This is a genomic window from Kribbella sp. NPDC048928 (assembly GCF_043197975.1).
Lineage (GTDB): Bacteria > Actinomycetota > Actinomycetes > Propionibacteriales > Kribbellaceae > Kribbella.
The window spans coordinates 284,868-342,538 of the sequence record NZ_JBICUC010000008.1; the positions used below are offsets into that span (position 1 = coordinate 284,868).

General features: G+C 68.4%; 47 protein-coding genes. 30 read left to right on the plus strand and 17 right to left on the minus strand.

Going from position 1 to position 57,671, the window contains the following annotated elements:
* Nucleotides 1-25 precede the first annotated feature (25 nt).
* From ACGFI6_RS32085 to ACGFI6_RS32095, 3 genes are all read right to left on the minus strand, one after another.
* A complete protein-coding gene (locus ACGFI6_RS32085; protein WP_393125219.1) occupies nucleotides 26-262 on the minus strand; it encodes an antitoxin in 237 nt (78 codons plus the stop codon).
* A gap of 15 nt (nucleotides 263-277) precedes the next feature.
* Nucleotides 278-607 (minus strand): hypothetical protein, encoded by a 330-nt coding sequence (locus tag ACGFI6_RS32090; RefSeq protein WP_393125221.1) that lies wholly within the window; start codon nucleotides 605-607, stop codon nucleotides 278-280.
* 147 nt (nucleotides 608-754) lie between these two features.
* Nucleotides 755-1,324, minus strand: coding sequence for a sigma-70 family RNA polymerase sigma factor (locus tag ACGFI6_RS32095; protein WP_393125223.1), 570 nt, complete (start codon nucleotides 1,322-1,324; stop codon nucleotides 755-757).
* Nucleotides 1,325-1,558: 234 nt separating this feature from the next.
* Here ACGFI6_RS32095 and ACGFI6_RS32100 point away from each other — a divergent pair, with 234 nt between their 5' ends.
* From ACGFI6_RS32100 to ACGFI6_RS32110, 3 genes are all read left to right on the plus strand, one after another.
* Nucleotides 1,559-2,515: an ArsR/SmtB family transcription factor gene (locus tag ACGFI6_RS32100; RefSeq protein WP_393125225.1), complete on the plus strand. Its 957-nt coding sequence runs from the start codon at nucleotides 1,559-1,561 to the stop codon at nucleotides 2,513-2,515.
* An 8-nt stretch (nucleotides 2,516-2,523) separates the two neighbouring features.
* Nucleotides 2,524-2,973, plus strand: a complete 450-nt coding sequence (locus ACGFI6_RS32105; protein ID WP_393125227.1) for a GNAT family N-acetyltransferase — start codon at nucleotides 2,524-2,526, stop codon at nucleotides 2,971-2,973.
* 63 nt (nucleotides 2,974-3,036) lie between these two features.
* A complete protein-coding gene (locus tag ACGFI6_RS32110) occupies nucleotides 3,037-3,546 on the plus strand; it encodes a DUF2505 domain-containing protein (RefSeq protein WP_393125229.1) in 510 nt (169 codons plus the stop codon).
* Here the strand turns inward: ACGFI6_RS32110 and ACGFI6_RS32115 are convergent.
* Nucleotides 3,538-4,425, minus strand: coding sequence for a LysR family transcriptional regulator (locus ACGFI6_RS32115; protein WP_393125231.1), 888 nt, complete (start codon nucleotides 4,423-4,425; stop codon nucleotides 3,538-3,540). The two genes, ACGFI6_RS32110 and ACGFI6_RS32115, sit on opposite strands and share 9 nt — an antisense overlap.
* A 72-nt stretch (nucleotides 4,426-4,497) precedes the next feature.
* Between ACGFI6_RS32115 and ACGFI6_RS32120 the strand changes: the two genes are divergently transcribed.
* A complete protein-coding gene (locus tag ACGFI6_RS32120; protein WP_393125233.1) occupies nucleotides 4,498-4,878 on the plus strand; it encodes a hypothetical protein in 381 nt (126 codons plus the stop codon).
* On the plus strand, nucleotides 4,871-6,418 hold the full coding sequence (locus tag ACGFI6_RS32125) for a multicopper oxidase family protein (protein WP_393125235.1): 1,548 nt from the start codon (nucleotides 4,871-4,873) through the stop codon (nucleotides 6,416-6,418). The genes ACGFI6_RS32120 and ACGFI6_RS32125 overlap by 8 nt, the downstream gene beginning before the upstream one ends.
* 3 nt (nucleotides 6,419-6,421) lie before the next feature.
* On the opposite strand, the gene ACGFI6_RS32130 is transcribed toward ACGFI6_RS32125, so the two are convergent.
* The 3 genes from ACGFI6_RS32130 to ACGFI6_RS32140 all read right to left on the minus strand — a co-directional run bounded on the left by ACGFI6_RS32130 (nucleotide 6,422) and on the right by ACGFI6_RS32140 (nucleotide 11,514).
* Complete coding sequence (locus ACGFI6_RS32130; RefSeq protein ID WP_393125237.1) at nucleotides 6,422-7,978, minus strand: DUF4139 domain-containing protein; 1,557 nt, start codon at nucleotides 7,976-7,978, stop codon at nucleotides 6,422-6,424.
* 10 nt (nucleotides 7,979-7,988) lie between these two features.
* Nucleotides 7,989-10,253, minus strand: coding sequence for a N,N-dimethylformamidase beta subunit family domain-containing protein (locus tag ACGFI6_RS32135; RefSeq protein ID WP_393125239.1), 2,265 nt, complete (start codon nucleotides 10,251-10,253; stop codon nucleotides 7,989-7,991).
* 343 nt (nucleotides 10,254-10,596) lie between these two features.
* Nucleotides 10,597-11,514, minus strand: coding sequence for an LLM class flavin-dependent oxidoreductase (locus ACGFI6_RS32140; protein ID WP_393125241.1), 918 nt, complete (start codon nucleotides 11,512-11,514; stop codon nucleotides 10,597-10,599).
* A gap of 122 nt (nucleotides 11,515-11,636) precedes the next feature.
* Here ACGFI6_RS32140 and ACGFI6_RS32145 point away from each other — a divergent pair, with 122 nt between their 5' ends.
* Nucleotides 11,637-13,994, plus strand: coding sequence for a hypothetical protein (locus ACGFI6_RS32145; protein WP_393125243.1), 2,358 nt, complete (start codon nucleotides 11,637-11,639; stop codon nucleotides 13,992-13,994).
* Between the two features lie 2,235 nt (nucleotides 13,995-16,229).
* Here ACGFI6_RS32145 and ACGFI6_RS32150 read toward each other — a convergent pair.
* Nucleotides 16,230-17,135, minus strand: a complete 906-nt coding sequence (locus ACGFI6_RS32150; RefSeq protein WP_393125245.1) for a hypothetical protein — start codon at nucleotides 17,133-17,135, stop codon at nucleotides 16,230-16,232.
* 201 nt (nucleotides 17,136-17,336) lie between these two features.
* Between ACGFI6_RS32150 and ACGFI6_RS32155 the strand changes: the two genes are divergently transcribed.
* Together ACGFI6_RS32155 and ACGFI6_RS32160 are read left to right on the plus strand one after the other, a co-directional pair.
* Nucleotides 17,337-18,410, plus strand: a complete 1,074-nt coding sequence (locus ACGFI6_RS32155) for a LacI family DNA-binding transcriptional regulator (RefSeq protein WP_393125247.1) — start codon at nucleotides 17,337-17,339, stop codon at nucleotides 18,408-18,410.
* On the plus strand, nucleotides 18,407-21,823 hold the full coding sequence (locus ACGFI6_RS32160) for a sugar-binding protein (protein WP_393125249.1): 3,417 nt from the start codon (nucleotides 18,407-18,409) through the stop codon (nucleotides 21,821-21,823). Before ACGFI6_RS32155 ends, ACGFI6_RS32160 begins: the two co-directional genes overlap by 4 nt.
* On the opposite strand, the gene ACGFI6_RS32165 is transcribed toward ACGFI6_RS32160, so the two are convergent.
* From ACGFI6_RS32165 to ACGFI6_RS32175, 3 genes are read right to left on the minus strand one after another with little or no spacing between them, the layout of a single operon-like run.
* Complete coding sequence (locus ACGFI6_RS32165) at nucleotides 21,817-22,284, minus strand: hypothetical protein (RefSeq protein ID WP_393125252.1); 468 nt, start codon at nucleotides 22,282-22,284, stop codon at nucleotides 21,817-21,819. The genes ACGFI6_RS32160 and ACGFI6_RS32165 overlap by 7 nt on opposite strands.
* On the minus strand, nucleotides 22,274-23,443 hold the full coding sequence (locus ACGFI6_RS32170; protein WP_393125254.1) for an MFS transporter: 1,170 nt from the start codon (nucleotides 23,441-23,443) through the stop codon (nucleotides 22,274-22,276). The genes ACGFI6_RS32165 and ACGFI6_RS32170 overlap by 11 nt, the downstream gene beginning before the upstream one ends.
* A gap of 26 nt (nucleotides 23,444-23,469) precedes the next feature.
* On the minus strand, nucleotides 23,470-24,114 hold the full coding sequence (locus ACGFI6_RS32175; protein ID WP_393125256.1) for a GntR family transcriptional regulator: 645 nt from the start codon (nucleotides 24,112-24,114) through the stop codon (nucleotides 23,470-23,472).
* 81 nt (nucleotides 24,115-24,195) lie between these two features.
* Between ACGFI6_RS32175 and ACGFI6_RS32180 the strand changes: the two genes are divergently transcribed.
* On the plus strand, nucleotides 24,196-24,762 hold the full coding sequence (locus ACGFI6_RS32180; protein ID WP_393125258.1) for a GNAT family N-acetyltransferase: 567 nt from the start codon (nucleotides 24,196-24,198) through the stop codon (nucleotides 24,760-24,762).
* Here the strand turns inward: ACGFI6_RS32180 and ACGFI6_RS32185 are convergent.
* The 3 genes from ACGFI6_RS32185 to ACGFI6_RS32195 all read right to left on the minus strand — a co-directional run bounded on the left by ACGFI6_RS32185 (nucleotide 24,759) and on the right by ACGFI6_RS32195 (nucleotide 29,993).
* Entirely contained in the window at nucleotides 24,759-26,357 is a 1,599-nt protein-coding gene (locus tag ACGFI6_RS32185) for a DHA2 family efflux MFS transporter permease subunit (RefSeq protein WP_393125260.1), read from the minus strand. The genes ACGFI6_RS32180 and ACGFI6_RS32185 overlap by 4 nt on opposite strands.
* A gap of 60 nt (nucleotides 26,358-26,417) precedes the next feature.
* Entirely contained in the window at nucleotides 26,418-28,412 is a 1,995-nt protein-coding gene (gene ligA, locus ACGFI6_RS32190) for an NAD-dependent DNA ligase LigA (RefSeq protein ID WP_393125262.1), read from the minus strand.
* Nucleotides 28,413-28,967: 555 nt separating this feature from the next.
* The gene (locus ACGFI6_RS32195; RefSeq protein ID WP_393125264.1) at nucleotides 28,968-29,993 is read right to left on the minus strand and encodes a hypothetical protein; all 1,026 of its coding nucleotides are present in this window, start codon (nucleotides 29,991-29,993) and stop codon (nucleotides 28,968-28,970) included.
* Nucleotides 29,994-30,164: 171 nt separating this feature from the next.
* Here ACGFI6_RS32195 and ACGFI6_RS32200 point away from each other — a divergent pair, with 171 nt between their 5' ends.
* The 16 genes from ACGFI6_RS32200 (at nucleotide 30,165) to ACGFI6_RS32275 (ending at nucleotide 46,472) form a co-directional block, all read left to right on the plus strand.
* A complete protein-coding gene (locus tag ACGFI6_RS32200; RefSeq protein WP_393125266.1) occupies nucleotides 30,165-31,256 on the plus strand; it encodes a CaiB/BaiF CoA transferase family protein in 1,092 nt (363 codons plus the stop codon).
* A gap of 14 nt (nucleotides 31,257-31,270) precedes the next feature.
* On the plus strand, nucleotides 31,271-32,284 hold the full coding sequence (locus ACGFI6_RS32205; protein WP_393125268.1) for a LacI family DNA-binding transcriptional regulator: 1,014 nt from the start codon (nucleotides 31,271-31,273) through the stop codon (nucleotides 32,282-32,284).
* Nucleotides 32,285-32,439: 155 nt separating this feature from the next.
* Nucleotides 32,440-33,780: an ABC transporter substrate-binding protein gene (locus ACGFI6_RS32210; RefSeq protein ID WP_393125270.1), complete on the plus strand. Its 1,341-nt coding sequence runs from the start codon at nucleotides 32,440-32,442 to the stop codon at nucleotides 33,778-33,780.
* A gap of 12 nt (nucleotides 33,781-33,792) precedes the next feature.
* Complete coding sequence (locus ACGFI6_RS32215) at nucleotides 33,793-34,686, plus strand: carbohydrate ABC transporter permease (RefSeq protein ID WP_393125272.1); 894 nt, start codon at nucleotides 33,793-33,795, stop codon at nucleotides 34,684-34,686.
* Nucleotides 34,686-35,591, plus strand: coding sequence for a carbohydrate ABC transporter permease (locus tag ACGFI6_RS32220; protein WP_393125274.1), 906 nt, complete (start codon nucleotides 34,686-34,688; stop codon nucleotides 35,589-35,591). The genes ACGFI6_RS32215 and ACGFI6_RS32220 overlap by 1 nt, the downstream gene beginning before the upstream one ends.
* A complete protein-coding gene (locus ACGFI6_RS32225) occupies nucleotides 35,591-36,679 on the plus strand; it encodes a Gfo/Idh/MocA family protein (RefSeq protein ID WP_393125276.1) in 1,089 nt (362 codons plus the stop codon). The genes ACGFI6_RS32220 and ACGFI6_RS32225 overlap by 1 nt, the downstream gene beginning before the upstream one ends.
* Before the next feature lie 66 nt (nucleotides 36,680-36,745).
* The gene (locus ACGFI6_RS32230; protein ID WP_393125278.1) at nucleotides 36,746-37,873 is read left to right on the plus strand and encodes a CaiB/BaiF CoA transferase family protein; all 1,128 of its coding nucleotides are present in this window, start codon (nucleotides 36,746-36,748) and stop codon (nucleotides 37,871-37,873) included.
* Entirely contained in the window at nucleotides 37,870-38,991 is a 1,122-nt protein-coding gene (locus tag ACGFI6_RS32235) for a sugar ABC transporter substrate-binding protein (protein ID WP_393125280.1), read from the plus strand. The genes ACGFI6_RS32230 and ACGFI6_RS32235 overlap by 4 nt, the downstream gene beginning before the upstream one ends.
* Nucleotides 38,988-39,443 (plus strand): MaoC family dehydratase, encoded by a 456-nt coding sequence (locus tag ACGFI6_RS32240; protein WP_393125282.1) that lies wholly within the window; start codon nucleotides 38,988-38,990, stop codon nucleotides 39,441-39,443. The genes ACGFI6_RS32235 and ACGFI6_RS32240 overlap by 4 nt, the downstream gene beginning before the upstream one ends.
* Nucleotides 39,440-40,258, plus strand: a complete 819-nt coding sequence (locus ACGFI6_RS32245) for an amidohydrolase family protein (RefSeq protein WP_393125284.1) — start codon at nucleotides 39,440-39,442, stop codon at nucleotides 40,256-40,258. The genes ACGFI6_RS32240 and ACGFI6_RS32245 overlap by 4 nt, the downstream gene beginning before the upstream one ends.
* A gap of 71 nt (nucleotides 40,259-40,329) precedes the next feature.
* Nucleotides 40,330-40,929 (plus strand): sulfite oxidase-like oxidoreductase, encoded by a 600-nt coding sequence (locus ACGFI6_RS32250; RefSeq protein ID WP_393125286.1) that lies wholly within the window; start codon nucleotides 40,330-40,332, stop codon nucleotides 40,927-40,929.
* Nucleotides 40,899-41,648, plus strand: a complete 750-nt coding sequence (locus tag ACGFI6_RS32255; protein ID WP_393125288.1) for a ferredoxin reductase — start codon at nucleotides 40,899-40,901, stop codon at nucleotides 41,646-41,648. The genes ACGFI6_RS32250 and ACGFI6_RS32255 overlap by 31 nt, the downstream gene beginning before the upstream one ends.
* Nucleotides 41,645-41,881, plus strand: a complete 237-nt coding sequence (locus ACGFI6_RS32260; RefSeq protein WP_393125290.1) for a DUF6510 family protein — start codon at nucleotides 41,645-41,647, stop codon at nucleotides 41,879-41,881. Before ACGFI6_RS32255 ends, ACGFI6_RS32260 begins: the two co-directional genes overlap by 4 nt.
* 41 nt (nucleotides 41,882-41,922) lie before the next feature.
* A complete protein-coding gene (locus ACGFI6_RS32265; RefSeq protein WP_393125292.1) occupies nucleotides 41,923-44,670 on the plus strand; it encodes an ATP-binding protein in 2,748 nt (915 codons plus the stop codon).
* A 63-nt stretch (nucleotides 44,671-44,733) separates the two neighbouring features.
* Nucleotides 44,734-46,182, plus strand: a complete 1,449-nt coding sequence (locus tag ACGFI6_RS32270) for a dihydrolipoyl dehydrogenase family protein (RefSeq protein ID WP_393125295.1) — start codon at nucleotides 44,734-44,736, stop codon at nucleotides 46,180-46,182.
* Between the two features lie 5 nt (nucleotides 46,183-46,187).
* Complete coding sequence (locus ACGFI6_RS32275) at nucleotides 46,188-46,472, plus strand: hypothetical protein (protein WP_393125297.1); 285 nt, start codon at nucleotides 46,188-46,190, stop codon at nucleotides 46,470-46,472.
* On the opposite strand, the gene ACGFI6_RS32280 is transcribed toward ACGFI6_RS32275, so the two are convergent.
* Both ACGFI6_RS32280 and ACGFI6_RS32285 read right to left on the minus strand, forming a co-directional pair.
* A complete protein-coding gene (locus ACGFI6_RS32280; protein ID WP_393125299.1) occupies nucleotides 46,450-49,116 on the minus strand; it encodes an AAA family ATPase in 2,667 nt (888 codons plus the stop codon). The genes ACGFI6_RS32275 and ACGFI6_RS32280 overlap by 23 nt on opposite strands.
* A gap of 129 nt (nucleotides 49,117-49,245) precedes the next feature.
* Nucleotides 49,246-49,725 carry a redoxin domain-containing protein gene (locus tag ACGFI6_RS32285; protein WP_393125301.1) on the minus strand — a complete coding sequence of 160 codons (480 nt, stop codon included), beginning with the start codon at nucleotides 49,723-49,725 and terminating at the stop codon, nucleotides 49,246-49,248.
* Nucleotides 49,726-49,957: 232 nt separating this feature from the next.
* Between ACGFI6_RS32285 and ACGFI6_RS32290 the strand changes: the two genes are divergently transcribed.
* From ACGFI6_RS32290 to ACGFI6_RS32310, 5 genes are all read left to right on the plus strand, one after another.
* Nucleotides 49,958-52,255 (plus strand): CehA/McbA family metallohydrolase, encoded by a 2,298-nt coding sequence (locus tag ACGFI6_RS32290; RefSeq protein ID WP_393125303.1) that lies wholly within the window; start codon nucleotides 49,958-49,960, stop codon nucleotides 52,253-52,255.
* Nucleotides 52,255-52,656 (plus strand): hypothetical protein, encoded by a 402-nt coding sequence (locus ACGFI6_RS32295; RefSeq protein ID WP_393125305.1) that lies wholly within the window; start codon nucleotides 52,255-52,257, stop codon nucleotides 52,654-52,656. The genes ACGFI6_RS32290 and ACGFI6_RS32295 overlap by 1 nt, the downstream gene beginning before the upstream one ends.
* Nucleotides 52,657-52,722: 66 nt before the next feature.
* Nucleotides 52,723-53,271 (plus strand): dienelactone hydrolase family protein, encoded by a 549-nt coding sequence (locus ACGFI6_RS32300; protein WP_393125307.1) that lies wholly within the window; start codon nucleotides 52,723-52,725, stop codon nucleotides 53,269-53,271.
* On the plus strand, nucleotides 53,271-53,837 hold the full coding sequence (locus tag ACGFI6_RS32305; protein ID WP_393125309.1) for a DUF5134 domain-containing protein: 567 nt from the start codon (nucleotides 53,271-53,273) through the stop codon (nucleotides 53,835-53,837). The genes ACGFI6_RS32300 and ACGFI6_RS32305 overlap by 1 nt, the downstream gene beginning before the upstream one ends.
* A gap of 905 nt (nucleotides 53,838-54,742) precedes the next feature.
* The gene (locus tag ACGFI6_RS32310) at nucleotides 54,743-56,722 is read left to right on the plus strand and encodes a DUF222 domain-containing protein (protein WP_393125311.1); all 1,980 of its coding nucleotides are present in this window, start codon (nucleotides 54,743-54,745) and stop codon (nucleotides 56,720-56,722) included.
* A gap of 91 nt (nucleotides 56,723-56,813) precedes the next feature.
* Here the strand turns inward: ACGFI6_RS32310 and ACGFI6_RS32315 are convergent, their stop codons facing one another.
* Nucleotides 56,814-57,623, minus strand: a complete 810-nt coding sequence (locus tag ACGFI6_RS32315; protein ID WP_393125313.1) for an aminoglycoside 6-adenylyltransferase — start codon at nucleotides 57,621-57,623, stop codon at nucleotides 56,814-56,816.
* Nucleotides 57,624-57,671 lie beyond the last annotated feature (48 nt).

The window sequence follows — 57,671 nt, forward strand, 5'->3', positions numbered from 1 at the left end:
ACCGCCTCGGTGTTACGGCTTCGGATCAGCCCTGGTTGTCAGGGATGTCGTCGTTCTGACCGTCGAGGTTGTCGAGGCCTTCCTTGGCCTTGTCCACACCGCCGTCGATCTTGTCGCCGTACTTGCCGCCGGTCTTCTCGTCGACGAAGTCGCCGGCCTTGTCCAGGCCCTCGCCGACCTTGTCGCCGTGACCGTCGACCAGGTCGGCCGCCTTGTCCTTCAGGTTCTCGGCGGCATCCTTGATGTTGTCGAATACACCCATGTTCGCGATCCCCGATCAGTTTCCGTAGTTGCTGTTGCTGTCGCCCGAATCGTCCGAGCTGTCCGACCCGTAGTTGCTGCCACCACGCGAGTCGTCCCCGGAGTCCCCGGAATCCCCTGACCCGTAGCTGTTTCCGGACTCCTCGCGCTGCCCGTAGTCGCTGCCACCGGACTGGTTGCCCGAGTCTTCGCGCTGGCCGTAGTCGCCACCGGACTCGTTGCCCGAGCGCTCTGACTCGCTGCCCTGGTTGAAGTTGTCGCGACCGGATTCCCCTCCGCCGGAATCCCGCCCGAAGTCGTTGCCTTGACCGTCGTTGCGCTGCTCTTCGTCGTACGGATTGCTCATGCGATATCTCCCCGTGAGATATGAGTTGCCGGCCGTGAGCCGGATGGCACTCGCCTTTCCTACCGGAAGGTAAGGGGTGGCGCAAGCACTCGCGTCCCGTGTTTCGCTCGCCTTCACGAACCGGCAACGCCGTTGCTCAGCGGGCTCTCAGCGAAGGTCCTTGAGGATCCGGCGCAACCGGTTGGTGGCGCGGAACTGAAGTTGCTTGATCGCGCCATCGGTACGTTCCATCGCGGCGGCGGTCTCGCTGATCGACAGGCCCGCGAAGAACCGCAGCAGCAGGCACTCGCGCTGATCGTCCGGCAGGTGGGTGAGGGCACCGCGCAACGATGCCTCGCTCACCGACGCGAGCGCCGCCTGCTCCGGTCCGACGGACTCGTCGACCTGTGGATCGACCTCGTCGGTGACGATCGCCAGCCGGCTCCAGCCGGAGCGGTGGTGATCGATCACGACGTTCCTCGCGATCGTGACCAGCCAGGCCGCGAAGTTGAGGTGGGCCCGCGGTCGGCGGGCAATCGCGCGGAACGCCCGAAGGAACGTTTCGCTGGTCAGGTCCTCGGCCGCACTACGCGACGAGGTCTTGCTGTAGGTGTACCGGTAGATCGACGGCAGGTAGCGGTCGTAGAGCTGCCCGAAGGCCGCTCCGTCACCCGCCTGGGCGAGCCTGATCAGCTCGTCCTCGTCGTGATCGCCGGCATGGACGGTCGCGATGTGCATGCGCTTCCCAAGCCCCGTTCTCAGTCAGCTACGCGGTGAACATCACGAAAAGGTTACCGAAAGTCGCCCACCGTGTCACCACCCTTCCGCTGCGTATCCGGATTCGGCGCAGAATTTGTGGTCCGGACCGCTCTCGGGCGACGCTTCGAGCGGGTTCGAAGTGTTGGTGATGACCCCTGGTGCGCCGGACCATCAGAGCGGAGGATCGGTTTCGGTATGCCCGGGGAGAAGAGGATGGTCGTCGAACTGCGGTCCGCGTTGGTGCCCGACCTGTCGGTGCTGTCGATGACCCTGCAGACACTGCTGGGTGACGGGAAGGGGATCCCGCAGCACCTGCGGCTGCGGTTGCTCTCGGTGATGCACACCCCGGCCGGCCGTGCGGCGCTCCGCCCGATGGTCAGCCAGCCCGGCCGCCGGCGGCAGATTCCGTCCGCGGTCGCGCCCCTGACCCCGGTCGCGAACCTCTCGATGGAGACCCAGATCGACGCCCTCCGGTCGAACCACAACGACATGCTGCGCCGGGACCTCGTGGACATCTACGGCGACCGCCTCCCGCCGGTGTGGCGAGCTGCCGCGGAGCAGCCGGCCCGCTGGTCCCGCGCTCTCGGAGACGTGCTCTCCGATGTCTGGGAGGGCCCGGGCCGGGATGCCTGGTCCAGGTCGCGTACGGCCCTGGACCGCGAGCTGCAGCGCCACGAGACCATGGCCGAACGCGGCGCTGCACACACCTTGCTGAACACCCTCTCGCCGCGGATCGGGTTCGAGCGTGGCGCGTTCGTCCTCGACCGCCGGGTCCGGATCCCGATCGGGAACCGCAAGATCGTGCTGGCGCCGATGATCTCCGCGCCGGACTCGATGGTCGTCGAGAACAGTGACCCGGTCGCCGTCGTCGTCGGCTACCCGCTGTCCGGCGCGCTCGCGTACTGGTCACCGGCGGGTCTGCCGCTTCGCGAGTCACAGGATGCGCTGGCCACGGTGATCGGGCAGGTGCGTGCCGACGTACTGCGGTTGCTGATCATGCCGATGACGATGAGTACGCTCGCCGCCGAGCTGAACTGCGCCCCGAGTACCGCGACGCACCACTGCAACACGCTGGAATCGGCCGGTCTCGTCGAGCGCCTCCGCCAGGGCAAGAGCATCCTGGTCCGCCGCACCCCGCGCGGCGCGGGACTGGTGGAGCTCTTCAGCTGAGGACGCACGTGGACGAGATCAGGCTGCGCCCGGCGACGCCGGCCGACGACGAGTTCCTGTACGCCCTGCACCGGCGCACGCTCGGCGATGTCATCGAGGCGACCTGGGGCCCTTGGAACGACACGGTGCAACGCGATTTCCATCGCAAGTGGTTCGTGCCCGAGACCGTCGAGATCGTGCTGGTGCACGGACAACCGGCCGGCATGCTGCAGGCGGCGATGGCCGATGCGGCAACGTTCTACGTCTCCCGGATCGAGATCGCGCCCGAGGCGCAGGGGCTCGGCGTCGGCACGACCCTGCTCCGGCGGCTCGTCGAACGCGCTCGTACGTCGGAAGCGTCCGCTGTCGAATTGCACGTCCTGCAAGGCAATCGCGCCCGTGACCTGTACGAACGGCTGGGCTTCGTCGTGGTCGAAGTACAACCGCCCAAGGTACGGATGCGGCTCGCACTGAGCTGAGTGCGCGGCCGGAACCTGCAGCACCCGTGACCGCGTGGTGCCGAGCGGTGCAAGATGGGGCGCATGGATCTGTCTCTCGCCACTTCGTACGACGCCTCTCCGGAGGAAGTCTTCGCGATGATCACCGACGTCACGTTCCAGGAGCAGGTGTTCGAGCAGCTGCGGGTGCAGTCGTACGAAGTGATGGTGGGCGACGAGGGTGAGGACGTCGCGGTGCAGGTCCACTGGCAGGTCCTCGACGTACCGGTCGTCGCGCGCCGGTTCGTCGGTCACAAGCTGGAGCTGGCGCAGTCGAAGCGCTGGCATCGCGCCGACCTCGACGGGGCGCGTGAGGCCGACGTCGACGGCGGTGTCACCGGAGGACCTGGGGTCACGGGCGCCTCGGTGAAGGTGTCCGGCACGACGCGCATCCTGCCGGTCGGCCGGGGCACCACACAGGCCTTCGACCTGAGCATCACGGCCTCGGTCCCGGTCGTTCGCGGCACCCTCGAGCAACTCGTCGCCGATGCAGTCCGCGCCCGCCTCGAGAACAAGTTCAAGGTCGCCTCACGCTGGCTGTCCGGCTCACTCTGAAGCGGCGGCCCACGGCCAGGCGGTGATTGCCGTGCGCATCAACCTGGCGGCTGTCGAGGGTTCGGCGTCGGCACTCCAGTGCAGGGTCAGCGTACGGCGGCAGTCGGGATGGTCGACGGGGATCATCGCGACGGGATAGTCGGGGACTGTGCGACGCGCGAAGTCCGGGTTGAAGCCGATGCCGAGGCCGGCGCGGATCAGCTCCTGGATGGCGGCCGCCTCATCGCTCTCGCAGACGATCCGCGGCGTCAGACCGGTGCCCGCGAACAGGCGGTCGAGCAGCCAACGTTGCCATTGGCCCTTGCGGGCAATCACGAACGGCTGGTCGGCCAGGTCCTCGACCTCGAGCGACTTGCGTGCGGCGAACGGGTGGTCGAGTGGGGTCGCGACCAGAACCGGTTCGTCGAGCAGGACAGCCGACTCGAGCCCGGCGGCCGGTATCGGCTGGGACGCGACGCAGAAGTCGACGTCCTGCGCGCGGAGGCGGCGCGGCATGTCGAGGGCGGACAGCTGCCGCAGCTCGATCTCGATGGCCGGGTGGTCGCGTTTGAACGCCGCGATCGGCTCGGTGAGCGCGAGGAACGTCTCGGCCGCCAGCCGTACGTTGCCCGCTCCCTGCTCGGTCGCCTCCGCGACGGCGCGCCGTCCGGCGTCGAGCTCACCGAGCGCGCGCTCGGCGTAGCCGCGGAACAGCAGGCCGGCCGGGTTCAGCCGGAGGCGGTTGGCGCGATCGAACAAGGGCGTACCCAGCTCGCTCTCGAGACGGGCGATCGTGCGGCTCAACGAGGGCTGTGCGACGTGCAGTTCGTCGGCCGCACGACTGAGGTGTTCGAGGCGGGCGACGACGACGAACTGGCGGAGCATCGTCAGGTCCATCATGATCCCTTGGTTATAGCGAGATAGCGATATTGGTCTTGGACGATCATAACAACTGGATCATAGCCTCGAGCCATGGTCAGTGGGTGGTTCTTGAGAGGGCTCGTCAGCGCGCATCTGGTCGCGGTGTTCGGTCAGCCGGTGTTCGCCGGCGTCTATCTGAGTGGTGACTTCGACGGGTTGCGGATGCACGCGGTCGGTGCGGACATCGTCACGGCGATCGGGTATCTGCAGGTGATCGCCGCGGTGGTCGTTTGGGTGCGGTTGCGGCAGGTGTGGCCGTTCGTCGCGTCGCTGGGGGTGGTCGCCGCCGAGACGGTGCAGTACTTCGCCGGGCAGGACGGAGCGCTGTGGCTGCATCTTCCCCTCGGAGTGGTGACGGTGGCGGCCGTGGTGATGCTGTTCGTCGCGATCTGGCGGCAGCCCCTCGTACGGCGGGAGGTCCAGCATGCGTGAGCGGATGAGCCGGCGGCAGTTGCTCGGGATCGGGGGCGCGCTCGGCGTTGTGGCGGCCGGTGGACTGTCCAGTGCGGCCGCGTTGTCGCGACGTCCCGCGATTACGGGTGCGGCGTTGCACAGCGACGTGCCGCTGCCGCCGGCGTACCAGGTCCCGCTGCCTGTCCCGCCGGTGCTGTCCGGTGCCGGTCGGTACGAAATCGTGCAGCGGGAGGTGACGGCGGAGATCCTGCCTGGTGTGCAGACGCGGGTGTGGACGTACGGCGGGACGTTCCCGGGACCGACCTTCGAATCGCGGCGGGGTCACGCGATCACAGTTGCCCACCGCAACGAATTGCCGGTGCCGTCCGTTGTGCATCTGCACGGCGGACGGACGCCGGCGTCGTCGGACGGGTACCCGACGGATCTGGTGACGCCTGCCGGGTGGGAGGACATGGGGCACGGGATGCACGATCCGCGCGCTGTGACGAGCGCGATCACGCGGTCGTACACGTATCCGCTGGATCAGCGGCCCACGCTTCTCTGGTACCACGATCACCGGATGGACTTCACCGGGCCGGCGGTCTGGCGCGGGCTGGCCGGGATGCACGTCGTACGCGACGACGCCGAGGACTCACTCGGCCTGCCGGGTGGGTCGCGGGAGCTGCCGCTGATGATCGCGGACCGCGCGTTCGCGGCGGACGGATCGTTGGCCTATCCCTCGATCGATCCGATGTTGATGATGCAGCCCGGGGTCCAGGAGCCTTATATTGCTGGTGTTCTCGGCGATGTGGTGCTGGTGAACGGCGCACCCTGGCCGGTGCGTGAGGTCGATGCGGTGCGGTACCGGCTGCGGATTCTCAATGCGTCGAACGCACGGCACTACGATCTCGAGGCGGTGCTCGACGACGGCCGCCGCCTCGACTTCGTGCAGATCGGCGCCGATCAGGGACTGCTCCGTGCTCCGGTCACGCACCGGAACCTGCCCATCGCGCCTGCCGAGCGGTACGACGTGGTTCTCGACTTCGGGCAGGTACCGGTCGGCAGCAGGGTCCGGATCCGGAACCGGCTGGGCTCCGGGCGGACGCGGGACGTGATGGCCTTTCACGTCGTACGGAAGGCTGCGGACCCCAGCCGGATCCCTGACGTGCTGTGCGACGACCTGCCGGACTGGCAGCGGTCAGAGGCGGTGCGGGTGCGCGACTTCTCGTTCCGTGCCGGGCAGATGGGGGACGGGCACGGGTGGTTGATCGGCGGGCAGCCGTTCGCGCCGGACCGGACCGACGTCACCACGAGGCTCGGTGACGTGGAGATCTGGCGGTTGGTTGCCGACGTCCACCATCCCGTCCATCTGCATCTGGTCGGGTTCCGGGTGCTGTCGCGTGGAGGTGGGAAGCCGCTGCCGCACGACGCCGGCCTGAAGGACACCGTGTCGTTGCGTCCGGGGGAGTCCGCGGAGATCATCACCCGCTTCGACGGCTACCGCGGAAGGTACCTGTTCCACTGCCACAACTCCGAGCACGAGGACATGGGGATGATGGCGAACCTCGAGGTCACCTGACCGCTACTCGCGCCAACCGGTGAGGTCGACGGCCTTGGCGGTGTCCACGCGGAACCCGAGCCTGACAACGGATTCGGCGCCGGGCTCGAGGTCGAGCTTCCAGGTGATGACGCCGAGGTCGGTGGTCTCGAACGGCTCAGGATCGGCGGACAGCGGCTTGACGGTGATCTCGTGGTCGCGGGCGACCGGCAGCTGGTCGAGGACCGTGATGCGGGCCCGGCGGGGCGTGTGGTTCTCGATACGCGTCTCGTACTCGACCTGCCGTCGCCGCGTCGAGCCGAGCGTCGCCTTCGAAGCCTCCCGGCGCACCAACTTGCGCTCCACGCGGACGCGGTCGTCGAGGCCGAGTGCGAGCTCGACGTCCTCTCCTGGCGCCCACAGCGGCAGAAAGGCCGAGCCGACGAAGTCCGCGTCATGGAAGACCGCGGCCTTCCCGACGGGCAGCGTGTGGGCCGACGTGTTCACGACGGTCGCTCGGAGGTGTACGTCGGTGGAGGTGACAGGCGCGGTGATGTAGTCGAGCTCGGCCTCGAGTTCGATCGCGGCGATCGTTGCCCTGTGGGTCGCGCCGTCCGCGGGTACTGCGACCGGACGCGGCGGGATGTAGTTCGCTGCGGTCACGCCCTGCTCGACGGTCGCCTGTTGCTCGGCGAACGCGGCTGACTCGCGGCGATCAGCCTGCATGCCGGCACCACCTCGTGCGCCGGCGGCAAGCGGCACGGCGCCGGGTGCGCGCGGCATGGGTGGCTGCAGGCGACCTAGGTACCACGGGTCGAGCTCCGGCACCTTCGCCGTCACGGTGGGTCGGGCTGTGGAGAGCGTGAGCTGGCACTCCGGCCAGTCCTCGCCGGTGTGCTGCGTGATCAGGCCGTACCAGTTCAGCGTCAACCTGTCGCCCTCGAGCCGTACGTCGTACGAGCTCGCCCAGCCGGCCATGGGAACGACGTACGACAGCTCGATCTCCACCTCCGCCTCGGCTTCGAGTGTCAGCCCGATCGCGGCGGACAGCCGGTCCGGCGTGCGCTGTTCACGGAGCGCGGCGAGACGACGCTCGACGGCTGCGAGCTGACGGTCCGCCTCGCGTCGCTGAGCGGCCAGGTCGCGGCGGGTCGCCCGTACGGTGGACAACCGAGTGGTGAGGGTGTCGGTGAATCCACCGAGCTCCCCGAAAGAGTCACCTGACGCGAGCGTTCGCGCGAAGCTTCCACCGGCCCGCTTCGCCAGCTGCCCGAGGAACTTGTCCAGCTGCTCCTGTACGTCGTCCGCGTCGGCCAGTGCGGCGATCGCATCCTGTGCTTCGTACCGCTGCCGCTCGAGTGCAGCGACCGACTCGTCCGGCGCCTGCGGGTGGTGACGCGTGAGTACGTCCACGCCGAGCACGGTCGCCGGACCACGCCCGGACACCCGCACGCTGTCGCTCTCCAGCAACAGCGGCAGCGGCTCGACGTACACGACCTGCTCCCCGGCCGGGACGGTCACCGGACCGCGGCGCGTGATCCGCGCGCGGTCCGGATACACCGTGACAGCAACGATCGGTGCGTCCACCACGAGTTCACTCATGGTGCCGAGATTAGCCTTGCTGCGAGGTCGCCAGCTTGTACTTCGGAACGGCGACCCGGACCTTCGCGGCCGTCGTATCCGCCGGTACGTCGATCGCGCCGCGCGACACCCACTCGGTGATGTTGCCGACGATCGTCGCAGCGGCCTGCTGGGATGCGGCGTCTGGCTCTGGGACTGTCCAGTTCGACGGGCAGCGCCGTACCAGGAAGCAGCTGTACGCGAACGTCGAGCCGTTCATCACCCGAGCACCGGACGGGGCCGTGTAGGCGGTTGCCTGCATCGGTGCGGGTCGGCCGTTCGTGTGGCAGACAGCCGAACCGCTGGCCAGGGTGGTGAGTCCCGGCTGTTTGTAGAGCCCCGGCCAGACGTAGTCGAGCTCACCGGCGAGGAACCCGGGCAGTTGGGTGCCGACGGGTATGCCGTTGAACATCCAGCCGCTCGACGTGGTGAGCGTACTGGCGTTGACCGCGCAGATGTAGTCGGCACCGAGCAGGGGCTGGGATGCGTAGGCGTCGCCTTGATACCGCCAGGTGGTGGAGTTGTACCCGTCGGTGTACCGGTCGATGTCCCACGAGCGGCGTGTGTCGTCGGTGAACTTGATCAGACGGTACGCCGTGTTCGCCCCCAGGTTGGCGACGTTCACACCGGCCTTGATCCCCTGGCTGATGGCGGCGCGCATGCGGAGCGAGTAGTACTCGTCGTGTCCGGGCAGGAACAGGGTCCCGGCGCGGTCCTTGAGGTTGCCGCCGTACTGGTCGAGGTCGTTGTCGGTCCAGTACGTGACGTCCAGGCCCTTGGACTCGGCCCAGAACACCAGTCCCTGCTCGAGCGTGAGGTACTGCCCGGAGCCCTGGCCCTCGTTGTAGGGGCGCTCGAAGGTGAGGCGGCCGGAGCCGGCGGAGAGGCTGGTGTAGAAGCTCACACCGCCATAGCTGTTGTACGCCTGCCACGTGGCGGTGGCTTGCTGGATGAGCAGGGCGTGCTTCGTGCCAGTGTCGTCGCGGACGGTCAGTGGCGCGTACGTCGCCAGGGTGCCGTCGCTGATCTTGACCAGGTACGTGCCGGGCACCCAGTCGCTGCTGATCGGGATGCTCAGTGTTTTGGTCCACTGCGCAGCAGACGTCATGTTGAGCGGCTTGCCGTCGGCCGTCGTACCGCCAGTGGTCGGCTTGTCCTGGAGAACCGTCGCTACGTCGTCCTGCCGCCAGACCTCACGCGCTCCGAGACCGGCGTAGTACCCCATCCGGTAGGCGACGACGCTGACCGGCTTGCCGTCGCTGACCTTGAGGTCGACAGTGTCGCCGCAGCTCGCTGAGACCTCGGTCAGGTATGCAGCCAGGGCGCCGTTCTGGGCTGGCGGGATGACCCAGTCACCGGTGCCAGGCTTGGCGTTCTCGACGGTTGTGGTCGGCCAGGTCTTGGGGCAGTCGGCTGGGGCGGCGGCGAGGGTCTCGGCTGCGAGGACGGGCATCTCGGCCGGCGGTGCGATGAAGTTGACGGAGGCGGAGCCGGACGTCAGGACCGTACCGGTCGAGGTCGTCGCGGAGACGCTCAGGCTCATCGTTCCGCCGTACCTGGACAGCTTGACGCCGTTGACCGGGATCCCGAGGCGAGCGCCGGCGGCGACGTTGATCGCGGCCTTCGGCTTCCACGTCGCGTAGCCTCCACTGACGGCGAGCGTGCCGTTGATAGTGGTGTACGTGCCGGTCGCGCCGGTCGGGAGCTGCATGCGTACGGCCGCGAGTGCTCCGGCGCGCGTCACGGTCGCCTGGTAGACGAGGTTGGTGGTCTGTGCGGGGATCGGGTTGGACGCGACGACCCGGACCTGCGCGGTGTAGGTCTTGAGCGGCTGCAGGACGCCGGCGCCTGTTGTGATCACCTGCCCGGCCGTTCCGATCGACTTGAAGCCCAGCGTCCATGGACCGCCGGCCGGGAGCCGCAGGCCGTACAGCGGGATCGCGAGGTGGGCGCCGACCGCAACGTTGACCGTTCGGCTCGGGCGCCAGCGCAGGACCGTGCGGGTCACCGAGCTCACCGTCCCGTTCACCGACGTGACCCGGCCGGTGGTTCCGGACGGGATCGCCATGGTGATCTCGCGGATCGTGCCTGCCTTGAGGACGGTCGCGCGGTACGTGAGCGTCGTCGTCCCGTTCGTTGCCTGCGTCGCGGTGATCGTGATGTTCGCCGCGGCCGCGTCGGCGGCACGGTCGATGAACACGACCGCGACACCTGCGACAACCAGGGCGAGGGCTGCAACGAGCAGCTTCCGGAACATAGGTATCCCCAATGAAATACGGCCAGTGAATTTCCCCCGCGGGAAGGCTAAAGAACGAACTGCCGATTCGGCCGTTTCGTTGCCAATCGGAGACCAAAATGGACCAGTCCAGAACGCTGTGTATCGGCCCGACTCCGGACCGTTCGGAATCACGGCTTCGACGTATCTCGAAGTGTTCGCGACACCACCGCCTGCGACGGACTGTTGGCGTCATGAGCAACAGGGAGTGGTGAAGCCCGACATGCTGCTTCTGACCTGTGAGGAGGTGCTGGATGAGCGCCCGTGACAACTGAGCCCCCTGCCCGCGCGACTGTCAGGAGGTCCGCATGAGCAACCGCGACAACTAGGCCGCCAGGAGTTTCAACTGGTGGCGATACTCGTCGAGGCCGGTGACCGCGAGCCTGCAGATCAGGTGCCGGGCGCCGGCTTCGACGTACGTCTGGAGATACCGCGCGACGTGCTCAGGTGGTCCCGCGACGACCGCCTGGATCTGCCGGAGCTCCTCGAGGTCCATGCCGTAGTTCGTACGCGCGTACGAACGGAGCCGTTCCTCGCCCTCCTCGACTGTGCTGGTGATGGCGACCGACACGAACAGTGCCGGGGTGATGGTGCGTCCCGCTTCCCGTACGACCTCGAGGCCGGCCGCGTAGTCGTCCGCCCGCGGGGGATAAGGTAGCCAGCCGTCGTACATCCGCCCCGTCCGCTTGAGCGCCGCCGGCGTCGACCCACCGAGCCAGATCGGCGGCCCACCTGGCGTGTGCGGCCGGATCGTCGGCGGTACGTCATTGAGCCGCAGCACCTTGCCGTCCACCGTGACCGGTGCGTCGGCGGTCCAGAGTTGCCGCCAGAGCGCGACCGTCTCGTCGAGCCTGGTGAAGCGACGTTCCCAGGGCACCTCGGAGAGTTCATGCAGCGGTACTCCGAAGCGGCCGGGGAATCCGGCGCCGACACCAACCACCAGCCGCCCGCCGGACAACCTGTCGAGTGACGCGAGACTGTGCGCCGCGTTCACCGGTCGCCGTGTGACCGGGATCAGGGTCGCGGTGCCGATGGTGACCCGCTCGGTTACCGCGGCCGCCGCTGTCAGTGCCGTCAGCGCCTCGAGTCTCGGCGTCAGTATCGAGTCGTTGGCCCACACCGAGTCGTACCCGAGCCCCTCCGCCTCGACCGCCAGCCGCACCACCTCCCGCGGATCATCGCTCGCGGTCAACTGCGCTTGCACGGTCGGCAGCAACACTCCGACCCTCGCCTTCAAATCCATGCGTCAATCGTCCCGACGCGATCCGGTGTCCACAATTCCCGCCAGGGAATGCCCTTGTGGACAAGGCCTTCCGGGGATCCTTGGATTTGGCGTGATGTCTTTGATGATATAGAATCGAACGCATGTTCGAGATCGATCTGGGTGTGTTGGCGACGCGTGACCTGCTGGAGCAGGCCGCGGAGTGCCGCGCGATCGCGAACCGTTCCGACGCGCGGCTGCTGGAGTGCGCCCAGGTCTACGCCGACCGCTACCATCCCTCGACGGTGGAGCCGCGTCCTGCTCGTCGTTCGTATGACGGTCGTGAGCGTGCTGTTGTGTTGGGTGGTGACGGTTGCCCTGAGATTGCGGAGTTCGCGATCGCGGAGTTCGCGATGGTGGTGGGTGTCTCTCCTGGTGTGGGTCGTGACCTGCTCGCGGACGCTCTCGCTCTGCGGCATCGTTTCCCGCGCATCTGGGCCCGCATCCGGTCCGGTGAAGCGACGCCGTGGAAGGCCCGTCAGATCGTCCGTACCTGCATCCGTCTGCATCACGAGGCTGCCGCCTACGTTGATGCCCGGGTCGCGGACGTGGTTGACACGATCTCTCCGTACCGGCTGACCGAGATCGTGGCCGCGGCGAAACGGGCCGCGGATCCTGGTCTGGCTGCGAAGGATGCCGCGGAGGCGGCCGACAAGCGGGGCGTGTTTATCAGCCGCGACGACGGCCATGGCAACAAGACCCTGTGCATCGTGGCCCCGTCGGCTTCGGTTGACCGTCTGAATGCGAAGTTCCGCGATATCGCCGAAGCCCTCAAGTCCCTCGGCGATCTCCGTCTGCTGCAGCACCGCCGAGCCGCCGCGGCCGAGATCTTGTCCGACCCCCGCTTCACCCTCGAACTGCTGGCCCAGGCCCACCACCACACCAGCCCCCTCACCACCCCCGAACCAGCCCCAGAACCCGCCACCGCCCCAAGTACCGCTCCAAGCACTGCTCCGCAGCCAACCACCGCGCCCAACCCGAGCACCGCACCCGCCGCGAACACACCGCCCACGCCCAACCCGAGCACAAGCCCCGAGACAAGCGCAGGCTTCCACGCAAGCGCAGGCTCCGAGGCGGGTACAGGTTCCGAGGCGAGCACCAAGGCGACCACGGCAGCAGACTCGGCCCCGACGCATGCGCCAACCACGGGGACTGAACCGAGCCTCAACGCCACATCCGGCCCGCAGCCCGACCCGGCAATCGCCTCCACGCCAGAAGCCGACCCCGAGCCGACCGCCAGCCTCGAGCCGACAACCGAGTCCAGGACGGCCACCGACCTCGGGTCGACCACCGACCATGAGTCGAGCACGGATCTCGACCCGGCCAACGGGCCCGGAACGGGCACCGAACCCGACGATCTGGTCGAACCGGCCAACCGCTCGGAGGCGTTCGGGTCGCTGGAGCCGATCGGCCCGCCAGAAGACCCGTGGCTGGAAGCAGCCGGCCCATACGATCCCGACCCGCCCACCGACCCCTTCAACCAGCACCGACCCGCCAACCCACGCCCAGGCCCAGACCTGGCCCACGGTGCGGACCCAGACATGTACCCGGACCCGGACATGAACCCGGGCGTGGACCCGGAGGACGAACCTGCGGAGGGTGCGGCGATGGATCCTGCCGCCTTGCGCGCATTAGCTGCCCGGCTCGCCCAGATCAAGAACGACGCCTACACCAACCCCACCCACACCAACGACAACCCCGCCTGCAATCGCGAGCACGTCCACGACGGCAACGCAGTTGTTCTCGACACCGGTATCCGCGACAGTGACGCAAACGCGACGCGCACAGCTCCGGCGCGCACGGGTGCACTGTCCACCAGCGTGGCATCAGACACGACTCAAACCCGCGCTGCCCGAGAGCGCCCGAGCCGACCACGGCCGGGACAAACCGAGGTCGTCGTTCACCTCACCGATCGGACTCTCGCGACCGGCGTTGGTGTGGTGCGGGTTGAAGCTCTCGGGCCGCTCCTCGCCTCACAACTGGGCGAACTGATCGGTTATGGCCCGTACACAGTGAAGCCGGTCATCGATCTCAACGACGCCGTCAGCGTGAACGCCTACGAGATCCCGAAACGGATCCGCGAACGAGTCAAGTACATGCACCCAGTGGAACTGTTCCCCTACGGAACCCGAGAAACGAGCGACAGCATCGACCTCGACCACATCAAGCCCTACGACCCGCACGGCCCCGCCGGTCAAACCAGCACGGACAACCTGGCACCGCTCGGACGATTCGGGCATCGGGTGAAGACCCACGCCCGTGGATGGAGCGTGCGCCGTATCGACGACAAGACACTGGAATGGACCACGCCTCACGGCTTCACCTTCCGCGTCGACCCCAACGGCACCCACCGCATCCTCCGCGCCGACGACCCCGCCGCACAACGTCGCATCGACCAGCCGCCCCGTGCCGACGACCCGACAACCAGCGAACCAGACACCAACCCAGGCCTAGCCAGCTGAGCCAAAGCCATCCCCGCCCCCAGTGGGTCGTCGCGGCGCCCGTCTGTGCCTCCAGCGGCTCCAGTCGGCCATCTGACTGCGTGCCGTGGTGATGCCGACGGTGTGGACTCCGGCGCGCTTGCCGTTACGCGCCGAGTAGTTCGAAGTCGGCCAACCGAGCGCGCCGCCTCGCTGCACCACGACCAACACGGGTCGACCGCCCGAGCACAAACCATCCGCTTGTGCCTTTAGCAGATCGGGTCGGCCGACTGAGCGCAAAGCGTCTTGCTGCACCCATAGCAGTTCAGGTCAGCCGGCTGATCGGAAACCATCTTGCAGCACCCACAGCAGTTCAAGGTCGGCCAGTTAAGCGGAACCGTCTTGCTGTGCCTCTAGCAGCGCGGGGTGGTCAGTTGAGCGGAACCGTCTTGCTGTGCCTCTAGCAGCTCGGGTCGGTCAGCTGAGTGTTGCCGTATCGCTGCAGCGGGACCAGCTCGGAGTTGGCCAGATAAGTGCGGCCGTTTCGCTGTGAAGGGATCAACTCGGGTGCGTCGGCCGACTGCGGGCAGCCTAGGTGTGAAGGGACCAGCTCACGCCTGGTCGGCTGTGTGCGGGCCATGTTGCTGAGCTGGGAGCACTGCGAGGGTGGCCCTGAGTGTGGCCGTGTCGGCCGGCCATCAGCAGCTGGGGCTGATCGACCGAGTGCGAGCCGTCTGGGACTGCTAGCGGCGGCCTGAGGTGGGCTCGACGCGTGTGAGCCTTCCAGAGTGCGGGCCGCGAGGGGTTGGCCGGCTGAGGGCCAGTGTGAGCCGCCCTCGGTGCAGCGGGATCGGCTGAGTGTCGGCCAGCTGGGAGAGAGCCGAATCGTCGCGCTGGAACCGGCGCAGGCTGACCCGCCGAGCGTGAGCCATCCTCAGTGTGCCGGGACCGGAGCGGCTGCTGCCAGGACGCTCGCGCTGCCGCCTCACGCGGTCCAGCAGATTTGCTGGCACCCCAACCGGTGGCAGCCGACGCCCTCGCAGTCCAGCCGACGGCAGTCGATGCACTAGTAGCCCACGCAATGGCACACGCCACGGTGGCTCACCACGCGGTGGCTCACCATGTGCTGGCTCACGCCGCGCTGGCGCACCCTGTGCCGGCTCACGCCGCGCTGGCGCACCATGTGCTGGCTCAGGCGCGCTAGCACGTGCCGCGCGGGCAGCCGATTCGCTGAGCCGATGGTCGTCTTGGTCGCCTGGTCCGGTACTGGCGAGGCGCACGGAGGCGATCGGAACGGGTCGGGGAAGGCGTCAGGTGTGGGGCGTGCCTCGAGGGGCCGGGCGTCGTCGGCGGGGCCCGCGGGGGTGAGGGCTAGAGAGGGTATGGCGGCCTGGGGGTAGCTGCTCTGTCCGCGCGAGGCGTCGGCCGGTTGGGGTGCTCTGACGGTGCGACGTGCGGTCGGCCTGTGGGCGCGGGGCTTCGTTTGATGCCCGAACAGTCCGGGTGGTGGCGCGAGGGGTCGGCAGGCTGGGGTGTTTTGTTGGGGCGGCCGCGTGGGGTAGCGCTTGTTGGTGGGCGGCGTTGGATGGGTGGGGGACTTGGTTGGGAGGCCTTGTTCTGTGGGGGAAAGTGTCGGTGGGGGTCGCCATACTTGGGGTATGGACGATCCGCTCCGTCGGTTCATCGTGTGGTCGCTGGCGATCTTTGCGTTGCTGGCGACGGGTGCTGCTGCGTTGGGGACTTCGCGGGCCTGGGCGCTGCGGCATCGGGCGCCTGGTTCTTCGTCGGTGTCGAGGGCTGAGGTTGTCAGCATGCAGCCGCATGTGAGTGCTGCGCCGGTGATCTTGGTGATGGGACCAAGCGGCTCCGAGGTAAAGGTTCGCGGTACGCAGGACCTTCGACCTCCGTATCCGTTGGAAGGCGACTACATGGAGGTCGTCTTCCTGCGCTCCGGTGGAGCGGTCGTTCCGGCGTCGGCACAAGCTGACCGGGCGGCGTCAGAGACGGTTCTGATGGTTGGGGTTTGGCTGGTTTGGGGTGCTGCGATCGCGGGCGGTCTGCTCGGCGCGCGGTACCTGCTCAACACGGGCAGACCTTGGTGGCCACGGGTGCCCCGACGCGGGACGATCGGGAGGCCGGGCGTCGCGGTGAGGCACCCGGTCGCCAGGAGTAGGAGCCGCTTGCAAGACGTCGTTCGCGAGCGACCTCGTTCGCAGGATGTTCGTGGACGGCAGTCCGACGCAGAGGATGGTGGCCCCTAGCAGCGGGCGGAGTTGGCTAGGGGGTTGATCGGATCGATGGGCCGGGTGTGGGGACGTACGCGGGAAGTTGTGGGGTGACTTGGCGCCAGGTGTTGTTGAGGACGTGGTAGACGTGGGGGCTGACGGCGCCGGGGCTGGTCTTGAAGAGGTCGGCGGCGCAGGTGGCCAGCAGTTTGAGGGCGTCAGGGGCGGTCTCGTCCTGCAATACGTGGACTATGAGTTTGTCCCGTGAGGGAAGGGCGACGAGGCAGCCGAACGTCGGGTCCTCGACGTGGAGGGACTCGCGGAGGACGGTGTCGAAGACGAGTGCTCGGGATGCTGTGAACATGCCTCCGGTCAGGACGGTCAGGTCGACGCCGAACAGGCGCATGGTCTCGACCTCGTCGTCGAGGCGGCGCAGGTTGGCGAGGCCGATGCGGGTCGCTTCCTCCAGGGTGATGCCGAGTCGGTTGACGTCGAAGTACATGGCTACGGCGCGACCCGCGTAGAGGGCCGGCGCGGTGACGAGGCCGGGGAGGAACTCGGGTGCGTCGCGGACCGTGGCGGGATCCTGGGCAGCTGCGCAGACGAGCCTGAGGTAGAGCTTGTTCTCGAGGTCTTCCGGCGGGGTCAGTAGCTCGCTGAGCATGGGCATCTGGCCGAAATGGTCGTTGACGACTGCTCTCCATTGCTGCCGTGGCAAGCCTGCGACTTTGAGCGCGAGGTTCCCCAGACCGGCGATGGGCTGGTCGGGTTGGTCGTCGATCGGTGTGAGGGCGCCGGCGCCGTCGTACCGCAGCGCGAAGCCGCGCTTTGCGGCGGCAGCCTCGGCCAGGCGCACCAATCGGGCCGCCTGCCCGAACGTCAGTGGTGTGAGGACGGGGTGCGGTCGGCCGTCCTGATCTGCTGGATGTCGGCCGGGTCGGCCGTGGGTGGTTGTCATCGAGCACCTCCTTGCCCAAGAACGTACGGCGATCGGGCATCGCCGGAACGACCAACTTTCGCGCTGTGGATAACTCGGCCACGGCGATGGTTAGCGTTAAAAGTCTTGAAGGACGACGACGTCTTGACTTGCGGATTGCGGCTCAGTAGCTTGCTCACACGGCTTTTAACGTTAATATCTGCCGCCGAGAGGAGATGGGTCGTGGAGCGGGAGTCACAGGCGGTCGGGCGCGGCCCGGTGCCGCACGGGCACGTCACGTTGGCTCAGGTGGCACGGCGTGCGGGGGTTTCGGCGCAGTCGGTGTCGAATGCTCTGAACAACCCGGACCGGCTCGCTGCGGAGACCCGGAAGCGGATCCTGGCGGCCGTCGAGGAGCTCGGGTACGAGCCGAACCTCTCCGCGCGGGCCCTCCGGATCCGCAGCTCGTCGCTGATCGCATTCAAGATGCGGCCGGCCCGGCCCGACAAGGCGTCCATGCTGATGGACGACTTCCTCTACGTACTGAACGCGTCCGCGGTGGAGGCCGGCTACCACCTGATCCTCTGTCACGCCGAGGACGGCCCTGCCGGCGAGATCAAGGCATACCGGGATCTGCTGAAGAAGACGTCCATCGACGCGTTCGTACTGGCCGAGACGCACCGCAACGACGATCGGGTCGCCGCGCTGCGCTCGTGGGGCGTGCCGTTCGCGTCGTTCGGGCGTTCGTGGGACGGCGATGCGGACGTGGCGTGGGTCGACGTCGACGGACGGGCCGGGCTGCGTGCCGCAACCGCGCACGTCGCAGCCCAGGGGCATACCCGGATCGGCCACATCGGCTGGCCCAAGGACTCCGAGCTCGGCCAGGACCGCCGCGAGGGCTGGCTCGACGCCTGCCGCGAGCGTGGTCTCGACACGGACCTCGAGGCAGCCGTCGCCGACTCGCTCGAGAACGGTCGCCAGGCCGCACACCGCATGCTCGACGCGCCACGCCCCGCCACCGCTCTCGTCTGTACGTCCGACACGCTCGCACTCGGTGTCATGCGCGCGCTTCACGAGCGCGGGATGCGACCAGGCGTCGACGTCGCGATCACGGGGTACGACGACTCGCCGACGGCCGCCCTGGTGAGTCCGGGACTGACCACCTTGCGGCAGCCGATCGACGAGGTCGGACGGCAACTGGTCGCGGCCGTCGACAACCTGATGGCCGGCGACCCCCGCAACCCGCAGCACGTACTGCTCGAACCAGAACTGATCGTCCGCGACTCCAGCCTTCCAGGCCGAAGGGACACAAGATGAGGCACGGAACCGGATTGCTCGCGGCGGTCGCCGCCGGAGCTCTCGTGGTGACCGCAGTGATCTCCACCGCAGCAGCGCCGGCCGCCGCCCCGCCGGCCGACCCGTTCGTGGTCAACGTCGAGAACCTCCCGGGTGGCCGCGGAACAGCCGGCGCCATGGACCTCTCGGCGTACGGCGACCTGGACTGGGTGCACGTGACCGGTACGGGGATCGACCGGAAGGCCGGCGTGCCGCAGGCGCTGGCTGTCGACGACCTGAATCCTGACGGTGGGCGTACGACGCTTGACGACAGCCCTGTTGCGTTCTCGTGGGACGGCGGAGCGGGCGGTGTGACCACGGGAGGTGTCTACAACTACGACACCACGACCGTAGGGGACACGACCGCGCACGACGCCGGATACCGGATCACAGTGCCGGCAGCGGACTCACCGCGACGCCTGGTGTTCGTGGGTGGGATCTGGCAGGCGACCGGCGCGGTGACCGTCAGCGGGAGCGACGGGCGCGGCGTCTACACGACACAGATCAATGCCAGCGGCACGGCGGCCGTGAAGCGCTACACCGTGACCATCCGGCCGGGGGAGGGCGTCGTCGTCACGGGAAGGTTCGCGAGCAAGCTCCAAGCCGCCGGTAACCTGTCTTTGATGGCTGCTGCACTCTCGACGACCGGGGCCGACTCGGGCTTCTCAGCGACCGCTGCGCCGGTCTCGATGAGCCTGACGGCCGACGGCACGACGGACTGGATGCACCTCGACGGATCGACGATCAACCGTCGCGCCGGCGTACCCGACTCGACTCCGCGGCTCGCGGTCACGAACCGGCAGGCCGGTGGCACGATCGGCGCGCAGAACGACAACGCGGTCAGCTATTCCTGGACGAACGGCACGCCGACCGCGTCCGAGGCGGGAACCCGGCACGGCGGGATCTTCTTCGCCAACGGTGCGAACACCGGCGTCGACCTCACCGATCCGTACGGGTACGACCTGACGGTCCCGGCGGCAGCTGAGCGCCGTACGCTGCGCTTCACGTCCGGCGTGTGGCGGTCCGCGGCCACGATCTCCGTCTACCTGAACGGCTCCGCGACTCCGGCGTACGTCAACACCGACTTGGTCAGCAGCGATCCGTCGGTGACGAAGCTCTTCGAACTGAATCTCGCGGCCGGCGACGAGGCCCGGGTCAGCGCGCAACTGACTCGCAAGACGGATGCCTCAGGCAACGTTACGCTCGCGGGCGTGGCGCTGGCCGGAACCGAGTCCGACGGGTACCGGCAGCTGACGCAGAACGTCATCGATCAGGCCGCGGCCGCCGATGTGTACGCGGCGAGCGAGTCGGCGCAACGTCAGCTGGACAACGAGATCGCGTCGGCGAAGGCGATCCTCGCGGACGCGAGTGTTCAGCGCGACGACCTGCGGCTCGCGTACACGTTCACCAGGGCGGCTCTCGACGAGGCGGTGTCGTCGGCGGCGAATGCGCAGTACAGCTACGTGACCAATCCCGGGCTGACGTCATCGTTCGGCTGGGAGGGCGACCTGAACGCGCCGATCGCGTTCATCGACGGCAGTTACCGGCTGCGCAGCCGGGGTGACGCGATGGTGACGTTCGGCGTGCCGAACATCCCGGGCAAGATCAAGTGGTCGAACGCGGAGGGGTACCTCCCGGCCTTCATCAGTGAGTACGCGAAGGACGGCCTGCAGATCAAGGTGGAGAACTTCTCCGACCTGGCCGTTGTCAACGGCAACCGTTTCGAGGTTGCGTATTCGCGGATGACGGTCAAGAACACGACGGCATCGGAGGCCCGGTTGCCGCGGGTCTCCGGCCTGCTGACGCCGCTCAACGACGCCGGTACGACGATCGGCGCCGGCAAGACGGTCGTCCGTGACTACGCCGTCGCCGCGGACCGCTTCGACGGTACGTACGACTGGCCGATCGTCGACCAGTTGAAGCAGCTCGGTGGGTTCGACGAGCACTACGGTCACATGCGCCAGTACTGGAACAACCGGCTGGCGGCGATCGCGAACATCACCGAACTGCCCGACAAACGATTGATCAACGCGTACAAGGCGGGCTACATCTACACGCTGATCATCCGTGACGACATCAACGGTACGAAGGAACTGCACGTCGGTGAGAACGGGTACGACGAGATGTTCGACCACGACACGATCGGTATCGTGTCGACGCTGCTCACCATCGGCGACTTCACCTACGCCAAGGACTACCTGACGTCGCTGCCGGCCCAACTGCAGTACGACGACGCGAAGTGGAAGTACTCGTGGCCGTACGCGCTCTATCTGCAGCGCACCGGCGACAAGGACTTCATCCGCAGCCGGTTCGAGACGATCAAGAAGAACACGCACACGGTCGAGACCGATCGCATCGACGGTGGCAAGGGCATCATCAAGGCGACCGACGCGATCGACTCGCACGGGTACTGGACGATCGACAACTGGGCGGCGCTGACCGGCCTCACGACGTACCGCTATCTGGCGACGGCGCTCGGCGAGACCGGTGAGGCGGCGTGGGCGAAGGCGCAGTACGACGACCTGCTCAAGGTGGCGACCGATCGGATCAACCAGACGATGCGGGAGTTCAACCTGGACTACATCCCGATCTCGATGGTCGAGCCGAACGAGACCGGTCCGCGGAAGGATCCGCGGGACGCGAACTGGGCGTCGATGTTCCTGTTCGGGCGGTGGGCGTGGGACGGGTACCTGTTCGGCGCGGAGCAGACCGGGACGATGTTCGACAAGATCGACGCGACCTACACGCACGGGTTCGATCGGCGTAAGGACGTCTCGGACACGATCTACAACTTCGGCGGGTACCCGCACGGGTACTTCTCGAGTGCGTACAACGCCGGCTACGGGAGCGCAGCGCTGCGTGGTGAGCAGTACCGCGACCTTGGCATCAAGGCGTACCAGTTCATGATCGACCAGAGCATGAGCGGGCCATACGGCTGGTGGGAGGGCGTCGACTACCCGAGCGCGACGTCGCCGTGGGACATCGATCATGCGCGCGGTGGTGGCGGTTCGAACCAGCACATGTGGGGCCAGTCGACGGCGACCAAGGTGCTGTTCGACTCGCTGATCGCGGAGAAGGCCGACGGTACGGTCATCATCGGGCGCGGCGTGCCGGACGAGTGGCTGCGCGGGAACGGGAAGAAGATCGGGTTGGACAGCTACCCGACCACGAACGGCGGGCGGCTCGGCTACCAGCTGACCACCGCGGGCAAGACCGTGACGATCCAGTTCAGCGGCGACACGAGACGGCCGACCGGCTACAGCATCGAGCTGCCTGCGTTGCGCAACAACATCGCGAACGTCTCGGTGCACTCGGCAACCATCAACCAGGCCGCCGGCACCATCCACCTACCGCAGGGCACGAGCCGCGTGACGATCGTCCTCAAACATCAGTGAGGCCAGAGGAGCTCGATGAGATGGTCGTTCGGCTCGAGGTCCCAGTCTGGGCTGGTGTAGTAGGTCCACCGGGGCTCACCGTCGAGCACGAGTCCCTCCTGCTGAGCGTACTGCCGCAGGTGCTGCTTCACCGCAGCACCTGCGGTGAGGTGGATGTCGTCGCGATAGACGACCGAGAGCGCCTCCGTGGCAGGAAGGGTCAGCGCCTCGATCGCCTCCGTTGACTCGCCGAGACGGTCCACCGGAACCACTGCCTCACCAGGCACGAGACCGTCGGCGGTGAGTTCGCCGAGACAGACGTAGACCGCGCCCGCTCTCGTGAGTCCTTGACGATCGACCTCCGCGTTGACGTCCCGGAAGGCCGCCCCGGCGCCGGATTCCGGGTCTGTGGGGTTCCACAGCCCTCGGCTTCGGAGGACGGGTTGCTCGTGCAGGCTGCGATGTACTACTTCAGGTGTCATGTTGACTGAACTTACTCACCAGGAGAGTGCAGGTGAGGGCTGTTAGGGCGACTGTGGTGAGCATTGTGGGGAGGGGGAACCAGTGGGCCAGGAACGCCAGTAGGGCTGGGAGTAGGAAGCCTATGTACGCGAGGGCGTAGTAGATGCCGGTGAGGGCGCTGAGGTGCTCTGGCGGTGTCATGCGTTGTACTTCGAGGAGGCCGGACACTACTGCGATGCCGTAGGCCGCTCCCAGTACCAGGGCGACCGGTACGGCGAGCCATGGGCGGCGTACGACGGCGGTGAGGGCTGCGAGTGCCATGCCGATTGTCATGAGGCCCATCGAGACCACGACGGCGCGTGCACTGGAGTGGTGGTCGAGGCAGCGCGCCAGGGGTTGGACGAGTACGCCGGTGACGAGGGTGGCGACTGTGAGGGCGGACGTGAACAGCAACGCCCAGCGCCCCAGTGCACCGTCGACGACCTGCGGGACGATCGCATACGCGACACCGGCGGACCCGAAGACCCACGGCGCCATCGGCAGTACGACCCTGAAGAAGCGGCGCGGTACACGCAGGCGGACGCGACCGTCGTACCGGCTTGACTCGGCCGGCGTGGTGAGGACAAGCCGGATCGCGGGGGCGCAGAGCGCGAGGTGGACGACGTACGGCCAGACCAGAGCGGGCGTGGTCCATTCGGCGAGGATGCCCGCAGACGCGGGTCCTGCGGCGAATCCGATGGTGAGCAGGACAGCCGAACGCCTGGCGCCCGTGCCGGACGGGGACAGTTCGGTGACCCACGCCGTACCGACCGCCATCGCAATGCCGACCGCGACACCTGACAGCGCGCGTCCGGCGAACAGGGCGGGATAGCCGACGACATCGCCCAGTCCGAGGAGCGCGCTGCCCAGGAACGACGAGCCGAGTCCGATCAGCATCAACGGCCGGCGTCCGAAGCGGTCCGAGAGCACTGAGGCGATCAGCAGCCCTGGTACGAGACCGACGACGTATGCGCCGAGAAAGACGTCGACGTCGAGCTGGGAGAATCCACCGTGGTCGCGGTACACGCTCAGCAGCGGCGTGAACTGGTTGCCACCCCACCCGATCACCAGCATCGCGAGCCCCGCCGGCCACCACGCACGAGTCGACGCCCGATCCAGCGTCGCAGTCGTCGCACCCATCGCGCCCGTCCCAGATGGCGCAGCGGTCACCGGGCGCCGCCGAGCAATGCCGCGTGCGTCGCGCTCAGGTGTGCAGTCAGCGACTTGTCGAAGCCGTCCGCGTCGCCGCTGTCCACAAGCTCGGCAAGTCGGCGATGCTCGGCGACCAACGTACCGAGGTGCTCCGTCCGCGTACCGATCGAGCTGAGCGCCATCCGCCGCTGCCGATCCGCGAGCGTCTCGTAGAACCGGATCGACAGCGCGTTCCCGCTCGCCGCCACGATCGCGCTGTGGAACTGCTCGTCCGCCACGACGAACCCAGGTACGTCGCCGGCCGCGGCAAGTGTCTGTTGTGTCTCGAGGAGCCCGGCGAGCGTCGTGCGTAGAGCAGGCCGGTCGGCTCCGGACGCAAGCCGACGCACGGCCGCACTCTCCAGCGCCCGCCGTACCTCGAGAACGTCGGTCGCCTCACCCGGCTCGACCGGTACGACGACCGCTCCGCGCCGCGGCACCATCCTCAGCAGGCCCTCCGCCTGGAGGCGCAGGAACGCCTCGTGCACCGGCGTACGGCTGATGCCGAGCGGCGTCCCGACCTCGACCTCGCTCAACAGGTCCCCGCCGCGTACGTCGCCGGTGAGGATGCCTTCCTTGAGCACCAGATACGCCCGCTCCGCCGCCGCAATCTCGGTCACGAGCATCAAGCATACAAGCTTGCATGCAAGCGAATTGTCCGGACCCACCGCTACGGTCGGCGGTAGACGACGGGAGGACCGATGAGCGACGGCTACGCGGTGCGGATGCTGACGGAGGAGACCTGGCCTGCCTTCGCCGAGTTGGCGGAGGCGAACAACGGGGTCTGGGGCGGCTGCTGGTGCATGGGGTTTCACGTCAAGCTCGGCAAGGACCGTACCGCTGAGCAGAACCGGGCAGACAAGGAAGAGCGGGTGCGCGCCGGGAGTACGCACAACGCACTGGTGTTCGACGGCGACCGCTGCCTGGGCTGGTGTCAGTTCGGCTCGCCCGAGGAGGTGCCGTTGATCAAGAGCCGTCGGTTGTACGACAAGGAGCTGGTCGCGCTGCCGGACTGGCGGATCACCTGCTTCTTCACCGGCAAGGGGCTGCGCGGGCGCGGTGTCGCGGATGCCGCGCTCGGCGGGGCGCTCGCCGAGATCGCCAAGCTTGGTGGGGGAGTCGTCGAGGGGTATCCCGAGGAGACCGACGACCGCAAGGTGTCGGGCTCGTTCCTGCACACCGGTCCGATGGCCGCGTTCGAGCGCTACGGGTTCACTCGTACGCGACCGATCTCACCGCACCGCTGGGTGGTGACGCTGACGGTCTAGTCGACAGCGGCTTGTTGTTCGGCGATCTGTTCCTGCTCGCGTTTGCGGGGCAGCATCACGGCCGGTACGAGCGTGAGCAACACCAGCGCCCACGCGACCCAGTAGGTGTGCGCGAACGACGAGGCAGCATCCACGAGGCCGCGTCCGACCGCGGCGGGGTCGAGGTGCAGCTGGGTGATGTTCTCCGGGCGGGTGTTGGACAGGATGGCGGCCTGCGTCTCGCGCAGACCACCGCCGAGGCCCGGCACGTTCTGGGTGCCGGGGATGATCGGCGAGTCGTTGAGGTGGTTGGTGAGGATCACCGACATGGTCGCGACACCACACGACGAAGCGATCTGCTGGGTGATGTTCAGCAGGGTCGACCCGCGGGCCACCTGCGGTCCGGACAACGTCCGCAGCGCCGACGTGAACAGGGGCATCATCGTGCCGCCCATCCCGAGCCCCATCACCACGAGCATCGCGATGATCACTCCGTACGACGTGGTCGCGGAGATCTGCGTCAGCCCGAACATGCCGATCACGATCAGCGCGATCCCGAACGGCACGATCCGCCCGATCGGGACCTTGTCGACCAGGCGTCCGGCGATCGGCATCGTCAGCATCGCGCCGAGGCCCTGCGGCGCGACCAGGAGGCCGGCGTGCAGTGTGGACTCGCCACGGATCTGCTGGAAGTACGTCGGCACGAGCAGCAGCCCGCCGAAGAACGCCGCGCCGAACAGGAACATCGTGATGATCGAGATCGTCAGGTTGCGGTTCCGGAACAGCCGCAGGTCGAGCAGCGGATGCTCGGGCCGGAACGAGTGCCAGACGAACGCCAGCATCAGCAGGACCCCGAGCAGGACCGAGACCCAGACCCGAGGGGCGCCGAAGTCACCGTTCTTGGCGGGCAGCGACGAGACGCCGAACAGGAACAGCGCGAGCCCGGGGGACATCAGCGCCACGCCGAGCAGGTCGAGGGACTCCGAGCGGTGCGCGGTGTCCTTGGCGAGCGCGAACCGGGCGTAGACCAGCGCGATCACGCCGAGCGGCACGTTGATCAGGAAGATCCAGTGCCAGCTCGCGACCTGGATCAGCCAGCCGCCGAGGATCGGGCCCAGGATCGGCCCGAGCAGCATCGGTACGCCGAGGATCGCCATCAGCCGGCCCATCCGGTGCGGCCCGGCGGCGCGGGTCATGATCGTCATGCCGAGCGGCATCAGCATGCCGCCGCCGAGGCCCTGCAGGACGCGGAACACGATCAGCATGTCGATGCTGGTCGCGGTCGCGCAGAGCGCGGAGCCGGCCGTGAACAGGAAGATCGCGGTCATGTAGAGCCGCTTGGTCCCGAACCGGTCCGCAGCCCAGCCGGTCAGCGGGATCACGGTCGCGAGCGCCAGCGTGTACGCCGTGACGGTCCAGGCGACCGTGGAGTACGCGATCGGGCTCTGCGGCGTACCGAACTCGTCCTGGAACGTCGGCAGTGCGACGTTGACGACCGTGATGTCGAGGATCGACATGATCGCCCCCAGCACCACGACGCCGGCGATCTTCAGTACGGCCGCGTCGATGTTGTCGGGATACTCCGGACTGTCCGGCTGGGTCGCGGACTGGCTCACGATGGTCCCCCCTCGGGCACGCTGCTCGTCTCAACCCAGAGCGTACGCCGCCGATCTCGATCAGCGGAGCAGATCCGCGGACTGCAGTTGCTGCCAGATCTCGGACTGGTCGACGACGGTGACGCCGAGCTTGTCCGCCTTGGTGAGCTTGGACGCGCCGACGTCCGCGCCGGTGATCAGCAGGTCGGTGCTCGCCGAGACCGACGAGGCGATCGTTGCCCCGGCCTTCTCACACAGTCGCTGGAAGGCGGGCCGGGCAACCTTCTCCCCGGACCGTGGGTCGCTGATCGCGCCGGTGACCACCACCGTCTTGCCGGCCAGCGGGGCGCCGGCGGCAACGACCGGTGGCAGGTCTTCCTCGCGTACGTCGAGTGACACTCCGGCTGCACGGAGTCGTTCCAGCTCGGGCTGCAGACGGGTCAGGTGCTCGATCAGCGAGGCGGCGACCTTCGGGCCGATGTCCTCGACTGCGACCAGGCCGTCCACACCCGCGTCGGCGACCGCCTCGAGCGACTCGAAACCGGCCCGGCACAGGCGCGCCGCCGTGCCTTCGGACGCCATCGGGATCGCGAGGCCGATCAGCGCGCGGCGCAGGCCGACCTGCCGGCTGGTGTCGATCGACTCGATCATCCGGGCGGCCGACACCTCGCCGATCCGATCGAACTCGAGCAGCCGCTCGGCCGTCAGGTGGTAGAAGTCCGACGGGCTCTCCAGGATGCCGGCCTCGGCGAGGCGTTCGATCCAGACGCCACCGATCGCGTCGATGTCCGCTGCCGCGCGGGACGCCCAGTGGATGAGGCGCCGTACGGTCTGGGCCGGGCAGGACACGTTCGTGCAGAAGAGTTCACGGCTGTTGCCCTGCTCGATCAGCGGCTGCTCGCACGACGGGCAGACGGTCGGCGGCACGATGTCCCGCTCGGCGCCGGTGCGCTTCGACGCGTCGAGGACGCCGGCCACGAACGGGATCACGTCACCGGCGCGGCGAACCAGCACCGTGTCGCCGATCTTGATGTCGCGGGCGCGGATGACCTCCTGGTTCGCGAGCGTGGCGCGGGTGACCGTCGTACCGCCGACGAACACCGGCTCGAGCCACGCGACCGGGGCGACCTTACCGATCTTGCCGACGTCCCACACGACGTCCGCGAGCAGGGTCGTCTTCTCCTCGGCGGCGAACTTGTACGCCAGGGCACCGCGGGGCGAACTGGATCGCGTCCCCGCGGCGGCGAACGCGTCCCGATCGGCGAGCCGCAGTACGGCACCGTCCAGGTCGTAGTCGAGCTCGTTGCGCTGCTGCTCGATCGCGGAGATCGCCGTCTGCGCCGCGGCCGCGTCGGCGCAGTGCCGCATGTCCGCGACCGTGAAGCCCATCGTCTGCAGGGCGCGCTCGAGGTCGGCGTCGGTGCTCTCGCGGTCGGTCAGCAGGTCGAACGCGAGGAACTGGAGCCGTCGCTCGGCGACGGTGGCCGCGTCCTTCGCCCGGAGCGTGCCGGCGGCCGCGTTCCGCGGGTTGATCAGCGGCTTGTCGGGGTGCGCGGAGTTGTACGCCGTGAAGGTCGAGCGCAGCATCACGGCCTCACCACGTACCTCGATCCGGTCCGGTACGTCGAGGCGGGCGGGGACGCCGTCCGCGAGCGCACGTACCAGGGGAGTGACGTCGTCGCCGGTCGTACCGTCACCACGGGTGACCGCGCGGGCGAGCTGCCCGTTCTCGTAGACGAGCGCGAGCGAGAGGCCGTCCAGCTTCGGCATCACGACCACCGACTGCCCCGGGAAGCGCGCGAAGAACGCCTCGACCTGCTCGGGGCGGGTCGCCTTCTCCAGCGAGAGCATCGGGCGCGAGTGCCGCACCGGGGCATGCAGGACCGTCGGCGCGCCGACCTGGTCCAGCGGGTTCGGATCCGGAGCCAGCTCCGGATTGCTCTCGATCAGCCCCCGCAGCTCGTCCTCGACCGCGTCGTACTCCGCATCGGCCACCACCGGAGACCCCCGGTAGTAGGCGTCCCGCAGTACGACGATCCGATCAGCAAGCTCCTGAATACGCTCCCCAACATCCACCCCGAGACCTTATCGGTCGCCGCCGACAGATCAGCGCACTCCGCTGCCCGATGTGAGAGAGCGGACGATCGTCCCGTCCCGTCCCGTCCCGTCCCGTCCCGTCCCGTCCCGGGCCCGCCCACCCCAGCCCCGCGCCCGCACCCGCCCCATCTGCTGGGCAGGCCAGTCAATTTGATGGGTCTGCCAGTCAAATGGGGGGTTCCGCACCGGTATCCACGGTGGACAACCCCGCCTTTGGCTGGCAGACCCATCAAATTGTGTCGCACTCGGGTAGGTACGCGATCGACGGAATGGCGGCTACATCGAGACCGAGGACGTGACCTTCGGGAGCCAGAGGGCGTCGCTGACGAACATCTCTGGTGACCCGGAGAGAAATGAGCTCGGGGCGCATTCGCCTGATGCAGGCACGCGCTATGCCCCTCCGCGGTTCTCCGTGGGGGCGATCACGGCGGGCGGGATCGTGTTGAGTGGGTTGTGGTTGATCGGCAGGAGACGTGCGCGACCTGTCCGGCACCCGCGCGGTGGCTGAGGTGCCGGACAGGTTGCTGGTGGCAACTAGCGGCAGCGGTAGAGGGTTGGCTCGAGGGTGCCGGTGCTGACGTCGTAGCCGCCGGCGGTCCAGCGGGTGTTGCGTTCGAAGATGTGCTGCAGCTGGGTGCCGCCGGGGAACGTGATCTTGGTGCCGTCGCTCCTGATGATCATCGACGGGTAGTCGCCGATCGGCCCCCAGAGACCCTCGGTTGCGGCGTCACGGTCGGAGTTCAGGTCGATGACGCCCCGGGCGACCTCCTTCACGCGGTTGTTCCGGGTGTTCCAGAGCAGGCCGGCGGTGTCCTCGGCGAAGCCTTCCTGGCCGCCGATCGTCGTGCCCTCGATGTCGCGGGCCCAGACGGTGTCCTCGTGTTTGCCCGGCAGCCGGACGGGCTCGGCGGTCGCGGACTTCCACAGGTAGCTCGTGGTGTTGCCGTCCGCGAGCTTGAGCCGCCCGATGACTAGGCCCTCGTCGGAGATGTGATCCATGGCGTCGACGGACAGCTCGGCCGGGACCGTGAGCAACTGCGGCGCACTGCCGGGCCGCCAGATGTACGGGACGCCGTGGCCGAAGTTGTCCCACGCCACGCCGAGGATGTCGTGATTCTTGTTCATGCCGGTCAGCAGGCTGCTCTGCAGGTCGGCCGGCAGCTGGAGGATCTTGTAGGAGTTGGTGCTGATCGAGTAGATCCAGTAGTCGGTTTTGGTGAGGCTGGACGTGCTGCCGAGTACGGAGCCGTCCTCGGTCACCGAGTACGCGAACGATTCGCCTTCCGTCTGAGAGGTGAGCCAGCGCGGTACGCCGTTCACCCAGAGCACCGCGTGCGACTGGGTGCGTCCTTCACGGTTCGCCTCGCCGAGGACGTAGCGGCCGGAGGGGTCCGCTGTGCGTACCTGGCTGGAGCCGGGCAGGGAGTCGGGCGGGAGGCTGAGTACGTGCTTCGTGCAGGTTGTGCGGGTGGTGGAATCGGCGGTGGCTGCTTGGGCGGCTGGGATGGCGGTGATGAGTAGCGTTCCGGTGGCTGCTGCGGCGGCCAGGTGTCGGATCATTTTTCTCCCCCTGAAGAAGTGACAACGGCCCGGGCGAGGGACGTTGTGCGGGGTCAGACGCATTCTGGTCTAGAAGAGTTCGGGCGACACGCCGGGTTGCTGTGCCGAGTTCGGCCGCCTATCGTTTGCGCAAACGATTGAGCAGGTTGGTCGTACGGGGAGAGGGTCGGGATGCTGGCTGCGGAGCTTCCGTTGGCGGGGGTGCTGGTGCTGGACTTCAGCCAGTTCCTGGCAGGTCCGGTGGCGGCGTTGCGGCTTGCCGATCTCGGGGCCCGGGTGATCAAGGTCGAGCGGCCGGGGACGGGGGAGATCGGGCGGACGCTCGCGTTCGCGGGGCGATGGGCCGACGAGGACACGGTGTCGTTCCATGCGATGAATCGGAACAAGGAAGCGGTCGTCGCCGATCTGAAGGATCCGGGGGATCTTGAGCAGGTGAGGCGTCTGGTCGCTGGGGCCGACGTGTTGATCCACAACTTCCGGCCGGGGGTGATGGAGCGGCTGGGGCTCGACTATGAGGCTGTGCGGGAGTTGAATCCGGGGCTCGTGTATGCGGCTGCGTCGGGCTATGGGGCTGAGGGGCCGTGGGCGGGGCGACCGGGGCAGGATCTGTTGGCGCAGTCGGTGTCGGGGCTTGCGTGGGTGAGCGGCGCGGACCGTCCGGTGACCGTCGGGCTGTCGCTCGCCGATCACCTGCTGAGCTGTCACCTCGCAGAGGGCGTCACTGCGCTACTGGTGCGAAAGGCGCGCACGGGCCAGGGCGGTCTGATCGAGTCCAGCCTGCTGGAGGCAATGCTTGACCTCCAGTCCGAACGCCTCACCGCGCACCTGAACCCCCAAACTCCCCAACCCCCACACCCAGCCGCGGTCGCGGGTATTTATCGGACGGCGGACGGTTACCTGGCGATCGCAGGTCTTGACGGGTTGGAGGGTCCTGAGGACCTGGTTGATCAGCTGCGGACGGCCGGTACGGCTTATTGGGTTGAGGTTCTTGGGAGGCGGGGGATTGAGTGTGCTCCGTTGCGGACTCTGGGGGAGCTGCTGGCGTCGCCGGAGTTTGCGGCTGTTGGGATGACGCAGGTGGTGGAGCGGCCGCCGGTTGTTGCGGGGGAAGCGCCGCTGCGGCTGATGACGACGCGGAGTCCGATCCGGATCGACGGTGAGGTGCTCCGCAGTCAGCGGGCGGCTCCGCGGCTCGGAGCCCAGGGACATGTGGGGGCGGAGGGCGAGTTCGGTGTCGAGGGGGCAGGTGGGGGCGGGGCGTGAGTAGGGTGGGCGGCATGGCGACCCTGGGTGACGTCGCGGCGCGGGCCGGCGTCTCGATCTCCGCGGTGTCTCGGGTGCTCAGTGACGCACCGGACTCGCGCGTGAGTGCGGCGACGCGGCAACGAATCGTGGATGCTGCGAGCGAGCTCAACTACCGGCCGAACTTCGCGGGTCGCGCGCTCAAGTCGGCGCGTACGCAGGTTGTCGGGCTGGTCGTCCCGGACATCACGAACGCGTTGTTCACCGAGCTGATGCACGGTGCGGAGGACGAGGCCACGGAGCGTGGATACACGGTCCTGCTCGGTCGGTCGGACGACTTACGGCCGGGTGGCGAGGTGATCGCGCGGTTGATCGGCGAGGGGCGCGTCGACGGCATGGCGCTGCAGATCGGCGACGGCGTAACGCCGGCCGGGCTGCATGACCTGTTGTCCACGCAGGCGCCGATTGTCCTGGTGAACTCTGCCAGCCCGCTGTTCGTCGGATCAGTGACGCTGGACGACCATCGCGGTGCGCTGATCGCTACGCAGCATCTGCTGGAGCTTGGGCATGAGCGGATCGCCTTTGCCAATGGGCTTCCGCGGTCGTTCACGGCCAAGCGCCGGCGGACCGGGTACAAGCTGGCGCTTGCGACGGCGAAGGTGCGGGTGCCGAAGGGGTATGAGACCCGGGTGGGTTACACCGTCGACAACGGGCGTACGGCGTTGCGGCGGTTGATGGAGCTCGACCCGCGGCCGACCGGGATCGTGGTGGCGAACGTCAACGCCGCGGTCGGTTTGCTGGGGGAGGCGCGCAAGCTGGGGATCCGCGTCCCGGAGGACTTGTCGGTCGTCACGGTCCACGACTCGTGGACCGCCGAGAACACGTGGCCGCCGCTGACCGCGGTCAGGATGCAGTTCTATGCCGTTGGACGTACGGCGGTGCGCAGCGTGATCCGCCGCATCGAGACCGGCGAAACCTCCGACGAGGTCGTCACCGATCCAGCTCCCGAGCTGGTAGTCCGCGAGTCCACCGCACCCCCCACTCGCTGATCCACACCACCCTCGCCCGGATCCCTGGCGAGGGGGCCTTTTGTGGGGGTTGTGCAAAAGTTCGTGCTCAAACGATTGACCATTTTGCCACCTGCGGTCTAGCGTGCTTGCTCTAACGTTTGAGCAGATGCAGGACGTGGTCAAAGGAGTCCGTCATGAAGTCACCCGGTATCCGCCCCGGGGCTGTGCGTACGCTGGCCGTCGCGACCCTCCTGGGCGCGACCGCTCTGCTGAGCGCGTGTGGTTCGTCGACACCCGCCGGCGCCGGCGGCGATGCGAAGCAGACCGACTCCGGAGGCGCGATCACGGTCTGGGTCGATCCGCCGCGGGTGCCGGCCGCGAAGGCCTTCCAGCAGGCGCATCCGGAGATCAAGACGACGGTCAACCAGATCGACGGGACCGTCGGCGGCAAGTCGCTGCAGCAGCAGTTCGCACAGTTCAACCAGGCCGGCAAGGGCTGGCCGGACGCGATCTTCTTCCCGTCGAACGACGACATCGCCTGGGCCTCCGGCGCACAGGTCAACTACACCGCCGACCTGACCGACCAGGTCCCCGACGTGATCAAGGGCTACGAGGACGCCGTCATCGCGCCCTGCAAGATCGACGGCAAGATCCGCTGCCTGCGCAACGACGCCGCGCCGGACGTCTTCTGGTACAACAAAGCGTTCTTCACCCAGTACGGCTACCAGGTCCCGAAGACCTGGGAGGAGTACGGCGACCTCGCAGTGCGGATCGCGAAGGAACACCCCGGCAAGCTGAGCGGCTTCAGCGGTGACGCGTACGCCCCCGACCGGTACCTGTGGGCCTCCGGCTGCCCGACGAACGCGCGCCAGTCCGAGACCGAGGTGCACATCGACCTCAACGACGCCAAGTGCACCCGGGCCAAGGACCTGCTCGCGAAACTCGTGCAGGCCAAGGCGATCTCGACGCTCGGCATCTTCGACGCCGACGCCGCCAAGGTCGGCAAGAACCTGGTGATGAGCCCCGGCGCGGCCTGGTGGGGCGACTACCTGTTCCGCCAGACCTGGAAGATTCCCGCCGGTCAGATGACGGCCGTCGCACCGATGAGCTGGCAGGGCGAGGACAAGCCGGCCACGGGCAACGAGGGCGGCGGTCTGTGGGGCGTCTCCCGGCACATCACCGGCAAGGAGCTCGAGAACACGCTGACCTTCGCCAAGTTCGTTGCCACCGACCCCAAGTGGCAGGTCGAGCTGTCCACCGGACTCCCCGCGTACGGTCCGGCGCAGGACGCCTGGGCCGCGAAGCAGGCCAAGCAGGGGTACTTCGCCGACAACAAGGCGACCTTCGACGCGATGAAGGGTGCGAACGCCTTCGTCGTGCCGGACCACTCCTACATGCTCTACAACACCGGCAGCGTGTGGACCGAGACGGTCGCCGCGGGCCTTGCGTCCGGCAAGACCGTCGACCAGGTCTGGAGCGGGTTCGGTGACGAACTCGTGAAGCAGGCCAAGGCCATGGGCTACACGGTCAAGTAGGTGGCCTCCCGCATGTCGCGCTCCAGCGAGAGCCGGGGCGCCTGGATCCTGATGTCGCCGTACGTCGTCCTGCTGCTCGTCGGCGGCATCATCCCGGTCGGTTACGCGCTGAAGACCGCGCTGGAGAAGCCGCCGACGCCGCTGGACCCGACCACCGGGTTCGGCGGGGTCTCCAGCTTCAAGACGGTCTTCACCGACTTCCGCTTCGTCGACACGTTCCAGAACGTGTTCGCGACGCTCGTGATCTGGCTGCCGATCATGATGATCGGCATCGTCGGCCTGGCGCTGCTGATCCACGCCAGCCCGGGCCGGTTCGGCGCCGCGATGCGGTTCGTCTACTACATCCCCGGAGCGCTGGCCGGCATCGCGAACTTCGTGCTCTGGGTCTACCTGCTGAACCCGGGCCAATCGCCGATCGAAGGCTTCTGGCACGCGGTCGGCGTGGACACGATCAAGCAGGCGGTCGCGTCGCCCGGACACCTGCCGTTCGTACTGACCGCGATGATGTTCTTCCAGGGCGTCGGGTCCTGGATCGTGGTCGTGAACGGCGGGCTGAACGGCATCTCCGAGGAGACCCTGGAAGCGGCGGCCCTGGACGGCGCGAATGCGTGGCAGCTCGCCTGGCACGTGAAGCTGCCGATCATCCGGCCGTGGATCGGGTACGCCGCGTTGATGAACCTGGCGTACGGGTTCCAGCTGTTCCTCGAGCCGCAGCTGCTCGACCAGGTCGCGAGCAATGCCCTGCCCGACCAGTGGACCCCGACACAGCTCGGCTACGCGTTTGCCTTCAGCAACTACAACTTCCCGGCCGCGGCGGCGATGTCGCTGATCCTGCTCGTGATCACGCTCGGCATCGGACTGCTGATCGTCTTCCGCAGCGGCCTGTTCGGCAAGGAGGACAGCTGATGACCGGCATCGAGAGCTGGAGCGCCGGACGGCTGGCGAGAGTGGTGTCGATGCTGTTCGTCGCTGCGATCTTCTTGCTGCCGATCGCCGGCTTCGTCGCGATGGCGTTCCGCTCCAACGACGGCGTCTCGAACAGCTCCGGCGGGTTCCTCGGCCTCGGGGACATTGCCTGGAGCAACTTCCGGTACAGCTGGTCGCAGGTGAACGGCTTCGGCCCGCAGGGCGGACTGTTCACCCGCTGGCTGACGAACTCGCTGATCGTCGCGGCAGGCGGTGCGATCCTCGCGGTGATCGCCGCGCTGCCGGCCGGTTACGCGATGGCGCGGCTGCGCTTCCGGGCCCGCCGCGCGGTGCTGATGATCACCCTGATCACGATGGTGATGCCGAACACCGTGCTGGTGATCCCACTGTTCCTCGAGGTGAACGCGGTCGGCGCCGTCGGCCAGCTCTGGCCGGTCGCGCTGATCATGGGGTTCTTCCCGTTCGGCGTCTACCTGTCGTACATCCACTACCTGACCACGATGCCCCGCGAGTTGGTCGAGGCCGCGCGCCTGGACGGGCTGGGCGAGGTGTCGGTGTTCTGGTGGATCGGACTGCGGATCTCCAAGCAGGTCGTCGTCCTGGTGGCGTTCTTCGCGTTCGTCGCGAACTGGACGAACTTCTTCCTCCCGCTCGCGCTGTTGTCCTCGAACCAGAACAACCAAACGGTCTCGATCGGCCTGCAGCAGCTGATCGGCGCGAGCCCGCTGTTCAACCCGACGGTCGCGGCCGGCCTGGACGTCAAGCTCTACATGCCGCAGCTCGCCCTGGCGACGTTCGTCTCGATGCTGCCGCTGCTGGCCGTGTTCCTCGGCGCGCAACGCTTCCTGATCCGCGGCGAGACGGTCGGCGCGGTGAAAGGCTGATGATGAGAGAGTTCGACCCGCACCCCGGCTACACGCCGGCCCTGCCGCGCAGCCCGCGCCCGATCGTGCTCGTGGGCGCCGGCGGCATCGTCCGCGACGCGCACCTGCCCGCGTACCGCAAGGCCGGCTTCGAGGTCGCAAGCATCACCGATCTCCAACTCGATCGTGCACAGACCCTGGCGGACCAGTACGCAATACCCCAGGTGTACGACCAGGTCGCTGCCGCCGTCGCAGCAGCCCCGGCCGACGCCGTGTACGACATCGCTCTCCCGCCTGAGGCGCACATCGACGTGCTCGAACAGCTCCCGGACGGCGCCGCGGTGCTGCTCCAGAAGCCGCTCGGCAACGTCCTTGCCGAAGGCATCAGAACTCGTGAGGTGATACGGCGCAAACAGATGATCGCCGCCGTCAACACCCAGCTCCGGTTCGCGCCGTACGTAGCGGTCGCGCGCAAGCTGATTGCCGACGGCATCATTGGTGAGCTGTACGACTTCGAGATCCGGGTGTCGGTACGGACACCGTGGGAGATGTTCCCGTACGTCCTGAAGCTCGACCGGCTCGAGATCAACATGCACAGCGTGCACTACCTGGACCTGATCCGTTCGTTCCTGGGCGATCCGACCGGTGTCTCAGCGGTGACCGTGCGGCACCCGGAGAAGGCCCACGCGAACAGCCGGTCCGACATCGCGCTGACGTACGGCGATCGCCCGGTGCGGGTCGTGGTGTCGACCAACCACGATCACCACTTCGGTGAACGGTACGAGGAGAGCTACATCAAATGGGAGGGCACGAAGGGTGCCGTCCGGGTGCAGCTCGGGCTGCTGCTCGACTATCCGTGCGGCGGCGAGGACCGGCTCGAGCTCGTCACCGACGACCGGCTGGACGAGGGCTGGCGGCCGGTGCCGTTCGAGGGGTCGTGGTTCCCGGATGCGTTCATCGGGTCGATGAGCGTGCTGCAGCGCGCCCTCGAGGGCTCGATCCCGTCGCTGCCGACCTCGGTGGAGGACGTGTTCCGGACGATGGCGGTCGTCGAGGCGGCCTATGCCTCGGCCGCGCAGGGCGGCGAGCCGCCCCCGTACGACGCCTGACCCCGCGACCGGCGACCCGAGGCGACCGAAGACCCGAGGCGACCGAAGACCTGAGAGGACCAAGAGGTGACGGAACTTCCCCTGACCGGGATCACCGTGCTCGACTTCAGCCAGTTCCTGGCCGGGCCGGTGGCCGCGCTCCGGCTCGCCGACCTGGGCGCCCGCGTGATCAAGATCGAGCGTCCGGGCAGCGGTGACGCGGGCCGCCGGCTGGCGTTCGCGGGCCTGATGGTCGGTGACGACAGCATGTCGTTCCACACGATGAACCGGAACAAGGAGAGCCTGGTCGCCGACCTCAAGGACCCGGACGACCTCGCTCGCGTCCGCGCGCTCGTTGCCGAGGTTGACGTGGTGGTGTCGAACTTCCGGCCCGGCGTGATGGAGCGCCTCGGCCTCGACTACGAGACCGTGCGCGAGCTCAACCCGGGCATCGTCTACGGCAGCGTCAGCGGGTACGGCGACACCGGCCCGTTCAAGGATCGTCCCGGGCAGGACCTGCTCGCCCAGTCGATCGCCGGGCTGCCGTGGCTGAACGGGTCCCGCGACGACCCGCCGGTGCCGGTCGGGCTGGCCGTCGCCGATCACCTGGCCAGCTGCCATCTCGCGCAGGGCATCACGGCGTTGCTGGTCCGCCGGTTCCGTACCGGCCGCGGTGGTCACACGCAGACGAGTCTGCTCGAAGCGCTGCTCGACCTCGAGTTCGAGTTGCTGACCACCCGGCTGAACGACCCGTCGATCGAGGTCCGGCGCAAAGGGATCCGCTCGGCGCACGCGTTCCTGCCGGCGCCGTACGGCATCTATCCGACCAGCGACGGCTACCTGGCGATCGCGATGAACCCGGTGCCCGTGATCGGCCGCCTGCTCGAGCTGCCGGAGGTCGCCGCGATGACCGATCCGCAAGACTGGTGGGACCGGCAGGAGGAGATCGAGGAGCTGCTGTCGGACCGGCTCCGGGCGCGGACCCGCGACGAGTGGCTGGCGGTCCTCGACGCCGAGGACGTGTGGTGTGCACCAGTACTGACGCTGGACGAGCTCGTCGATCACGACGGCTTCCGGGCGATCGCGATGACGCAGGAGATCAAGCGCGACGGCCTCGACCTGATCACCACCCGCAGCCCGATCCGGATCGACGGCGAACGGCTGCTCAACCCACGCCCGGCGCCGCGGCTCGGCGAACACGAGGAGATCGCATGACGACGTTGCGCGGCATGACGTGGGAGCACCCACGCGGGTACGACTGCCAGGTCGCGTCGGCGAAGGAGTACGCGCGGCTGACCGGCGTCGAGGTGCACTGGGAGTACCGCTCACTGCAGGCCTTCGCCGACGAACCGCTGGAAGGGCTCGCCTCCCGGTACGACCTGCTGGTGATCGACCATCCGCACGTCCCACTGGCCGCGCCCGTTCTCGCGCCACTCGACGGTGCCGGTCACGACACCGAGCTGACCGCCCTCGCAGCCGATGCCGTAGGCAACAGTCACGCGTCCTACGCGCACGAAGGTCACCAGTACGGTCTCGCCACCGACTCCGCCGCACAGGTCGCCGTCCACCGGCCGGATCTGCTCGCAGATCCACCGACGGACTGGGACGCCGTACTGGAGCTGGCCGACGAGGGCCGCGTGCTGTGGCCCGCGAAGCCGATCGATGCGTACTCGACGTTGTGCACCCTCGCCGCCAACCGCGGTAAGCCGGTAGCAGCCGAGTCCGGACGCTTCCTCGCCGAGGACGATGCCGCTGCCGTACTCGACCTGATGCACCGCCTCGCGGAGCGAGTGCCCGAGTGGTGCCTCGCGGCCAACCCGATCGAGGTGGCCGAGGCGCTCGCGGGGGACGGGCAGTGGGTGTACGTGCCGCTCGCGTACGGGTACACGAACTACTCCCGCCGTGGGTTCCGACCACATCGGCTCAAGTACGTCGACATCCCGGCCGGACCGGATGGTGTCGCCGGGTCGCAGCTCGGCGGCGCGGGGATCGCGGTCTCGGCGTACTCGCAGGATGTCGGCGCGGCTCGGGCGTACGCGATCTGGCTGGCCTCGCCGCAGGTGCAATCGGGGGTGTACTACGACGCGGGCGGGCAGCCCGGGTACGCATCGTCCTGGGACGACGACCGGCTCAACGAGGACTCGTGGGACTTCTTCCGCGGGACGCGTCGGACGCTCGACGGCGCGTGGGTACGGCCGCGGACGGCCGGCTACATGGAGTTCCAGGACGTCGTCTCGCCGTGGGTGACCGCAGCGTTGCGCGGCGAGCTGACCGATGCCGAGCTGGTCCGACGGGCGAGCGAACTGGCCGAGCGACTGCTGGGGGAGCGATGAAGGTAGCGGAGCGGTGGTTCGGGGACTACGCGATCGGTGAGAGCCGGTCGACGGTCGGCCGTACGATCACCGAGGCCGACATCGTGCTGCACGCCGGGCAGACGGGCGACTTCTTCCCGCATCACATGGATGCCGAGTGGATGGCGACCCAGCCGGCCGGGCAGCGGATCGCGCACGGGACGCTGATCCTGTCGGTCGCGGTCGGGATGACGGCCGGCGACATCAACCCGCGGGCGATGTCGTACGGGTACGACAAGATCCGCTTCATCAAGCCGGTGTTCATCGGCGACACCATCACGGTGACCGCGGAGATCACCGAGAAGGCCGACCACAAGCGGATGGCCGAGACCCACGGGTACGTTCATGAGTTGGTGACCGTGACCAACCAGCGCGCGGAGACTGTTCTCGTCCTCACCCACCTGTACCTGGTCGACAAGCGAGGCCCGGCATGATCATCGATGCACACCAGCACGTCTGGGATCTGGAGCGTTCGCCGTACCGCTGGCTCGGTCCGCAGGTCCCGCAGTGGAACCGGACCTTCACCTTCGAGGAACTGCGGCCGCAACTGGTCCGCAACGGTGTCGATGCGACCGTGCTCGTGCAGTCCGACGACGACGACCGCGACACCGACCTGATGCTCGAGGTGGCCGCGAGCGAGGTCGCCGCGATCGTCGCGTACGTGCCGCTCGATCGGCCCGAGCGTGCGGCCGAGCGGCTCGAGGAGTTGCGCAAGGACCCGCGAGTGGTCGGCATCCGCAACCTGATCCACGACCTCCCGGACCCGGACTGGATCCTGCGGGCGGACGTCGACGAGGGTCTCGGCGTTCTCGAGGACGCGGGCGTGACGTTCGACTACGTCGCCGTACTGCCGCGTCACCTCGAACACGTGCCGACGCTGTCCGAACGGCACCCCGGCCTGCGGATCGTGATCGACCATCTCGCGAAGCCGCCGATCGGCGAACCCGACCGCGAACCGTGGTGGAGCCTGATCGAGACCGCCGCCCAGAACCCACTCGTGTACGCGAAGATCTCCGGCCTGTACGGCGAGCCGATCCAGCCGTACGTCGATCGCGCGCTGGAGGTCTTCGGCCCGAACCGTCTGATGTACGGCGGCGACTGGCCGATCTCCACGGCGTTCGGCGGGTACGACCGGGTCTTCGCCTCGCTGTCCGACGCGCTGGCTGACCTCTCGGACAGCGACCGCGACGCGATCTACTCCCGGACCGCCCGCGAGTTCTACCGGATCCCGGGGACCGGACTGGGGTAGTTACGGGGGCGATCACCTGCCGTGACGTGATCGGATCGGTGCAGGCAGAAACTGCAGCGAGGAGAGCGGCGATGGCGGTCACGCGGGGCTTCCACGGTCGGCGGACGACGGCCGACTCGGACCGGGTGCCCCCCGGTCAGTACCTCACGAAGGAGTTCCCGGTGCTGTCGGCCGGACCGACGCCGCGGGCCGAGCTGGACTCGTGGCAGTTCACGATCCAGGGTGCGGTCGACCATCCGGTCTCCTGGTCGTGGCAGGAGTTCCGGGCGTTGCCCCGGGAGTCGTTCACCGTCGACATCCACTGCGTGACCAAGTGGTCGAAGCTCGACACGATGTGGTCCGGCGTCTCCCTCGACACGTTGCTCGCCGCGGTCGGCACCACCGCGCCGTACGCGCTGGCCTACTCCGACGGCGGCTACACGACGAACCTGCCGCTCGACGATCTGCGGGGCGGCCGGGCCTGGATCGTCGACGAGTACGACGGGCAGCCGCTGCCGGCCGAGCACGGTGGACCGGCTCGGCTGCTCGTGCCGCACCTCTACTTCTGGAAGAGCGCGAAGTGGGTGCGCGGGCTCGACCTGCGTCCGTACGACGAGGCCGGTTTCTGGGAGATGTTCGGCTATCACAACTACGGAGACCCGTGGAAAGAACAGCGTTACAGCGGCGACTGAACTGGCAGACCGGCCGGGTGGTCGACACCGTCGTCGAGACGCCGCGGACCAGGACCATCACGTTGGCGGTTCCCGAGTGGATCGGGCATCGGGCGGGGCAGCACGTCGACGTCCGGCTGACCGCGCCGGACGGCTATCAGGCGCAACGGAGCTACTCGATCGCGTCGGCGCCCGAGGACGAGCACCTGATGCTGACGGTCGAGCGGCTCGACGACGGTGAGGTCTCGCCGTACCTGGTCGACGAGCTGCGGGTCGGGGACGAGCTCGAGCTCCGCGGCCCGATCGGTGGCTATTTCGTCTGGGACGACGACCTGGGCGGGCCGTTGTTCCTGGTGGCCGGTGGATCCGGTGTGGTGCCGCTGCGCGCGATGGTGCGGCACCATCGCGCGATCGGGAGCCGGGTGCCGGTACGGGTGCTGTGTTCGGCGCGGTCGCTGGAGCTGCTGATCTATCGCGAGGAGCTGATGGAGATCGCGGCGTACGACCCGTTCGATGTCTCGGTCACCCTGACCCGCGAGGAGTCGGACGGCTGGCACGGGTACCGGCGGCGGATCGACGACGAGCTGCTGGCCGAGGTCGCGTGGACGCCCGACGAGCAGCCGCTCACCTACATCTGTGGCCCGACCAGCTTCGTCGAGACGGCGGCCGGGGCGTTGGTTGCCCGCGGCTACGACCCCGGACGGATCCGGACCGAGCGCTTCGGAGGGACAGGATCATGACGGCTCTGGACGGGAACGCGGTCGCCGGCGTCCTCGAGGACGTGTTCGGCCGGGAGATGACGACGGCCGATTACGCCTGCGTGGATTGTGGACGCACCGGGATGGTGGCCGAGCTGGCCGTGTACGTCGGCGGGCCGGGGATCGTCGGCCGCTGCCGATCGTGCGACGCGCTGCTGCTGGTGATGACCGAACGCCGGGGGATGTACTGCGTGGACGCGACCGGCGTGATCTGAGGCGCGCGTCGTACAATCCGCAGACGGGTGGATCGGCTTCGATGCGGACGGCGGCTGTGGTTTTGCAGGGTCGGCAGGACGAGCGCCGGCAGCTGGACGGGCTTCTCGACGCCGTCCGGGCCGGGCGGAGCCGCAGCCTGGTGCTGTGCGGGGAGGCGGGGATCGGCAAGACCGCGCTGCTCGACCAGTTGGCCGAGCAGGCGGCGGACTTCCGGATCGCGCGGGTCTCCGGCCTCCAGGCCGAGATGGAGCTGGCGTTCGCGGGCCTGCATCAGCTCTGCCGGCCGTTCCTGGACCACCTCGACGTGCTGCCGGCCCCGCAGTACGAGGCGCTCGCGGTGGCGTTCGGCCTACGTGCGGGGGAGCCACCGGACCGGTTCCTGATCGGACTCGCGACGCTGAGCCTGCTGGCCGAGGTGTCGAAACGGCAGCCGCTGCTCTGCGTGGTCGACGACGCCCAGTGGTTCGACACGGCGTCGCTGCAGACGCTGACGTTCGTGGCCCGGCGGATGGTGGCGGAGCGGATCGCATTGGTGTTCGCCGCCCGCGATGGCACGAACAGCTTCGAAGGTATCCCCGAGCTGCTGCTCGAGGGGCTTGGGGACGACGACGCACGGGCGTTGCTGCGGCTCGTACTGGCCGGACCGGACGATCCCCGGGTGATCGACCGGATCGTGGCCGAGACGCGCGGGATTCCGCTGGCGTTGCTCGAGTTGCCGCGCGGCCTGAGCCCGGCGCAGCTGGCCAGCGGGTTCGGGCTGCCCGGCGCGCAGTCCGTACGGGCGTCGGTTGAGGAGAAGTACGTCGACGTACTGCGTGAACTCCCCGACGACACGCGACGGCTGCTGCTGGTCGCGGCCGCCGAACCGCTGGGCGACGCCGTTCTGACCTGGCGGGCCGCCGAAGCGCTCGGTGTCGGGCTCACTGCGGCCGGTCCTGCTGAGGCCGCGGGGCTGGTGCGGTTCGGGACCCGGATCGAGTTCCGGCATCCGTTGGTACGGTCCGCTGTCTACGCTTCGGCAGCGCCCGACGAGCTCCGTGCCGCACACGCAGCACTGGCCGCGGCGACCGACCCGGTTCTGGATCCGGACCGGCGTACATGGCACCGGTCGCAGTCCGTGGCCGGTACCGACGACGAGGTGGCGGCGGAGCTGGACGAGTCGTCGAGCCGCGCTGAGAGTCGTGGCGGTGTCGCGGCGGCCGCGGCGTTCATGGCGAGGGCAGTCGAGCTCAGCAGCGACACGACGGACCGCAACGAACGAGCGATCGCCGCCGCCCGGGCGTATCACCAGGCCGGCCGGACAGACGACGCGTTGCGGCTGGTGGCGATCGCGGAGGCAGGCCGGCCGGACGAGCGCGGGCGAGCACGCATCGATCTGCTGCGCGCGCAGATCGCCTTCACCGCGAACCGCGGCAGCGACGCGCCGCCGCTGCTGTTGCGCGCGGCTCGGCGGTTCGAGGCGTTCGATGTACCGGTGGCCAGGTCGACGTACTTGGATGCGCTGCTGGCGGCCATGTTCGCGGGCGAGTTCCTGTCGGCGGGGTCCCTGCGAGAGGTCGCCGAGGCGGCCCGCGCCGCACCTCGTCCGGCGGGGCCGGAGACGTCCGCAGACCTGCTGCTCGACGGGTTGGCGATCCGCTTCACCGACGGGTACGCGGCGGCCGTGGCACCGTTGGCGAAGGCATTGGCCGCCTTCCAGAACGCCGACCTGCCCGCCGACGAGTTGCGCTGGTTCTGGCTCGCCCACATCACGGCCGGGAACCTGTGGAACGAGCAGACCCTCGACAACGAGAGGCATCTCGTACGGGCGCGTGAGCTGGGCGCGATGGAGACGCTGCCGCTGGCGCTCAGTGTCCGCATCGGTGCGTACGTGATGAGCGGTGAGCTCGACCGGGCGGCCGATCTGGTCACCGAGCTCGATGCCGTGAACGATGTGACCGGTCTGCCGATGGCACCGTACGGCGCTCTGCTGCTGGCCGCCTGGCGTGGACACGAACGGCGGGTGCGGACGCTGATCGAGCGCAGCGAGGCCGAGGCGCACCGGCGCCGCGAGAGCTTCGGCCTGATCATCACCGCGATGGCGTCGGCCTTGCTGCACAACAGCCTCGGCAGGTACGAGGAGGCGTACCGCGCGGCTTTCGATGCCGCGGCCCGGCCGCCGGTGATGGGTGTCGAGCCCTGGTCCGTGCTCGTCGAGCTGGCCGAGTCCGCCGTACGGACCGGTCGTCGGCAGGAGGCACTGGACGCGTGCGAGCGGCTGCGAGCGACAACGCAGGCCACGCAGACGTCCTGGGGGCTCGGTATCGAGGCCAGGTGCCACGCGCAAGTGGTCGCCGACGACGAGGCCGGAGACCTGTACCGACAGGCGATCGACGAGCTGTCGAAGACCCGGATCACCGGCGAACTCGCACGAACCCATCTGCTGTACGGCGAGTGGCTGCGTCGATCCGGCCGCGCCACCGAGGCACGTACCGAGCTGCGGACCGCGCACGGCGAGTTCATCCGGATGGGCATGCGGGCGTTCGCGGAACGGGCCGCGACCGAGCTCCGCGCCGCGGGTGATCCGGTGAGTACGCCGCAGTCGGACCTCCCCGAGGTGCTGACCGCGCAGGAGGCGCAGATTGCGCGCCTGGTTGCGGACGGACTGTCGAACGCCGAGATCGCGGCCCGGTTGTTCCTGAGTCCACGCACCGTCGAGTGGCACTTGAGCAAGGTGTTCGCCAAGCTCCAGATCACCTCACGCAGGCAGCTGCGCGGACAGCAGCTGCCGATCCCGGGGGAGGACTGACCGGGGTGTAGCCCAGGGAGTCCTACTGAGGCGAAAGGTCACGCAGCGCGGGACAGTCAGGCTGTGACCAGTTCAGCTGAGGTACGGCAAGAGTTCGACGTGATTGTGATCGGCGCGGGACCCATCGGCCAGACCGTGGCCGACCGGGCCCGGTCCGGCGGACTGAGCGTCGCCGTCGTGGAGCGCGAGCTCGTCGGCGGCGAGTGCTCCTACTGGGCGTGCGTCCCGAGCAAGGCGATGCTGCGACCCGTCGTGGCGGTCGCCGAGGCGGTCAGTGTGGACGGTGCCCGGGAGGCGGTGACCGGCGCGATCGATCCCGCCGGCGTCTTCGGCCGCCGGAACCGCGCTGTCACCGACTGGGACGACAGCGGTCAGGCGAAGTGGGTCGAGAACATCGGCGCCACCCTGGTCCGCGGCCACGGACGTCTCGACGGCGTACGACGGGTCGCGGTGACCACGCCCGACGACGAGCTGGTCCTGCTCAGCGCGCGGCAGGCGGTCGTGATCTGTACGGGGAGCCTTGCCGCGGCACCCGACCTGCCGGGGATCGCGGAGATCGATCCCTGGACCAACCGGCACGGCACCGACAGCAGCCAGGTTCCGGAGCGGCTGGCGATCATCGGCGGCGGGCCGGTCGGCGTGGAGATGGCCACCGCGTGGAACGGGCTCGGATCGACGGTGACGCTGATCGCCCGGGAGCGCCGGCTGCTGACCCAGATGGAGCCGTTCGCCGGCGAGTTCGTGGCCGAGGAGCTGGAGAAGTCGGGGGTGACGGTCCGGACCGGGACGATCCTCGAATCGGTCCGGCGGCCGGGCGGCACCGGACCCGTGACGCTGATGCTCGACGACGGCGGGAAGGTGGAGGCCGACGAGGTGCTGTTCGCGATCGGCAGGATCCCGCTCACCGGCGACATCGGCCTGGACACGGTCGGTCTGGCACCGGGTACGTGGATCGACGTCGACGACACCTGCCGGGTCCGCGGCGTCAAGGACGACTGGCTGTACGCGCTGGGTGACGTCAACCACCGCGCACTGCTGACGCACCAGGGCAAGTACCAGGCCCGGATCGCCGGTCAGGCCATCATCGATCAGGCCGCCGGCCGGCCACTGGACACAGCTGCCTGGGGCCCGCACATCACGAGCGCGGACACAGCCGCCGTACCCCAGGTCGTCTTCACCACTCCGGAAGCGGCATCGGTCGGTCGGACCGCGGACCAGGCGGCCGCCGAGGGCTTCCGGACCCGGGTCGTCGACATCGAGATGGGCGAGGTCGTCACCGGCGCCAAGCTGTTCGCCGACGGCTACCGCGGCCGGGCCCGGATGATCGTCGACGAGGACACCCGCACCCTGCTCGGTGTCACGTTCGTCGGTCCCGGGGTGACCGAACTGCTGCATTCGGCAACGATTGCGGTCGCGGGGCAGGTGCCGATCGACCGGCTCTGGCACGCGGTGCCTTCGTTCCCGACCATCAGCGAGGTGTGGCTGCGGTTGCTCGAGGCGTACAGGGGCTGAGGACGATGACCGTCGATTGGAGTCCGGTGACACCGGCCGAGGTGGTCCGGGCGATCGAGGAGTACGACAGCCTCGGTCCGGAACGGTTCTTCGCCGTGCACGGGTACGCGCCCACCACGACCTACGACCTGGTCCGCGACGACCGGACGTACCCGCCGAAGGCGATCCTCGGGACCGCCTACGAGCTGGCGACCGGGAAGCGGCTCGCGTCCGCTGATTTCGAGGGCGGGAAGTCCGGTGCCGTGAAGGTGCTCGGAGAGCTCGGGTTCACTGTTGCAAGGCGTGCATGAGGCTGCGGCGGGAGCTGATGCCGAGCTTCTCGAACACCTTGTGCAGGTGATACTCGACGGTGCGCGGGCTGAGGAAGAGCCGTCTGCCGATCTCGGGGTTGGTCAGACCCTGCCGCGCGAGGGCGGCAATGCTCGACTCCTGCGGGGTCAGCTCCGCGTGCCGATGGACCTGGCGGCGCGCCTTCTCCCCGGTGGCCAGGTGTTCGCGGTGAGCGCGTTCGGCGAACGCGCTCGCCCCGATCGCCGTCAGGCTGTCACGAGCCGCCAACAGCTGGGTCCGTGCGTCCGCCCGGCGGCCTTGACGTCGGAGCCATTCCCCGTAGACGAGTTGCGCCCGCGCCAGATGGACGACGATGCGGCTCTTCGACAGCCGCTCGAGAGCCTCTTGGTACGCCGGCTCCGGGTTCTTCGCGAGCAGGGCGCGTGAACGAGCCTCGATGCCGAGGGCCCACTCCGTTCCGCTGCTGTGCGCCCGTTCGGTCAGCTCGTCGAGTGCGCTCTTGGCGGCGGCCTGCCGTCCGGTCCGTGCGGCTGCCTCGATGAGCTCGACGAGCCCCCAACCGGTGAAGCCGAGCAGGTCGTGGCGGACGGCGGCCGTGGCCGCAGTGAGCGCGGCATCGTACCGGCCGAGGCCGTTGTTGAGTACGGCGGCTGCCAGGTCGGCCGCTGTCAGCAGTTGGCCGTCGCCGCGATCGGTGGCGTCGCGCCGAGCGCGATCGATCGCGGTCAGGGTAGGCCCTTCCGCACCACGCCAGGCCCGAAGCACCACTGCGGCGGACGCCTGTGAGGGCGCGCGGGTGGTGGTCTCGAGAACCTGGATCCGGTCGGCCAGCCGCTGCGCCTCGGCGAACCGCCCGAAGTGGATCTCGGCAAGGCAGCTCGTGGACAACGCGTGCGGAAGGGTGGCGAGGTTCCCGGTTGCGTCGGCGTCCTGCCGCGCTTTTGCGGCCAGCTTCGACCACAGGCCGTCGTCCCAGAGATCGGCGGCGATCCGCGCGCTGATCCATGGCTTCCCGGTGTCGGTGGCCAGTGCGGGTGCCAGCAGGTCGCGACCGGCTGCGTAGCCGCGGCTGAACCGGGCGGCGAGGCCGTTCAGAAGGTCGGCGCCGTCGTCGGCCGGCACCTTGTTCGCAACGGCGTCCGCGCCAGGTCCGAACGGTCCGGCGGACTCGGCCGCCAGGAGTGCTTCGAGGAAGGCGTCCGGTGTCGCGGCATCCTGGGCAGCGCGGAGCAGTTGCTCGGCCGCCTCACCGTTGCGCTTCTCGGCGAACGACAGGCGGGCCAGTTGCCAGTCGAGCTGTCGCCGGCTCTCCTCGTCAGGGTCGCCCAGGACAGCCGTCGTCAGCATCTGGCCGGCGGCCGCCGGCAGGCCGGCGTCGAGCTTGGCCGCGGCGGCGGCCAGAGCACGCCGGGTACGGAGCTCCGGATCTGTCGTCAGTAGCGCCGACCGTTCGCTGAACGCGGCCGCACCCGCGACTCCGCAGCGTTCCCGCGCCGTGCCCACGCACCGCTCGAGCTCGGTCGCGAGGTCATCGTCCACGCCGGCCGTGGCGCTGGCCAGATGCCACATGCGCCGATCCCCGGCTGTCGCTGTGTCGGTCGCCGCAGCCAGTGCCCGATGTGCCAGGTCGCGCTCAGCAGCACTGGCCGCCCGGTACGCCGCGGCGCGGTGGACAGGGTCGGCGAACAGGATCTGCGCGCCGAGGCGGAGCCAGCCCTGGTCTTCGAGCACCGTCGCCGTCCGGCGGCTCAGCCCGATCGTGTCGACGGCCCGCCAGAACAGGACGGGATCGCCGGTCGGATCGGCCGCGGCCAGGACGAGCATCCGTCGAAGGTCCGCGGGCAGGCTGTGGAGCCGTTCGAGGTAGGGGTAGAGCGCGTCGGGGGACAGGCGCTCGATACCGTACCCGCCGGCGAAGGCCGCACACGTAGTGGCGTTGGCCGCGGCGAGGACCGCGCGTGGACTGCCGTGCACCTCGGCGGAGATCCGGCGCAGTACGGCGTCGTCGACGGCTCCGAAGGTTGCCGATCGCAACAAGTCGTGCGCCTCGTGGATGCTGAGCTCGCCCAGGTGCAGCCCGTGGAACTCGCTGAACGCGTCACTGGCGTCGACGTCGTCGGACAGCAGCACCGCGATCGGGTGGTCGTCGAGCCGGCGGAGCGCGAACGCCAGTGCGCGGGCAGAGGCAGGATCGAGCCACTGGGCGTCGTCGACGATGTAAAGCACCGGTTGACGTCGTGCCGGTGCGGTGAGGATCGCATGAGTTGCGAGGCCGACGAGGTACGGATCTGCCGCGCCGTCGGAGTTCCGGAACGCGGCATCGAGTGCCGCTCGGAGCGGTGCGTCGAGGGCATCCAGATCAGCCTGGACGTCCGTACAGAGGAGTTGCAGACCGGCGTACGGGAGGTCCTGCTCGGCGCGGACGCCGGTGAACCGTCGTACCTCCAGGCCGTGGGCGCCGGCTGCGGCCAGATCGAGCAGAGTGGACCGGCCGGAGCCTGGAGCTCCACACAGCACGAGGACCGACGCTTTTCCGGAGCGTGCGTTCCGGATCTCGTCCTCGAGCCGGCTCAGCTCGGCGCCGCGACCGACAATCTCCGGATGCGGTCCGCCGGTGGGGTTGTGGAAGGCCTGGTGGGTCACCCTCTCAGCCTGTACCGGGGCGACGTGGTCGCGGACCCGGGGCGAGCACGGGTTGTGCCCCGGGTCCGCACGGCAACACCACAGTTCAGGGCACAGTGCACGGCACAGTCCTGAGCTGCGATGCGCCAGTCATCCGGCGTGTTCTTGCACGTAGCGCACCAGCCCGGCCACGTCCTCGGGGACGAGCCGGCCGATCGCGCCGCTGGAGTAGACACTGACCACGACCTTGCCGTCGGGGTCGAGAACGAAGCCGGTGGACTGCAGGTACTCCGGGTCCGGGTTCACGAACGCGCCGGTCAGCGCGGACACTGCGGTGGCGTCGGCCCCGTACCCGACCGGGAACTTGAGCTTGTGCTTCGCGATCACGTCCACCGTGGCGGCCTCGTCGTCGACCGAGAGCGCCGCGACCCGGACGCCTACCTCGTCGAGTGGGCTCGCCGCGCGCTGGAAGGCCCGGAGTTGCGCGTTGCAGTACGGGCACCAGGATCCGCGGAAGAACAGCATCACGCCGTAGCTGCCGGCGAAGTACTCCGGGACGGTGATCTTGTCGCCGCCCGGGACGGCGAAGGTCAGCTCCGGGAAGGTGTCGCCGGGGTTGAGTAGCTGCATCAGGGGGATCTCCTCAGGTCGCTGCGATGCCTGCGCGGCGCTCCGATTCTGCAGTGTTCGTGCGCGCCTCGCCTCCGGCAGCCCCCTGGGCGGAGTCCCCGGTGTAAACCCCGGGCCGGTCTAGTCGGCCGGTGCTCGATCGCGGTCGAGGACTACTTCGCCTGAACAAATGGATTCGCCGCCGGGCTCGTCGCCGGTAGGCTCGGCCACTGGTCTTCGACGAGGAGGTCCCGTGTTCCAGCCACTTCTGGCGTCTGCGACTCGAGCCGTTGAGAAACTCCGCGACATCGGCGAACCGCTGCCCGACGACCTGACCAGCCAGCTCGCGAAGCTGGCCGACGACACCCAGACCGACGACGTCCGGGCTGCCAAGCTCGACGAGCTCCTCCGCCCGTACGTGCTGGCCGAGGCCGAGATCGACGAGCAGGGCCTGACCATGGCCCGGCGGGGTGCCGCCCAGCCCCGGCTCGTGCAGCACGGGTGGCGCAGCTTCCTGGTCCGGATCGCGAACCCGTACGGCCTGCTCGGCGACCTGTCCGCGCCGTCGAACCATGTGCTCGGGATGATTGACTACCACAGCCATGCGGCCCGGATCGCGCTGGCGGACACGCTGACCGTCGTACCGCGGATCGCGACCAGCTGGCTCGAGGTGAACCTCGCCGGCCCGACCGACGTCTCAGGGGTGGACGTCGAGTACAAGGTCATCAGCCTGTACAGCCGCGCCGGCGGCACCCGGCAGGGCGAGCTGACCTTCGTCCTGACGGTCGAGGAGGCGTTCGAGACCGTCACACGTTCGGCGGGCCGGCAGGCGTACAAGCGGATGAGTTTCGAGAGCAGGCAGTACGGCGCGAAGTACGACTTCGACTGCCTGCCCGCCCGTGACATCAGGCTCGACGTCCGGGAGCCGGACGGCAGCACCAGCGTCGCCGCGCTGACGATCCGCGACTCGCAGCGACGGTCCTACCCGTCGAAGACGATGCGGCTGGCGCCGGACATGTTCTTCCACGATCACGTCTACCGCGCCACCGGTGAGATGCTCACGCTCCCGCACGGCCGGTACGTCGTCTCTGCGCGGCGTGGCCCGGAGTACCGGGAGGTCAGCGTCGAGGTCGAGCTGTCGGCGGTCACCGAGTCGATCGCGATCGAGCTGGATCGGTGGACCGATCCGGCCGCGCACGGCTACTACTCGGGCGATCCGCACATCCACGCCGGCGGCTGCTCGCACTACAGCGTGCCGTCCGAGGGCGTCACGCCGGAGACGATGATCCGGCACGTCCGCGGCGAGGGGCTCTGGATGGGCAGCGTGCTCACCTGGGCGCCGTGCTACTACCACCAGAAGCAGTTCTTCAGCGGCTCGTCGATCAGCCCCCGCGCCGAGCTGGAGTACCCGGCGATGCAGCAGGCGCAGGGGATGACCTGGGACCCGCAGGACACCGACCGCGACGGCCAGAGCATCCTGCGGTACGACCTCGAGGTGTCGGGCTTCCCGTCCAGCCACTCCGGCCACGTCATCCTGCTCGGCCTCACCGACCAGGATTATCCGGGGACGAAGATCATCGAGGACTGGCCCTCGTTCAACCTGCCGGTGATGCGCTGGGGTCACGACCAGAACGCCCTCGTCGGGTACGCGCACTGCGGGCTCGGTCTGGACGTCGGTACGGACGAGCTGCCGAACCACGTGATCCCCGGATTCCAGTCGATCGGGTCCAACGAGATCATCGTCGACGTACCGCTCGGTGCCGCCGACTTCCAGTGCGGCGCCGAGTTCACCCCGGCCGCGGAGCTGAACATCTGGTACCACCTGCTGAACGTCGGGTACCGAACGCTGATGCTCGGCGAGACCGACTACCCGTGCATCTACGACGACGGTCCCGGGGTCGGCCGGACGTACGTGCGGCTGCCCGAGCCGCCGGAGGGCGACCAGGCCCTGGAGTCCTGGCTGGGTGGACTCAAGGACGGTGCGTCGTACTTCGGGGACGGCCGGAGTCACGTGTACGACTTCGCGGTCAACGGGTCTGCCGATCGTGAGCAGGCAGTCGACGCCGCGGGACCAGCGCGGGTCAGTGCGACGGTCGCGGCGTGGTTGCCCGCGGATCCGCCGGCGGCGCCTGCGGCCGGTCAGCCGGTGTACTCCGCGCCGGTCGGCTGGCATCTCGAGCGGTCGCGGATCGGGCAGTCCCGCAACGTACTCGTCGAGGTGCTCGTGAACGGCGTACCGGCCGGGTCGGTGGGGCTGCTTGCCGACGGCAACGAGCATGCCGTGGAGTTCGAGGTGGAGCTGGAACGCTCGTCGTGGGTCGCGGTACGGATCCTGCGCAGCGTGCACACCCAGCCGATCTTCGTGGAGATTGCGGGGCAGCCGATCCGGGCGTCGCGGCGGAGCGCGCAGTGGCTGCACGATTCGGTCGACGCGCTGTGGAAGGCGAAGTCCGGATTCATCCGCGAGACTGAGCAGGCGGCGGCGCGCGAGGCGTACGACGCCGCGCAGGCGACGTACCTGGTCCGGCGGGACGAATGCGAGGTGGACTGATGGCGCAGGGTTGTTGCGATCCGGTCGACACGACGGCGGCGCTGTCGGTCACGATCAACCCGGAGGCCCGGGTGAATGTCGCCCGCACCGGCAGCCGGGTGGCGAGTCTGGCCGCGGGCGAATGGCACACGATCGAGTTCCCGGTCGTCAACACCGGGTTCGTGACCGGCGTACTGGTGATCGACGGCGACCCGGTCCCGGGCATCGAGCTGGACCTGCCGGATCACCAGCTGACCGGCGAACCGCGCCAGGAGGGCGGCTTCCGGGTGCGCTTCGACGCACCGACTATCGTCGACATCACCCTCACGTTCCGCGCACTGGGCTCGCTGGGCGGCCTGGCAATCCACAGCTCGCTGCACCTCCTGCTCCGCTCCCACGCGGTCCCCGTCCCGCTCGGCTGAGGATGTCGAGAACCACGGCCCGGCTCCGACGTTCCTAGTGTCAGACCACCGAACAGGGAGCCGGCCGTGGCGAAGCAAGTCGTACTGTTCCACTCGGCCCTGGGGCTGCGCGCCGTCGAACACAGCGCCGCCCGGCTGCTGCGTGCCGACGGGCACGAGGTTCACCTGCCGGATCTGTACGACGGGCGGGTCGCAGCGGATCTCGACTCCGGTCTGAACCTGATGCGCGAGGTCGGCTGGGACGCGATCTGCGACCGGGCGCGCATCGCCGTACGGGACCTGCCGGACGACACCGTCTTGATGGGCATCTCGATGGGCGCGGGTGTCGTCGGTGAGATTTGGAAGGACCGTGCGGCACCCGGTGCGGTCGTCCTGATTCACGGTCACACGAGCGTCCCGCCGACGCCCTCGGCGCGTACGCGGGTCGAACTGCATGCCGGGAGCAACGATTCGTTCGTCGAGCTCGCGCCGTGGACGCGCGCGGCGGCGGGCTTGGATCAGGTTGTGTGGGAGTACCTAGGCGTTGGGCACTTCTTCACCGATCCGGAGTCGCCCGACTATGACCCCGGTGCTGCTGAACTGCTGTGGGAGCGTGTGCGGGCGGCGGTGCGGTGATGATCGATCGAGGTTGGCTGGCTGGTCTCACCGTGATTTTCGGCGCGACTGGACTGTACTGCCTGTGGAGGTTGGCCGTCGGGCGCGGCCGGGGGATTGAAACCGTTGTCGACGTGAACCATGTGCTGATGAGCCCGGCGATGGTGGTGATGCTGTGGTGGCCCGCGGACGGGGTTGCCCGCTGGGTGCAGGTGGCGGTGTTCGGGGGAGCGGCGGTCGTGTTCTTCCGTCAGCTGGCCGGTTCGGTCGAAGTGACGGCGCGAACGGGCGCGCTGCTGCACGCCGCGATGAACTTCGGCATGGTGTGGATGCTGCTCGCCATGCCCTCCCTCATGCCGAACCACGGCGACCTGGCCATGGACATGACGCGCTCCCATCCTCTCGTCGGCGTCCAGGCCTGGACCGCCATGCTCACTGGGGTGGTCGCCGCATCACTCACACTGGCCGCGGCATGGTGGCTCCTCCACGCCGTACGCTCCCCAGGCCATCGCATCCTCTGCACCTGCCACGCCCTCGCAACAGCCGGCACCGCAGTGACCTTGGCCCTCATCAGCCCCGGCCTCTGACTCGGCCGGCACACGGTCGGCACTGTTATGTCTCAGGACATCGGTGACAAATCTGTATCAGGACATCGGTGACGCTTCCGGGGCACTTGGTGGTGACACTTCCTCGGCCCGGCGTGCAATGCATGTCCTTCCGGATCTGCCGATGTGCGGCCGTTCACCCGAACTGCCTATCAACCGCGCAAGGCCCCGTGGCACCCTGCGGGCATGGATCTCGAGTGCCGACGACGCCACCGACCCGTCAAGGTCTCCGCAGCACAGTTCGAGGTCTTCGAGCGGGTGCACTACGTGTGCTTTCACTACGAGTTCGAGCATGGTGAGTTTGACGTAGACGGGGAGTGCACAGCTGGTGGATGCCCTTCCGCCTCTCTGGCGAAGGGCCGGGATCGGGTCATAGCAACGGCCGTGAACTCGTTGAAGAGGCGGCCTTGGGTGCGCCGTGGACAAATGCAGCGCTCCACGAGTACCTCGAAGCCTTCGCATCTTGGCTTGCCGATTCGGGCGGCTACTACCTGAATCGACGAACCGTACCGCCTGGCAACGGCTGGGAAGTCGTAAACGATGCTCTCAGGGCCGCGACAGTCTACGAGTGATCGCACTGCCGACGAGAGTGACGCGCGGCCAAGCTGATGTGCGCGCGTCAGTGCCAGCCGAACCGACGGAGCGTTAGATCGATCTCCTGGTCGCTGGCGTACCACGTCCAAGAGCGCAACTCGACCAAACGGATCAATCCGAGGAGCGCAACAGGATCGTCCGCGACGTACTCCTCGTCACCCCTGTGCGCGACGACTCCGTCTCCATCGGCGGCAAGTTCGAAGCCGAGCGACTCGATGGCCAGGATGGCCGGAACGACACACTCGGTCGGCACACGATTGTGCCTGTTCGAATATTTGTTCTAATATAGGCGCATGACAGTGGCGATCGATCCGATGCAGGGCGAGCCGGCGTGGCTCACGCCCGCCGCGACTGGCCGGATGACTGCTGAACTGTCGGCCGAGACAGCCACGATTGAGGCCGCCGGTGGACTCGTGCCACCCGCTGACCTGTGCGACCCAGACGGTCCCGATGGTGCGATCGATCCGTGCTTCGTGGACTGGCAGGACCCATATGACGATATGTACGGCGACGCGTACGGACTGCCGGCGATGTCGCGGATCGACGCACTGGAGTGGGAGCTGTGGGCCGGAGCCGAGCAAGACGAAGCCGAACGGGTCATGCTGCGGCTGAAGGCGCCCGCCTGGGTGTCCCTTCCACCCGGCGCCGAGCTCGCCGCCGAACTGGACGAGCTGCGTCCGGGCTGTGAATCGCCGGTCGCGCTGATCGAGGCGATGAAGGCCGCGGCCCGGATGGAAGCCTGGGCCGCGTCGATCCGGACCGAGACGATGGCAGCGTTCGTCCGGCAACGCAAAGCTCAACTGGACCGGATCCCGCGCCCGGCCCAGATCGACTCGTCGGGCCGTCCGATCGACCCCGAACGCTCCTGGACCGCCGAGATCGGGGCCGCGTTGCACCTGTCGAAGGAGACCGCAGCCCGGCACATCGACACCGCGCTGCACCTATCCGGCACCCTCGCCGCGACCCGCACCGCGTTGCGCTGCGGAGCCCTGAGCCTGGCCAAAGCCCTGTCGATCTCCGAGGCGACCCGCAGCCTTTCGCCGGACGCCGCTCGGACGGTCGAGGCTCACGTGCTGCGCCGCGCCGCCGGTCAGACCCACAGGAACCTCGCGGCCTCGCTGCGCCGCCAAGTCGCCAAACACGCCGCCGAGGAAGAGTCCGACCAGCACCGGCAAGCCGTCACCGAACGGACCTGCAAAATCGTGCCCCTGCCCGACGGCATGGCCGGTCTGTGGGTAGTCCACACCGCCGACAAGATCCAGCAAATGTGGATCGCCGTCCAAGCCCTGGCCGACCTCACCAAACGCGCCACCCCCAGCACCCCCACCACCCCCACCACCCCCACCACCCCCGCCACCCCCGCCACCCCCGCCACCCCCGACGCCACTACCGAATCCCTGCACGCCACTACCGAATCCCACGACGCCACCCCCGGAGCCGCCACAGCCGGCACCGAAACCAGCTCAGCCATCACCCGCAGCGAGTCCTCTGACAACGCTCACCTGGCCGAGCCAGCTGAGCCGGACCAGCCCGCTGGATCGACCCGTCCAGCCAGGCCGGGCAACTCGACCGGTTCGGCCTGGCCCGGCGCCTCGGCTGGATCAGCTGAAGTTGGGGTGGTCAAGGACGAGCGGACCGCGCCTCAGCGCCGCGCGGACGTGGTCGCGGACCTGTTCGGGCAGATCCTGCACAACGGACTCGACTGGCTCGGCCGCCGGCTACCCGACCAACACCGCAGACGCCCCCACATCGAAGTCCTCATCCCCATCACCACACTGATCGGGATGGACGACGACCCCTGCGAACTCACCGGTTACGGCCCCATCCCCGCCACCATGGCCCGCCGCGTCGCCGGCGACGGCACCTGGCGCCGGCTCCTCACCGACCCTGCCAACGGCACCGTCCTCGAGGCCTCCACCACCCGCCACGACCCCGGCGTGCTCGTGACCGAAACCCTCCTCGCCCGCCACCCCACCTGCGCCTGGCCCGGCTGCAACCGCACCTCCCGGACCTGCGACCGCGACCACGCGATCCCGTTCGCACAATCCGGACGCACGAGTCTGTCCGGGATGGTGCCGTACTGCGAATACCACCACGTCATCAAAGACACCCCCGCCTGGGGATGGAAGACCACTGCCCACGCCGACGGCTCCGTCACTCTCACCACCCCCACCGGCCACCGCTACACCACAGTCCCACCCGCCCGCGGCCCCATCGCCCATCCGCCACAGCAACCCCAACGACAGCCATCGGACGACCCAGCACCCTTCTAACACACCTGCGTGGGCCGTCGGTTCCTGAGCCAGGAGGTCAGGAGGTCAGGAGGGCAGGAGGGCAGGGGTCAGGGGGCAGGAGGTCAGGAGATCAGTTGGTCAGCCAGGGGCCGATGATGGGCTCGGTACGTTCTGCGACCTTTGCGACGAATGCGGTCGGCCACTCGACGCCCGTACGTTCGCACAAGCTCCGCGCGACGGGCGTGAAGTGCTGTGCGCAGTACTGGTGAACGGCGAGCACTGATTCCTCCGTCGCCTCGATGCTCGGCACCTGGGCGACAACGGTGTAATGGTCGTCCGGCAGGAGGCGCCGCAGGTACATCGCGCCGCCGCGATCCTCGACGGCGACCAGTTCCTGGAACGCGTCGATGAGCATCTGGCGCAGCAACGTCGATCCCGAGGCACCGACCGCGAAGTCGGACCTGCCGAGAACGATCGGCAGCATCGAGAGAACGCGAAAGAATTCGGGCACCAACCTGCGGACGGTCGCAGGTGACGGCTCCGTGAGCGGCAGTCGCTCGGGCAAGCGTTCGTAGACGCCTGTCCGGTCGAACAGCACCTTGACCGTGCTCTGCGAGCGCTGGCCGATCGACGCCTCGGTGGTCGCGACCACGTCGTACCGGACCCAGTCGTTCGTGATCTGGTTGAAGAGCCTGGAGGCGCCGAAGTCGAACGCTCGGTCGTAGACGAGCGGCGCCGCCGAGCCGCGGTTCGCGGTCCAGCGCTGCGCAACCTCGTCCAGCCGTCCTTCGCCCGCCACGAGCAGGAAGTCCACGTCACTGCACTCGTCGTCCGCGTCACGTCCGATGCTGCCGGTCAGCAGGAGTGCGTCGACGTCCTTGTCGTCGGCAAGCACTCGGTGGACGTTTTCGATGATCTGGCGCTGCTCGGGGCCCGGCATCGGCCCATCATAGGAGCCGGGCCCCGGGCGCTGCGCCCGAGGCCCGAT

Excerpts from the sequence above, each read along its gene's own strand:
- ACGFI6_RS32085 (WP_393125219.1), bottom strand. The coding sequence starts at position 262 with ATGGGTGTATTCGACAACATCAAGGATGCCGCCGAGAACCTGAAGGAC.
- ACGFI6_RS32090 (WP_393125221.1), bottom strand. The coding sequence starts at position 607 with ATGAGCAATCCGTACGACGAAGAGCAGCGCAACGACGGTCAAGGCAAC.
- ACGFI6_RS32095 (WP_393125223.1), bottom strand. The coding sequence starts at position 1,324 with ATGCACATCGCGACCGTCCATGCCGGCGATCACGACGAGGACGAGCTG.
- ACGFI6_RS32100 (WP_393125225.1), top strand. The coding sequence starts at position 1,559 with ATGGTCGTCGAACTGCGGTCCGCGTTGGTGCCCGACCTGTCGGTGCTG.
- ACGFI6_RS32110 (WP_393125229.1), top strand. The coding sequence starts at position 3,037 with ATGGATCTGTCTCTCGCCACTTCGTACGACGCCTCTCCGGAGGAAGTC.
- ACGFI6_RS32115 (WP_393125231.1), bottom strand. The coding sequence starts at position 4,425 with ATGATGGACCTGACGATGCTCCGCCAGTTCGTCGTCGTCGCCCGCCTC.
- ACGFI6_RS32120 (WP_393125233.1), top strand. The coding sequence starts at position 4,498 with ATGGTCAGTGGGTGGTTCTTGAGAGGGCTCGTCAGCGCGCATCTGGTC.
- ACGFI6_RS32125 (WP_393125235.1), top strand. The coding sequence starts at position 4,871 with ATGCGTGAGCGGATGAGCCGGCGGCAGTTGCTCGGGATCGGGGGCGCG.
- ACGFI6_RS32130 (WP_393125237.1), bottom strand. The coding sequence starts at position 7,978 with ATGAGTGAACTCGTGGTGGACGCACCGATCGTTGCTGTCACGGTGTAT.
- ACGFI6_RS32135 (WP_393125239.1), bottom strand. The coding sequence starts at position 10,253 with ATGTTCCGGAAGCTGCTCGTTGCAGCCCTCGCCCTGGTTGTCGCAGGT.
- ACGFI6_RS32140 (WP_393125241.1), bottom strand. The coding sequence starts at position 11,514 with ATGGATTTGAAGGCGAGGGTCGGAGTGTTGCTGCCGACCGTGCAAGCG.
- ACGFI6_RS32145 (WP_393125243.1), top strand. The coding sequence starts at position 11,637 with ATGTTCGAGATCGATCTGGGTGTGTTGGCGACGCGTGACCTGCTGGAG.
- ACGFI6_RS32150 (WP_393125245.1), bottom strand. The coding sequence starts at position 17,135 with ATGACAACCACCCACGGCCGACCCGGCCGACATCCAGCAGATCAGGAC.
- ACGFI6_RS32160 (WP_393125249.1), top strand. The coding sequence starts at position 18,407 with ATGAGGCACGGAACCGGATTGCTCGCGGCGGTCGCCGCCGGAGCTCTC.
- ACGFI6_RS32165 (WP_393125252.1), bottom strand. The coding sequence starts at position 22,284 with ATGACACCTGAAGTAGTACATCGCAGCCTGCACGAGCAACCCGTCCTC.
- ACGFI6_RS32170 (WP_393125254.1), bottom strand. The coding sequence starts at position 23,443 with ATGGGTGCGACGACTGCGACGCTGGATCGGGCGTCGACTCGTGCGTGG.
- ACGFI6_RS32180 (WP_393125258.1), top strand. The coding sequence starts at position 24,196 with ATGAGCGACGGCTACGCGGTGCGGATGCTGACGGAGGAGACCTGGCCT.
- ACGFI6_RS32195 (WP_393125264.1), bottom strand. The coding sequence starts at position 29,993 with ATGATCCGACACCTGGCCGCCGCAGCAGCCACCGGAACGCTACTCATC.
- ACGFI6_RS32200 (WP_393125266.1), top strand. The coding sequence starts at position 30,165 with ATGCTGGCTGCGGAGCTTCCGTTGGCGGGGGTGCTGGTGCTGGACTTC.
- ACGFI6_RS32205 (WP_393125268.1), top strand. The coding sequence starts at position 31,271 with ATGGCGACCCTGGGTGACGTCGCGGCGCGGGCCGGCGTCTCGATCTCC.
- ACGFI6_RS32210 (WP_393125270.1), top strand. The coding sequence starts at position 32,440 with ATGAAGTCACCCGGTATCCGCCCCGGGGCTGTGCGTACGCTGGCCGTC.
- ACGFI6_RS32215 (WP_393125272.1), top strand. The coding sequence starts at position 33,793 with ATGTCGCGCTCCAGCGAGAGCCGGGGCGCCTGGATCCTGATGTCGCCG.
- ACGFI6_RS32220 (WP_393125274.1), top strand. The coding sequence starts at position 34,686 with ATGACCGGCATCGAGAGCTGGAGCGCCGGACGGCTGGCGAGAGTGGTG.
- ACGFI6_RS32225 (WP_393125276.1), top strand. The coding sequence starts at position 35,591 with ATGATGAGAGAGTTCGACCCGCACCCCGGCTACACGCCGGCCCTGCCG.
- ACGFI6_RS32235 (WP_393125280.1), top strand. The coding sequence starts at position 37,870 with ATGACGACGTTGCGCGGCATGACGTGGGAGCACCCACGCGGGTACGAC.
- ACGFI6_RS32240 (WP_393125282.1), top strand. The coding sequence starts at position 38,988 with ATGAAGGTAGCGGAGCGGTGGTTCGGGGACTACGCGATCGGTGAGAGC.
- ACGFI6_RS32245 (WP_393125284.1), top strand. The coding sequence starts at position 39,440 with ATGATCATCGATGCACACCAGCACGTCTGGGATCTGGAGCGTTCGCCG.
- ACGFI6_RS32250 (WP_393125286.1), top strand. The coding sequence starts at position 40,330 with ATGGCGGTCACGCGGGGCTTCCACGGTCGGCGGACGACGGCCGACTCG.
- ACGFI6_RS32260 (WP_393125290.1), top strand. The coding sequence starts at position 41,645 with ATGACGGCTCTGGACGGGAACGCGGTCGCCGGCGTCCTCGAGGACGTG.
- ACGFI6_RS32265 (WP_393125292.1), top strand. The coding sequence starts at position 41,923 with ATGCGGACGGCGGCTGTGGTTTTGCAGGGTCGGCAGGACGAGCGCCGG.
- ACGFI6_RS32275 (WP_393125297.1), top strand. The coding sequence starts at position 46,188 with ATGACCGTCGATTGGAGTCCGGTGACACCGGCCGAGGTGGTCCGGGCG.
- ACGFI6_RS32285 (WP_393125301.1), bottom strand. The coding sequence starts at position 49,725 with ATGCAGCTACTCAACCCCGGCGACACCTTCCCGGAGCTGACCTTCGCC.
- ACGFI6_RS32295 (WP_393125305.1), top strand. The coding sequence starts at position 52,255 with ATGGCGCAGGGTTGTTGCGATCCGGTCGACACGACGGCGGCGCTGTCG.
- ACGFI6_RS32305 (WP_393125309.1), top strand. The coding sequence starts at position 53,271 with ATGATCGATCGAGGTTGGCTGGCTGGTCTCACCGTGATTTTCGGCGCG.
- ACGFI6_RS32310 (WP_393125311.1), top strand. The coding sequence starts at position 54,743 with ATGACAGTGGCGATCGATCCGATGCAGGGCGAGCCGGCGTGGCTCACG.
- ACGFI6_RS32315 (WP_393125313.1), bottom strand. The coding sequence starts at position 57,623 with ATGCCGGGCCCCGAGCAGCGCCAGATCATCGAAAACGTCCACCGAGTG.